Below are 57,671 nucleotides of genomic sequence, written 5' to 3'. Positions count from 1 at the left end.
GATAAATAAGAAAAAAGGAGAATGCGAATGCGAGTTCTTATTGTCGAAGATGAACAAGACTTACAAAATATATTAGTAAAACGATTAAATGCAGAATATTATAGTGTCGATGGATGTGGGAATGGAGCAGATGCCTTGGATTATATAAGCATGGCTACCTACGACTTGATTGTGCTTGACATTATGATTCCCGGAATAGATGGTTTACAAGTGTTACAAAGATTACGGGCAGACAATAATACAACTCCTGTCTTGCTTCTTACAGCTAAAGATACAATTGATGATCGCGTAAAAGGACTCGACTTAGGTGCGGATGATTATTTAGTAAAGCCATTTGCTTTTGATGAACTATTAGCAAGAATTCGAGTGTTGATGCGAAGAAAAACAGGGAATACATCTAATGTGTTTGAAATTGCGGATCTAGTGGTGGATTGCAATATGCATAAAGTAACAAGGGGAGACCGAGTTATCAATCTTTCCAGTAAAGAATTTGCTATTTTAGAATATATGATTCGCAATAAAGAAGTTGTGTTGACACGAGATAAAATTGAGCAGCATGTGTGGAATTACGACTATGAAGGTGGTTCGAATATTATCGATGTTTACGTCCGATACCTTCGTAAAAAAATTGATAGCCAGTTTGAAACGAAGTTAATTCATACGGTGCGAGGCACTGGTTACGTATTGCGAGTAGAATCATGAAAAGACTATCAATAAAAATGAGAGTAACCCTATGGTATACGGGGTTAGTTGTAATTATTATGGCACTCGTGTTAGCTTTTATTTTAACTTCCTCAGATAAAGTTGTGCTTTTTAATATGAAAAATCAATTGAAGAGCACGGTAAAAGAAAGTATTGAGGATATCGAATATAAGCATGGAAAGTTAAAGATTGACGATGATTTTGAAACTTTGGAAGATGGAGTAAATATCCTCATTTATAGTAAGCAAGGTGAGCTACTGGCAGGACATAATCCGGCCGGCTTTAATAAAAAGGGATTGCTTAAATCCGATGAAATACAAATCATTAAAAATGGTAATAAAGAATGGATCGTATATGATTTTCTCTATCATGCGGGCGGGGATGAGCAAGTCTGGGTTCGTGGAATCATGACCATGAATCAATTATCATCAACGATGAATACGATTATTTTGGTAACACTCATTACCTTTCCATTACTTATTCTCATTGCGGCAGTGGGCGGCTATTTTATTACGAAAAGAGCGTTTCGACCTGTGAAACAAATGAGTGATTCAGCCAGTGAAATTGGTGATGGTAAAGACCTTTCGAAGAGGATTAACTTACAAGGTTCATCGAAAGACGAAATGTATCATTTAGCACAAACCTTTGACAAAATGTTTGAGCGGTTGGAGACATCATTTGAAAGTGAAAAACAATTTACATCTGACGCATCTCATGAATTAAGAACACCAACATCTGTTATTATTTCGCAATGCGAATACGCTTTATCGCAGAAGCATAATCCGAAAGAAATGGAAGAATCGTTAGAAGTAATTTTAAGGCAATCGCGTAAAATGTCCTCGTTAATCTCGCAACTGTTATTATTAGCACGAGTTGACCAAGGAAAGCATGATACTTTTCAATTTGAATGTATCAATATGAGTGAATTAACGGAAATCGTTGTAGAAGAGCTTTCATTAATGGTTCAAGAAGCTTCGATTGATATAACAACAAATATAGAGGAAGACCTGTTTATGAAAGCAGACCAAACATTGATGATGCGTTTGTTAATGAATTTATTAACGAATGCGATTGCTTATGGTAAAGAGAATGGTAGTGTGAATATACAACTGTGCCGTGATGGAACGAACATAATAGGTAAAGTCTCCGATAATGGAATAGGCATCAGCGAGCAACATATTACGAAAATATGGGAACGCTTCTATCGAGTTGATGCAGCGCGAACATCTTCAAACATCGGAAACACAGGTTTAGGATTGTCGATGGTAAAATGGATTGTCGAACTACACGGAGGAGAAATTACCGTTGAAAGTAAATTAGGGGAAGGTAGTACTTTTACATTTAAACTACCAATTGAAAAACGAGCATAATGTATGCTCGTTTGTAGCTTTAGAATAAAGATGGATTTAAAAGCTCTCTTTAATCTTTATTTAAAAGTAAATAAAAGTAAATCGATTTGGTTATAAATTATGTTTTCAACATGATACAACACATCCCTTTTTAGTATGAAATTGAAACAACAAGAACAGACGATTAGTCTGTTTCTAACATCATAGATTTATATTTTCGAACGTGTTGCGCAAATGATTTCGGTGCGGAGTTCAAGGTTAAATGGGCTGAAGTTAATAAGTAGTCTGCTATATGTTGTCTATTAATTAGGAAAAGGGCACTCCATTGAGGGAGTGCCCTTTTCCTAATTAATGATGGTAACAGATAAAAAACTCTTTGTATTACCAGGAGTCACCGTGGCTGGATTGCATGTACATAATTGTACTAGATTTAGTCGAATCAACTTGTTTCTTAGAATCTGATTGTGAAGGGAATGCTAATCCAATAGATAATGCAACTGAAAGTGATAAACCTAAAATCGTTCCAAAAAGTTTTTTCATTATTTTAACGCTCCTTTTTCAAAAGTTTTTTCTTTAGCTTGATGACTAATATAAAAGTATTTACTAGCTTTTACAGTGTCGCTTTCTTCGTAAAACTTGATTGCTAATTTTTCAGTGTATTCTTGTGTGTAAGTATAGAGTTGTTGTGTGTCGAAAAATGAGATAGCTTCCAAAGATAATTCTTCGAGAATAGCAGCCGAAACACCTTTATTTATACAATCTAAAAGTTTGAAATGATATAGGTATTCTTTATTGTCTAGCTTCTCACAAATTGCTAATCCTCGTTCGATTAACTCGGCCGACTGTTCAAGTTCCCCAATCTTTAAATGTTCTCTAGCTTTAAGGAAGATGGCCCTAAAATGCTCTGGATTTTTAGTTGTTACTTCTGATAAGTGTCGAATTGCTAAAGCGGATAAGTTTTGGCTACTATATAAAAAACCTAAATTATTGCGGACTCTTAATATTAGGGAATCCTCATTATTTTTACGTAAAATATCTATTGCAGAATTAAATTTTTCTTCTGCTACAGGGAATTGTTTTATGTCAATACATGCTAAACCGTATAAGTTCTCACAAGCGGCAACATTATTTTCATAGCCATTATGTTTAGAGAAGATTTCTTTAGCTTTAGTCACATGTTGAATTCCTAATAGAGGTTGATAGGTATGAAGATAGAAGTTAGCAAAACGATAGCTAAACTCGGCTATTTCAAGATCGTCATGAATATGTTGTAATAGTTTTTCGGCTTTTTCGTAGTATTCCCAGGCTTCATTGTTGTTGGAAATTAGTGTAGCATGAATCCCTTTGAAAAAGTGATAATAATAAGACAACGATTCATTTTTTGGTATATCCAGTGAATCAATTGCCTGGAAGCTTGTGGGTGTGATGCTTAAATGATCAAGCAAAACTTTAAAGCGAAAAGTAAGAAGTGAGTAATGGAATAGTAAATTTTGATCTTCATTAATACTTTTTATGTGTGTATCAATCTCTGTTTTTAAATGTTTTGCTTCTTTTAGGTGCTGGGCACGTATCTCTTGATACCAATTATTTAAAAGTTGTGTGATTATATCTTTTGTTTTTAGATGACTTACCATAATTCTCCCCGCTTTCTACTATATTTATTTGTATATTGATATGTATATACTAGCAAGAAATTAAGTGTGTTAGAGTGATAGATAGCAAGAAAAAACTTTTTCAATAATTTTCTGATAATTTAAAAGGTAATTAGAATATAAATAAGATTCCTTAGATGGTGATCATTTATTTATTGCCAAAAAATAAGTGCATCGAGCAAGTATGACTATTGTACTTAAAACAAATAACAGCCTGTTTGTATGTTGTATTTCCTTAGTATTGTAAATAAGCATTTTACTCCATCGCTATCAATTTGAAAGAACAAGTGATCCCACTTTATGGTTATATGCAAAACTTAAAAAACATAAATAAGCAGAACCTTTGTATTTTGCTATCTTACGTATTTCATCCTGCACAAAAAATATTTCTCAACATTTTGTCTGTTGAAAAAGATTGAATATTCGTATTATAACGAATATTATGTTGTTATCGACAAAAAAACGATAATTTGCAGACACTGGGGAGGAAATGCATTGAAAAAGGATAAGAAGTTAAAACCATTATCAGTTTTAGCAACAGCGGCAGTACTAAGTAGTAGTTTTGCTTTTGGAAGTCATGCAGCGTATGCTGATACGCCATCATCTCTACCGATAGATGAGCATTTAATACCGGAGGAGCGTTTGGCAGAAGCGCTAAAACAACGGGGCGTAATTGATCAATCTGCATCACAAGCGGAGACGTCAAAGGCTGTCGAAAAATATGTTGAGAACAAGAAAGGGGAAAACCCTGGGAAAGAAGTCTTGACAGGAGATAGTCTTACGCAAGAAGCTTCTGATTTTATGAAAAAAGTAAAAGATTCAAAAATGAAGGAAAATGAACAGGCTCAGCAGCCAGAAGTAGGACCAGTAGCTGGACAAGGTGCAGGATTAAATCCAGGGAAATTAAATGGAAAAGTACCTACTACATCAGCGAAGCAAGCTGAGTACAATGGAGCTGTCCGAAAAGATAAAGTACTTGTTTTACTCGTAGAATTTAGCGATTTTAAGCATAATAATATTGATCAAGAGCCAGGATACATGTATTCTAAGGACTTCAATCGTGAACATTATCAAAAAATGTTATTTGGTGATGAACCGTTTACGTTATTTGATGGATCGAAGATTAACACATTTAAACAATATTATGAAGAACAATCTGGTGGTAGCTACACAGTTGATGGAACTGTAACGGAATGGCTTACTGTTCCAGGAAAAGCTTCAGATTATGGTGCGGATGCTGGAACTGGTCATGATAACAAAGGTCCTTTAGGGCCACGTGATTTTGTGAAAGAAGCATTAAAAGCAGCGGTAGCAAAAGGGATCAATTTAGCAGATTATGATCAATTTGATCAATACGATCAAGATGGTGATGGAAATAAAAACGAGCCAGATGGCATTATTGATCATTTAATGGTTGTACATGCTGGTGTTGGTCAAGAAGCTGGCGGCGGTAAATTGAAAGATGATGCAATTTGGTCTCATCGTTCAAAACTTGGGTCAAAACCATATGCGATTGATGGCACAAAATCTTCTGTTTCAAATTGGGGCGGAAAGATGGCTGCATACGATTATACAATCGAGCCTGAAGATGGAGCGGTTGGTGTGTTTGCGCATGAGTATGGTCATGATTTAGGCTTACCAGATGAGTACGATACGAAGTACTCAGGACAAGGTGAACCTGTTGAGTCTTGGTCTATTATGAGTGGCGGTAGCTGGGCTGGAAAAATTGCAGGAACAGAGCCAACAAGTTTCTCACCACAAAATAAAGAGTTTTTCCAAAAGAATATGAAGGGCAATTGGGCGAATATCGTTGAGGTAGATTACGATAAACTTCGCACGGGAGTCGGTGTTGCAACATATTTAGATCAAAGTGTTACAAAATCAAAACGACCAGGAATCGTTCGTGTTAACTTACCGGACAAAGATATTAAAAATATCGAATCGGCATTTGGTAAGAAGTTTTACTACAGCACAAAAGGAAATGACATTCATACAACACTTGAGACACCAGTATTTGACTTAACAAATGCAACGGATGCTAAGTTTGATTATAAGGCATTCTACGAACTGGAAGCGAAGTATGATTTCCTTGACGTATATGCGATTGCAGAAGATGGAACGAAGACACGCATTGATAGAATGGGCGAAAAAGATGTAAAAGGCGGCGTGGATACAACTGATGGTAAGTGGGTTGATAAATCATACGATTTAAGCCAATTCAAAGGGAAAAAAGTAAAACTGCAATTTGAGTATTTAACAGATATCGCAGTAGCTTATAAAGGATTTGCATTAGATAATGCTGCATTAACTGTAAACGGAAAAGTTGTTTTCTCAGATGATGCAGAAGGCCAACCAGCAATGACACTAAAAGGATTTACGGTGTCTAACGGATTTGAACAGAAGAAACATAACTACTATGTAGAGTGGAGAAATTACGCTGGTTCTGACACGGCTTTACAACATGCGCGTGGTCCAGTATTTAATACAGGAATGGTTGTATGGTATGCGGATCAAAGCTTTACAGATAACTGGGTAGGGGTTCATCCAGGTGAAGGATTCTTAGGAGTAGTAGATTCTCATCCAGAGGCAATCGTAGGGACATTAAATGGACAACCGACTGTGAAGAGCAGTACGCGTTATCAAATTGCTGATGCTGCATTCTCATTCGATCAAACGCCAGCATGGAGAGTAGATTCGCCAACTCGCGGTATCTTTGACTATAAAGGATTACCAGGTGTTGCGAAATTTGATGATTCTAAGCAGTATATCAACAGCGTGATTCCAGATGCAGGACGTAAGTTGCCGAAACTAGGATTAAAGTTTGAAGTAGTAGGCCAAGCAGAAGACAAGTCTGCAGGTGCAGTTTGGATTCATCGATAAAATAAGGTGAAGTGAAGAAGAGCTGTCTCATAAGTTGGTGAAACCGACTTATGGACAGCTCTTTTTTTATTGTAGAAAAGGGACCTTTTAGGAGCTAGTTCATGGACAAGAATGATATAAAATTTATCCCGCTATTTGCCGGGCAGTAAGACCCCCACCTCAAAATTCAGCGGAAGCAAAGAAGTTAGGTGGGGGTCGGGCTGCCCGTAAACGCCCGATTGGTGAAGGCTAATAATCAGTGGGGGATGAACAAAACCCCCACTGATTAAAGTTTCACTTTATTTTCAATACGAGTGAACAAACATAAACTTAAATATTAGAAAATATAGATGAAATTCCGCTATTATACCTTTCAATAAAATAATAATAGCATTATATATTATAAGGAATGCTTGTCCTTAATTGTAAATGAAAGGGGGAAATTGATATGAGTTATGGCTATGGTTATTCTTCTAAAAAATGTTGTAAAAATTACAATGAAACGTTATCAACGGGTGTATTACGTAGACATTCTGCTACTTTATTTCTTACTGTTGATGCTATGAATGTTGATCCAGATGATACTCATAGAGTAACTGTTGAAATGTTTGATTGGTCATCTGGTTCTCCTGTATTGTTACCATTAGTAGATCCTTCTACACGAACATTAGCACCTAATCAATATGTTACTTTTCGTTCGGCAGCTCTTCCTCCAGGACTTTTTGCTTACGAAGTAAGAATAATTCATCCAAATGATAGAGATGTTGTTACGAATGTTTTTGGTCTTAGTGCAATCGTATTTAATCCACAAGAAGGAAATAATGTTTTACAACATGATTTAGCAAAATTAGACCTTAAATAGATTTTATAAAAGTCTAAATATGGAAATGGTTAAGCAAAGGAAGTAGGATGTAAAGCTACTTCCTTTACTTAACATCAACTATATAAAAAAATTTAGTGTCATCATCGGTACATAGGACAGCACGATTTAGCAAATCAATATTAACGATAGTCATATAACTAAAGAGTAAATAACCGTCTCCATAATATATAATTAATATTTCTTCTTCGGATGATAAGGAGCATAACAATAGTATGTATTTCGTTTGCTTGTATAAAGCAAATTGTATAAAGAGAAGAAGGATCTCCTTAAAGGAGATCCTTTTTACGTTTTATCATTTTTAAAGAAATCTTTCATCATTTTAGAGTTTTTCATGTTTAATGTCACAGCTTCTACTTTACCTTTCTTCTCATCTTTAGCAATTGTAATTTGCTCCTTATTATCAACCCAGACAAAAAACTCTTCTTTTGAGTCATCTTTATATGTAACGGTTATAGTAGAATGTGCCGATTGTTTCTTTTTTTGATCTAATGTAATTGTTTTCGAGGTTCCATTTTGAACTGCCGAAACGATAGGTTTTATCATTTCTTCATTGTCTGTTTGAGATTTGGAAATATCATTATTGCTTGTTCGAAGTATTTCAATGTCTATAATATTTGTGGAGTTTAATTGAATGCTATTTTGTGTATGTTCCTGTGTAGCTGGTGAAGCCTTATCTGTAGTCGAGGTGCTTGTACAACCAATTAAGCTGAAAGATAGAACGGTTAGAGCACATACATAAGTAATTTTTTTCATTTTATCCCCTCCTTCAATTTAATTATAACAATATTCTGTTAATTTAGGTAGTTATTGTAAGGAGAAGATGTTTTGAAGTGGTAAATGATGTTGTTCATTTTCTATTAAAATCAAAATTAACATAACTTTTTTCATATTTTATGTTTAACATTTCGAAAATAGGTGTACTACATATAATATAACAAATAATTCATTTTAAAGGAGGAAGTTAAAGATGGAAACGAAGTATAGTAAACCTTTTGTATATGAATTTATTACGGAGAAAGAGGTCATGAATGCAGCGAATGATCTAGTGAAGAAAGGAATAGACCAAAAAGATATTTATGTATTAACACATGAGAAAGAAAGGACAGATAGAATCGCAGATAATGCAGACGTGAATACAATTGGAATAAAAGAGGAGGGACTTGGGACAAGCATTATTAATGTCTTTCAAAAAACGGGAGATCAGTTAAGAAATAAGATGCAAGAGTTAGGGCTTAATGAGGAAGAAGCAAACTTCTACGAAGAAAAGCTGGATGAAGGGAAGATCTTGTTATTCGTTAAGGATTTAGAAAGAGTCGGTGAATGGCTACAAGAAAGAAGATGCACATATTCTCTTTAAATTTGTATCCTTTAAATCTATAAATCTATTACGAAAAGGAGATGGGAAATATGAGTGAGAGCGGTCTAAAAGAACAAATTACGGGTAAAGTTGAAAAGAAAAAGGGACAAGTAAAAGAAGGAATTGGTGAAGTTACAGAAGATAGAGAGTTGAAAAATGAAGGGAAGTGGGAGAAGACGAAGGGAACGATAAAAGAAAAAGTCGGAAAAGTGAAACAAAAGATAAGTGATGGATTGGATAATAAAGAATAATACATGTTTATCAAGCTTTGGTTACATACCAAAGCTTGATAAATCAAATATAAAAACAATATAGGAGGTTTAATTGTGGGACTTATTATTACGTGTATTGTAGGTGGACTTATTGGTGCGTTAGCTGGAATGATTACAGGAAAAGACTTTCCTTTAGGTATAGTTGGTAATGTAATTGCTGGATTAATCGGATCTTGGGTAGGTAGTGCGTTATTTGGTCACTGGGGCCCTGAATGGGGAGGCATTTTTGTCCTTCCGGCGTTATTAGGTGCAATCGTCTTTATTTTAATCGTCACATTCTTCTCTAGAATGCTACGGAAAGCGTAAGTATGATAATGAATAGTAATCTTAAGTTTATTATATATAGCTATAAAGTGAATGAACTGATAAATATACATAAAAAAGCATCCAATTAAACTAATTTGGATGCTTTTTTTAATGTAATCTTCATAGGAATGAGCGGGGGATGAAGGCCCCCACTCATTAAAATTACACTTTCTATTATGTATTAAACCATCGTTACTTTTTCACAATTATTTATTCTTACGACCTGCCTTGGTTCTATATGAGATAAGTCCTCACTATTACCTATATCAACTACAATTGTATTCGTCAGTATGTTAATAATGGAACCAACTAATTTTGTAGCATGATCGTGTCGATAAGAGAATTGAACGAAATCTCCCTTTTTAAAGTTGTGCTCTTCCATAGATAGATCCCCCTAAAAATAATGTTTATACATTATACATACACAAATTTATAAGATTTAAACATTCGATAGTATTTTTTAAGTGTTAAGCCGAGAAAGGTGTGGAAAATTTATTTATAATGAAAATAAAAAAATATGTTTAAAATTAATTTTTATGGGTAATTAACATAGTAGTAGTTTGAGATAAGGGGGCGGAAATGATGAATTTGGCAATAAATATTTTGCAAAATGATGTAGGTTATACGGTACAACTTAATGGTGAAATTGATGCATATACGGCATCAGATTTAAAAAATAAAATTATGCCTATTGCAAGCGAGAAAAAGGTTTATATCGTAGTAGATTTTAATAACGTAGATTACATGGATAGTACAGGTTTAGGCGTTTTTATAGCGCTATTAAAAGCAGTTAAGAAAAATGATGGAAAACTAGAGTTTATCGGTGTATCTAAAAGACTAAAAAGATTATTCGATATTACAGGGTTAACAGAAATATTAAATTTGAATTCCGATTTTGAAAAAGTAGAAAGAAGGTGACTAGGGATGATGGAGAGATTTGAAAAGATAGAAATGAAAATTCCTGCAAAGGCAGAATATGTGGCTATTATTCGTTTAACGATGGCTGGTGTTGCGAATCGAATGGGCTTCGCTTATGACGATATAGAAGATATGAAAATTGCTATTAGTGAAGCATGTACAAATATTGTACAACATGCATATAAAGAAGACGTTGGAGAAATTACAATTGTCTTCGGCCTATATGAAGATCGATTAGAAATTATGGTTGCGGATAATGGGGGTAGCTTTGATTTTAGCACCTTAAAAAGGAAAGTTGGTCCGTATGATATTAATAAACCAGTAGAACATTTGCCGGAAAATGGTTTAGGTTTATATTTAATAAATACGTTAATGGATGATATACAAATCATGCATGATGAGGGCATGACAGTTTTAATGACAAAATATATACAAAGAGAGCAGGTGGAGAATGATGGAAATCCAATCTCAACCTACAAATCTTACTAAAGAAGACGTTATTAAACTAATTGCAGAATTTCAACAAAACCAATGTGATGAAGCACAGGAAAGGTTAGTTGATCATTATAAAAATCTCGTATATTCCATTGCATATCGCTATTCAAAAGGTGGGCCTATGCATGAGGATATTATACAAGTAGGAATGTTAGGGCTCTTAGGCGCAATAAGAAGGTATGATTATTCGATAGGGAATGCTTTTGAGCCGTTTGCAATACCTACGATAGTAGGAGAAATAAAGAAGTATTTACGTGATAAAACTTGGGGCATTCACGTTCCAAGGCGAATTAAAGATTTGGGCGGGAAAATTAAACTTGCGATAGAGGAGTTAACAGATCACCTGCAGCGTTCACCGAAGATTATAGAGATTGCGGATCATTTAGGACTATCCGAAGAGGAAGTGCTAGAAATTATGGATGCTAAAAATAATTATCGAGTATCTTCCTTAGATGATGTAGTCGAAAATGCATCTGATGGAAGTTCGGTAGCGAGAATTGAATCTGTAGGTGAAGTAGAGCAAGGATATGAACAGACAGAAAGGCGTCTCGTTTTAAATGATATTTTTAACGTATTAAATGAGACAGAAAAGAGTGTTATTCATTATATATTTGGAGAAAATTTAAATCAAAAAGATACAGGGGAACGATTAGGTATTTCACAAATGCACGTTTCTCGTATTAAAAGACAAGCGATAAATAAATTGAAGCAAGCCACGTTTTTAGATACATAAAAATTTAAAATAATGATGTTTAAAACATGAGAAAAGGGGTAGTTATTAAGTATAGGAGGAGATATTAAAATGTCACACGATGTGAAAGAACTAATAGAAGGATTGAATGAAGATTTAGCAGGAGAATACTCGGCGATTATTATGTATAACCATAATGCTGCTACAGTTTCTGGTATATATAGACAAGTGTTAAAACCTTTCTTTGAATCTGAAATTAGCGATGAACAAGGACATGCCCTATATTTAGCGGAGAAAATTAAGACGCTAGGTGGTACACCTACTACGATCCCTTTACCAGTGAAACAAGTGGAAGATGTTCGAGAAATGTTAGAATCCGCTAGACAATCAGAATATGAAACAATTAAGCGTTATGAAACGAGAAAAGAACAGGCAGCGAAATTAAATATGACAGAGTTAGTTGTAAAACTAGAAGATATGATTGCAGATGAAACAAATCATATGGAAGAATTAGATCGTCTTTTAAATGATAAAGCAATGGTGTTAAATTAAAAGTGGAAATTTATAGAGTGAAAGAACAAATTCCTATTTCTAGGGGTTTGTTCTTTTGTTGTATAAATATGTTTGAGTACGAAATTTTCATTTTGTAACTGAGTATGTAATACTAGAAAAATAGAAAATTATAATAGATTTACATTTTAAATAAGAAAAGGGGAAATAACTTGTGTCCATTTTAATTGTTGATGATAATCCGGTTAACATATTTGTAATTGAGAAAATTTTAAAACAAGCCGGATATCATGATCTTGTATCGCTCAATTCTGCACAAGAGCTCTTCGAATACATACAGTTTGGAAAAGATTCTTCCAGGCATAATGAAATTGACTTAATACTATTAGATATTATGATGCCTGAAATTGATGGACTTGAAGTTTGTAGGCGATTACAAAAAGAGGAGAAGTTTAAAGATATCCCTATTATTTTTGTTACAGCTTTAGAGGATGCAAATAAATTAGCCGAAGCTCTTGATATGGGGGCAATGGATTATATTACGAAACCTATAAATAAAGTTGAACTATTAGCGCGTATGCGTGTAGCATTACGCTTGAAATCGGAATTAAATTGGCATAAAGAACAAGAAGAAAATCTTCGGAATGAACTAGATTTAGCTACACAAGTACAAAGAAACTTATTAAGTAGCCCATTAAGAGAAGATCATATAAAAATTGAAGCAAGTTACTTACCGTCATTCAAACTAGCTGGAGATATGTATTATTGGTACAAAATCGATGAAAATCGCTACGGTATTATATTATTAGATGTGATGGGACATGGTATATCTGCTTCATTAGTTTGTATGTTTATTTCTTCTGTATTACGCGAAACGATTAAATGTTTAATTGATCCAGAACTCGTCATTAAAGAATTAAATAAATATATGACCCTTTTACATAATGACAATGATAATATTCCCTATTATTTTACAGCGATATACTTAGTAGTTGATACAGAAAAGAGAACAATTGAATATGTAAATGCAGGACATCCTTCTGGATACGTGCTAGTTGATGAAGCGAATGTAGTGGAACTAAATCGCGGGAGTTGTGCGGTAGGATTTTTTGATGAAATAAAAGTTGAAAAGACAGTTATACCTTTTGAGAAGAACGCTCAAATAGTATTATTTACAGATGGTGTTCTTGAAGCAATTGCAAATGATGAATTTGAGTCTGAAGAGAAATTACGTGCTTTTACAGAAAGAAAATGGGGAGATTTAGAAGAAGAAATAGAAGGGTTTTATAAGGAAGAACAGAAGAAAACACAATCAGATGATATGTGTCTCATTATGATAAAAACGAATGCGAAATAAAAAGCGTATGAAATCCAAACAGAGGATTTCATACGCTTTTTATCCCGCATTAACGGGCAGTAAGACTCCCACCAAAAAATTTAGTCTGAAGCAAAGAAGGTAGGTGGGAGATCAACTGCCCGTAAACGCCCGATTGGTTCAACTAATAATCAGTGGGGGATACCCCCCACTGATTAAAGTTTCACTTTATTGTATTTTTTGATAAATTTGTTCGCTAGGATTAAATTGGGTATAATGCGGCATTATATTTGAAAAACGAAGAGTTTCTTTATTCCCCAAACATAGAAATCCATTGTGACTTAAACTTTCATAAAATAGTTGCTGTACTTGATTTTGAAGTTTACTTGTAAAGTAAATTAAAACGTTACGACAAAGTATAATATGAAATTCGTTAAAAGATTGATCAGTTACTAAATTATGCTGTGCAAAAATAATGTTTTGTAAAAGTGATGGATTAAAATAAGCAAAACGATTATCTGTTGAATAATAGTTAGAAAATGCTTGTGTACCGCCAGCTTGTAAATAGTTTTTCGTATAAGTTTGCATTTTATTTAACGGGAGGATGCCTTGTTTTGCTTTTTCTAACACATTTGTATTCATATCTGTTGCGTAAATAACCGACTTTTCACTTAATCCTTCTTCGTGAAGTAAGATGGACATTGATAATACTTCTTCACCAGTTGCGCATCCAGCATGCCAAATTCTAATTTCAGGATTCTTTTTTAATTCAGGAATTACATGCTCTCTAAGCGCTTTAAAAAAGGCAGGGTTACGGAACATCTCAGTTACATTAATCGAGAAGTCATTTAATAACTGTTCTAAAACCCCTTCCTCGTGAATTACTTTTTCAATTAATTTTGAAATGGTTGGGATATTAGAGAGCTGCATTCGATTACAAATCCTTCTATAAATAGATGTGCGAGCATATTGGCGAAAATCAAATCCTGATAGTTTAAATACCGCTTCTAATAGTAATTCAATTTCTAAGTTCGTGCGCTCATCCGTATCTACTGATGGATCAAAATTATAATACTTATTTTCCACTCCAACTAAACCTCACTTATTTTATTAACCATACACTCATTACCGAATAGAGTTGATGTAGATTTAATGGTTTACTTATATAATCTGAAGCGCCAGCAGATAAACATTTTTCCTTATCATTTGGCATTGCTTTAGCAGTTAATGCGATAATAGGTATTTCATTTAACCCTAAATTCATTCGGATATTTTCCATCGTTTCATAACCGTCCATATTCGGCATCATAATATCCATTAAAATAAGGTCAATATTTGTATTGCTTTTTAGTATTTTTAAACACTCTATGCCGTTTTGGGCAGTAATAATGTTAGCATTTTGTTTTTTTAATGCATTTTGTAACGCAAATATATTTCGATGATCATCATCGACAATTAAAATGGTTTTCTCTTGGAAGACGTTATTTGTTTCGGGAGTAACTATCGTTTCCTCAACAACTTCAGCAGGAATAACATCTTCTATCGTTGCTGCGACTTCTAAATTGGATACTTGGATTTCATTTAATCCATTTGGAAGGTTAGGAATATATACTGTGAAAGTACTGCCTTCTCCTACATTACTCTCTAACGTAATCCAACCACCTAATAATCTAGCAAACTCCTTACAAATAGATAAACCTAATCCTGTACCACCATATTTCCGAATCGTTGCGCCGTCTGCCTGTTGAAAGGCTTCGAAAATAAGTTGATGCTGTTCTTTAGCGATACCAATACCAGTATCTTTTACTGCAATTGTAATCCAGTCTTTACTTATAGACTGCATATCATGACTTAAATTGCTTGTTTCTATTGAATCGAAATGTAAAGAGACAGATCCTTTTTCTGTGAATTTAAATGCATTGGATAATAAGTTTTTAATAATTTGTTCAATCCGTTTTGCATCTGTATAAAACAGGTCAGGAATGGTGTCACTGTCTTCAATAGTAAATTCGATATTTTTTTGTGCAGCGATATGTAAAAAGTTTTGATGCATATTGGCTGCCATGTCACTTATGTTCGTTGCTTCAAAAATGATGTCTAGTTTGCCTGCTTCTACTTTAGATAAATCTAGTATGTCATTAATTAAAGTAAGTAAGTCTTTCCCTGATGAATGAATGACAGTTGCTAGTTCAATTTCATCATCCGATAAATGATTATCATGATTTTCTCTTAACATTTCAGATAATAGTAAAATACTATTTAACGGTGTGCGTAATTCATGTGACATATTTGCTAGGAACTCAGATTTATATTTTGAGCTGCGTAACAACTCGCTTGCTTTTTCTTCTAATTCTGATTTGGTAATTTGTAAGTCAGCTGTCTTCTGCTCAGCTTCTTCAGTTCTAGACTCTAATTGTTCATTCGTTGTTCGTAATTCTTCTGCTTGCATTTGTAGTTCTTCCGCTTGCGTTTGCAATTCTTCTGATTGAACTTGTAACTCTTCTGTCATTGCTTGTGATTCATGTAAAAGAGTTTGAATTCGCATACGTCCCATAATGCTATGGATTGTTAAACCTAGATTATCAATGGTTTGTTGAATTAAATCTTGATGTAAATCTGAAATCTCAGTTACACTTACTAACTCCATTACTGCAATCACTTCATCCTCAAATAAGATAGGGATGACTAGTAGATTTTTAGGACGTATTTCTAATACTCCGCTAGTGACATAACGAAACTCTTCGGGTATGTCACTGAGAATAAAACTTTTCTTTTCTAAGGCAGACTGTCCAATGAAACCTTCACCCATTTTAATAGATTGTTTTCCAATATCAGCACCTTGATCGGCGAAAGAAGCTTTTTTCACATAGTAGACAGTTTCTTCATATTCTTCACGTACATAAAATGCACCGCAAGAAGTTTGCGTTTTTTGTATAATTCCACTAAGGATTTTTTTACCTAACATCTCAATAGAAGATACACCTTGATACATTAAAATTAATTCTGCAAGCTCAGTTTGTAACCACTCTCTTTTAGATATTTCGTCTAGTAGGTGGTTCGTTGTATGAGCAAGATCTTTTATTTCATCATGTGTATTTACATGAATTCTTTCCGTAATTTTTTCTTTAGAAGAAATTGATTTAATAGCTTGAATTACATTTTTAATCGTTTTTGTAATGGAATTCGAAATATAGAGTGAAACGATAATGGAAATAAAAGAAAGTAAGAACAATAAACTGTATAACCAAATCTCTAATTTATTATTTTCAATATCTAATTGTGCAGCTCTTTTTTTCGTTAGTTGCTCCTCAGTGCTCCGGAAGTTAGTTAGCTGCGACTGTAATGACTGAATTTGAGTCGTGTCGATTGTTTGTACATTATTACTATTATTATTTGTAATAAGTGGGTGAATCTCTTTATTAATCCAACTAGTAATGTTTTCGTTAATCTGTTTTAATTTTTCTTGCTGAGAGGGGTTATCCTCTAATAAAGAAAAAAGGTCTTGAAAATGTTTTTCGTAATCTTTTTCCGCAGAGTTAAGGGATTGCACGTAATTAGGGTTATTAGAAATGATAAACCCTTTCGCTTTATTTTCAATTGTTAGTAACTCTTTCTCCACTTGATTCGTTAAATTGAGAACTTTAAAATCGTGATCAATAATAAAATTGCGAGATTTTTGTAAGCTGGAAATCTCATTGTTTAACATAATGAAAGAAACAAGTAAGAACAAAATGATAACTAAATAACCAGCCATAATTTTGTAGCGAATACTAAATTTTGCTTTCGAGTTCATTAAAAATTCCTACCTTCAAGGTTATTAAAACTTTTCTATTTTAAAGAATGAAAAACGTAATATATATTATATCAGTTTTCATAAGGCCAAACTAGAAATCCCCCTATTGTATTAGGGGGTTCTTTTTTAATAGAGGAAATCATTTTGAAATATAAAAACATATATGAAAGGTAGTAAACGAGGGAATAGAGGATAACAAACATTCTAAGAAGGGAAGAGTGTTCTTAAAGCTCTTTTTGCATCTATTCCTTCAAAAATAAATAATACAAGATCTCTCTTTTTTACAGTAAGGAAAAAGGATACTAGAGTGCTTAAATTTTTAATTGATGTCATTGTTCCATGTTTACTTATAAACAAATTAGCTTGAAATGTTGTCATTAAAGCATAAAAATGATGAATCTGAGTTATTGTAGGTGTTTCATTATAAGAAATAGTAGTAGAGTGAATGGCGTTCATCGTAATATTCCTTTCCATATAGTAAGCATAACAATATAAACATACCCGTTTTAAAAAATGTTAAACATATAAATAAGAAAAAATATAAGTATAGTTTTTTACGTTTAGAAAAGGTTAGGAAGGGTATACATATACTACAAAGAGATTGACAGAAGATGAATTGTAAGATGTCTATGTTTAGTAGATTAGTCTATCAAAATATACTTTTATTTTTAAATAAAAAGGAGCCTGATATACATGAATGAAATGATGGTTGATATTACATTTGATTTAATTTACTTGTTAAGTGGTTCACTTGTAGTGCTTTTACTATTCGCTTTTTTCGTAAATGGTTATGTTAATAAGAAGGTTAGTGTATACAGAAATGAAGAAAAATAAAGGTACATTATATAAAACTTTAGGAGGTTAATAGTTATGAATGTAGATAGAAAAATAGTAGGTGTTTTTAGAACAATTGATGATGCGGCACTCGTTATTAATGAATTAAATGATAAAGGATACTCAGCAGATAACATTTCAGCTATTGCAAAAGATCAAAAGGAAATTGAACACCTTGAAGAAAAATCAGGTGAAAAAGTAAATCATGAAACTGCACATAAAGCGGATATCTTTTCAGCGACAGGGCTTGTAGCAGGAGGAGTAGCAGGGGGACTCGGTGGTTTATTAACAGGTCTTGGTATACTGGCCATTTCTGGAATGGGTCCAATTGTAGCAGCAGGACCAATCGCAGCAGCTATTGGAGGAGCCGGTATTGGCGGAGGAGCTGGAAGTTTAATAGGAGCATTTATCGGCTTAGGAATTCCAGAAGAACATGCTAAAAAGTATGAAGAATATATTTACGATGGCAATATATTAATTTTAGTAGATGCAAAATTAGATGATAAGTTAGAAATCTATAAAATATTTGATAAGCATCATGCTTATAACTCTGATTTCTTTAAATAATATGTACTTCATATATCAATTATGAAAAATGTGGACATAGTGAATATCGTTTTTGATCTTACAACTTTGGCGCGGCCGAGGAGTCGTATGACTATAAGAGAGGAAGGGCTTATAGTAAAAGATCAAGTTCTATTATGTTATTTAAAAGGAAAGAGGTGTCTTTTCGTGATTGTAAAAATATTAAAGGATAGCAGTAATAGTTTCCTTTGCACAGTTCAAAATAAAAATGGAGACCAGTATGTGAAGAAATGGTTTCGTAAACATGAAAACAATGAAAAATTAGGACGACCAACTTTCAAAGAAGTAGAAAAGGACTGGAAAGAAAATAAAGAGTCGTTTATGTATCCTAATGTTAAAGCGCTTTATTAAAATGAAACATAATGCGCGTTTCATTCTTACAAAACTGTCACATTCCTGTAAGGTAATTCAATAGATTAGTTGTTTGTTCCATGTCATAATAAAGACATAAGAAAGCTAATTAAAACTACAACTTATTAGGAGAGTGTCAGTCATGATTGTAACAACAACGTCTGGAATTCAAGGTAAAGAAATTATTGAGTATATCGATATTGTAAATGGTGAAGCTATTATGGGTGCAAACATTGTCCGCGATTTATTCGCTTCTGTTCGTGATGTTGTCGGTGGTCGTGCTGGTTCTTATGAAAGCAAGCTAAAAGAAGCTCGTGATATCGCAATGGATGAAATGAAAGAACTTGCAAAACAAAAAGGTGCGAACGCTATTGTTGGTATTGACGTAGATTACGAAGTAGTTCGTGATGGAATGTTAATGGTTGCTGTAAGTGGTACAGCTGTACGTATATAAGTAAATAAAAAAACAGGCTCCCCCTCGAAGCTTATGCTTTGAGGGGATTTTTTTTATAACTCGTTAAAAATACTTTTCCCTTTGTTTTTTCAGCAGAATGCACAACAGCAACCGCAGTTTTCACATCCGCTAAGTCATACGTAGAATGTACTGTCATAAAACGTAATTTTTTATCCTCAACTAAACGAATTAAGTGACGAAACGTTTCTTGCCATTTATACGGTGACACGTCTGTATTCCAATGTCGTAAATGAAATATGTTAGCATGCACCTTTGCTTTCGTAACAATTTCGGCCCAGTTTACTTGTACGCCTGATAGAAGACCGATAGTTAAAAAGTGTCCATTTGGACGTACACAAAAAGCTAATTCATTTCCATCGGATCCTCCAATAGAATCAATCGCAGCATCTGCGCCTATCCCGTTCGTTAACTCCATAACGGTTTCATAAAGCGGAACAGTGGAAGTATCTATTACATATTCAGCACCGAGCTGAAGTAATTTCTCTGTATGTTTACTATTTCTAGTCACTGCAATGAGTCGAAAGTTTAAAATTTGTGATAACTGTGCAAAAAGATGACCTATAGCGGATCCACAAGCGTTTACTAATAAAACGTTATCTCGTTTTAAGTTTAGCGTTTCTGTACACGTAACCCAAGCTGTTAATGGGTTGATGTACATTTGTGCAGCTGTAAAATCATCAATTGAATCGGGAATAAGGACTACAAAATCAGCTGATGTCTTCACATATTCTTGCCAAGTACCTTCCCCGCGTAAAGGTAGCGCGCGTTTACCGATAAGGTCTCTAGAAACACTCGCACCAACATCTTCAACAATACCAACACCTTCATAACCAGGTATGTTAGGTAAAGGGATTCTATGTGCATACGCTCCAGTTACAGGAATTAAGTCAGATGGATTAATCGGTCTAACTAACATACGAACTAGCACTTCATTATCTTTTAATGGTTCTATATTTTTATATTCAACTTGTAATACATCTTTTGGGTTACCAAACTTATGAAATTGAATGCATGTTCCGCGCAAAATAATGGTTCCTCCTTAATGTAGTCAAATGTATTATAGCATTTTTAGCTTGGCTACTTATTTCGTTACATATATAAAAGGGAATAGAAATTTTAAAGAGGGAGTAAACATGAAGAATTAGCCCAATAAAAACTAAAGTTAAAGGCACCCGAACGAGTGCTTTTATTTTGTTTTTACCAATATAATTTAAAGATTATACATAAATGGGGGAGTCAGCATGAATAAAAAGATAATTTGGGGAATTTTAGGGATTGTTGTGATCATGATAGCCCTTGTGAGTATGAATGTATTACAAAAAAATGCCAAAGAAGCTACTTTTAAAGTAGCTTCTTCTATTTGTCTATTAAGCCGAAGCCTTCTTCATTCTCTCAAGTAAACTAGATAAAATATGCGTACGATAAGATTCTAGTTTTTTACCTTCATAAGTACGGATACCTAATTTTTTAAGTTCTTTTACATACCAACCTTTGCTTCCGAAATACATGTGATCGCTCCCCTTCAACTTTGTTTTATTTGTTCTGATTGTACTTGGAGGTACAGGTAATATAATGAAGGAAATGAATTTCGTGCGAAAATGGTTAACTTTGTTGCAAAAGACATATATACTAAAGGTAGTATATAACGAGGTGGGCAAGACGTGATTATAGAGAAGCACGAAATTCAAATTGACCAAATTACGAGCGGTAAAGTGAATATCTTTACTTTCTATAGAAATAGAAAGCAAATTGATGATCATTTTTTACGTTTACAAGAACCATCGCTTACAGCAAACTACTTCTTCCATTTTCATTTTGATGCAGAGAGCTTACACCTTCTGCAGGAAGAGTTTCCGGGCATATATCCGTACGACGGTAGTGAAACGATTCATAACTGGACGGAAAAGATGAAGGCAGAATTGCAACATCAGATCCAAACAGGTAAATGGAATAAACGCGTACGTATCGGTAATCGCATTCTAGATGTGGAGTTTACGTGGTGCGACGAAGATATAGTAGAGTGAAAAAGAAGCGGATGACGCTTCTTTTTTTAGCGCTGGAATAAAACGAGCTTACCTGCAGAAGATGTGCAGCGATGTGTTTTTTCGTGCAATCCTTTTTCTTGTAAAATAGATTCACCTTTTGCTTTCGCTTCTTTTTCAGTTGCCGCCTCAAATGATTCGTCCAATGCTTTTGAACCATCTTTTTCAAAGACTGTTAGAACGTATACTCCCATGAAAATTCCCTCCAAAAATTAAAATCAGAATCTTATAACTATTTTGGCATAAATCACTAGAATATGCAAAGAAATATATGACATTGCATGTTACAATAAAGTGACACTTTAATAAGCAGGGGAGTTTTTCATCCCCTGCTTATTATTAGTGGAACCAATCGGGTATTTAAGGGCAGTTAACTTTCAGATTGCCTTCTTTGCCTATTGCCCGTTAGTACGGGATAAAATGAAACTTTTGAAATATAGAAAGGATCGTTATTTGTGAAACAAGTGAAGTTTATACATGCGGCTGATTTGCATTTGGATAGTCCGTTTAAAGGGATGGAAATGAATGTACCGCAGTCTGTTTGGGAGAGAATGAAGCAAAGTACGTTTGAATCGTTCGAACGTATTATTGATAAAGCGATTCAAGAGCGCGTTGATTTCGTATTACTAGCCGGGGATTTGTATGATGCGGAGACGCGAAGTTTGCGGGCGCAAGTGTTTGTGCGTGAGCAAATGAAGAGACTTTCGCAGTACGATATCCCTGTTTTTATTATTCATGGTAACCATGACCATTTAGGGGGGAGCTGGGCTGCAATTGAGTTTCCAGAAAATGTTCATGTGTTTACGGAGCCTTATGTAGAAGAGAAATCATTTTATAAAAATGGTGAACTGTTAGCTTCTATTTACGGATTTAGTTATTTGCAGCAAGCAGTAACGGATAATATGACAGCGCAGTTTACGAAAATGAGTGATGCGCCTTTTCATATTGGCATGCTTCACGGAAGTGTGGAAGGAGATGCAGAGCATAATCGCTACGCACCGTTTCAAATTCGTGAGCTGAAAGAAAAGCAGTTTGACTATTGGGCTCTTGGCCATATACATAAACGTGAAATTTTATCAGAAGAGCCGTACATTATTTATTCAGGTAACATACAAGGGCGTCATCGTAAAGAGACAGGGGAAAAGGGTGCGTACCTTATTGAACTTACGAAACAAGGAACGCATTGCTCATTTTTCCATACGGCAGATGTTGTATGGGATGAAATAGAAGTGAATATTGATGGACTTGAAACTGTTGATGAAATTATGACGAGCATATCTACTGCGATGAATGAGTGCCGAAGAGAAGAGGGAGGGACGCTACTAACTGTCGTATTTACAGGACAAGGGCCGCTTTCTCCTTATTTGCGTGACGAAAAGCGCGTGGAAGAGATTTTTCATATTTTAGCATCTGGAGAAGAGCGAAAAGATTTCGTATATGCGATGAAGTGGAAAAATGAGACGGTTTCTTTTGCAGAAATAGAGCGTTTGAAAGAAGAAAATCATTTTGTCGGTAGTGTACTGAAAGAGTTAGAAGCTTTCACAAATATGGACGGCGTGTTGCGCACCATTTGGACATCTCTTGTAGCGCGTAATAGTATTGAATCTTTTACAGAAGAAGAGAAGAAAGAGATTCAAAAGGAAGCGGAAAATATTATTTTAGAACAATTATTCCAGCAAGAGAGGGATAAGAAATGAGAATGGAAAAACTCCATATTTATGGATACGGAAAATTAGAAAATGTGGAAATGGATCTGTCGATGCTGACGGTGTTGTACGGTGAAAATGAAGCGGGGAAATCGACAATTCGCTCATTTATGAAAAGTATTCTGTTCGGTTTTCCGACGAGAGGACAGCGCCGTTATGAGCCGAAAGAAGGCGGGAAGTATGGTGGTGCAGTTACTGTACAAACAGAGAAGTACGGCCGTTTGAAAATTGAACGATTACCAAAGACGGCAGCTGGTGAGGTGACCATTTATTTTGAAGATGGAAAAACAGGCGGCGAGGAAATTTTACACGATATATTAAGCGGGATGAATGAAAGTTTATTTGAATCTGTTTTTTCTTTTGATATGCAAGGGTTGCAAAATATTCATCAGCTTGGTGAAGCGGATATCGGAAATTATTTATTTTCGGCAAGCGCAGTTGGAAGCGATGCGTTATTACAGCTCGATAAAAAGCTAGAGAAAGAAATGGATCAGCGCTTTAAGCCGAGTGGTCGTAAGCCAGAGATTAATGTGTCACTGCAAGAGATGAAGAAGCTTGAAGAGAAGATGAAAGAGTGGCAAGGGAAAATTGGCACGTATGAAAAACAGGTCGAGCAGTTAAAAGAGGATGAAGAGAAGCTTGCCTCTGTTCGTGCGGAGAAGGAGAACGCGGAAAAGCGAAAGCAAGATTATGAAATATTAGCAGCGCTTGAGCCTCTCGTTATCGAAAAGCATGCGCATGAGAAAGTGTTAGAATATGAAAAAAGGCAATTTCCTGTAAACGGAACGGCGCGCTATGAAGCGATAAAGGCGAAGATGGAGCCGCTTCAATTACAAGTTGATTCGCTCCATAAAAAAATAGAGACGGTGCAATCGGAAATTGATTCGATTCAAATAGATGAAGAATTTTTACAAAAAGAAAGTTACGTAGAAGAACTTCGCATGCAGCATATGTCATATGAAAATGCACGCCAAGAAATGCGAGATATGACGGGGAATATTGCGAATATAAAAGAAGAAATGGCAGAATTAGAGCAACAAATTGGTGCTACTTTTGAAAAAGAAACAGTTCTTTCGTTTGATATGAGTTTGGCAACGAAAGAGCTAATTACACAAACAGTGCAAAAAGCGCGCGAATTAGAAACGCAAAAAGCACAGCTCGATGATCGCTTCAAAGTAGCGCAAGAGCAGTTAGAAGAACAAGAAGAAAATATAAGGCAGATCAAGAAACAAATGTTAGCTGATGAAGAGCGTGCTACATTAGCTGAGAAAGAAAAATCGTTCCAAGACGCGGCGTTTATCGGTATGGGTGCGGATAGAATGAAGCGTAAGTATGAGGAAAAAGTAGGAGTGGCTACGCAAAAGAAAAAGCAGTGGCAAAGAGTTTGTCTTCTGTTACTTCTTATTAACACAGGTGTTTTATTCACGAGCTTATTTATAGATAACCGCCAGCTTTTATTTATTAGTGTCATTGTTTTTGTAGGGATTGTTCTCGCCCTTGTTTTATATAAAGATCCGTCAAGTGGATTACAAGAAGAACTTCTTACTCTTCAGCAAAGTGCTGGCGGAAGACAAAGTGAAGAAGCGATGTCCGTTCGCTATCAATTAGAAAAAGATGAAGAGATCCGTAAGCTATTTGAGCGCGAGTCATATAAGTTACAGCAAATGGAACGAGCTTATGATAAAGTCGTTTCATCGTATGAGGAATGGGAGAGAGAAACGTTCCGCGCAGGAGAACAAGTCGATGCGTATAAATCGCGCTATATGTTCCCTGAATTTTATACGTATGCACACATATTGCCGGCATTTGAGCGGATTGAAAAAATGCAGCAACTGTATCGTGAAGTAGAGAAACAAAGCACGCGGAAATCTTCATTATATGAAATGATTTCGCACTTTGAACATAAACTAGAAACTGTTATCGGTAGCGCGGAGTATAATAAGCTGCACGAGGCACAAAGTCGTATGCAAAATGAGAAAGAAAAGCGCCAGACTTGTAAGCAACTAAAAGAGAAGTTGACGGAATGGCAAGAAGAATATGAGTTCATGCAAGGGCAATTGAAACAGCTACTAGTAGAACGAGATAGTTTGTGGCATATTGCAGAGGCTACAGATGAAGAGATGTTTTTAGAAGCAGGTAAACTGGCAGAGAAATGTGAAGATGCAGAGAAACAAGTGGGGCGTTTATTACCGCAAATTGAGCTTTTAGAGCAGCGTTTAACGAGTTTGTCATTAGCTGAACATTATGAAGCTGAAGGTTATGAGGAAAAATTAAAGCGAGAAATGACAGTCGTGCGAAACTGTCTTGCAAAAGAGAAAGAACTGACAGAGCGCATTGCGAAACATCGTATGGAAATTGAGAATTTAGAAGAAGGCAGTACGTACGGTGATTTAATGCATGAATGGGAAATGAAAAAAGCGCAAGTGCGCGAACAAGTGAAAAAGTGGGCTGCTTATGCGGCAGCAAAGACGGTGTTAACGAAAACGAAGCAATACTATCATGAGGTACATTTGCCTCGTATTTTACAAAAATCAGAAGAGTATTTCGTCTATTTAACGGGCGGGCGCTATAGTAAAATCTTTTCACCGTCAGAGGCGGAGCCGTTCATTGTTGAACGTAACGACGGTATACGTTTTTACAGTCATGAACTAAGCCAAGCGACAGCGGAGCAATTGTATTTATCGTTACGATTTGCATTAGCGAAAACATTTGAGCATGATTATCCATTTATTATTGACGATAGTTTCGTGCATTTTGATGTGGTAAGGACGAATCGAACGATTGAACTAATAAAGGAAATTGCGAAAGATAGACAAGTCATCTTCTTTACATGTCATGCGCATTTGTTAACGTATTTCACAGAAGAACAGATTATAAAATTAACGCATAAGCGTAAAGAAAATGAGTTGTAGTGTGCTATACTAAAAGTAACTGATTTGGTGGAGGAATTCGAATGAAAAAGAAAATTGCAGAATATGAAGTTGGTGAACAAGTCGATGTTTTCTTGTTAATTAAAACAGCGACAAAAGGTCTCGCAAGTAATGGAAAGCCGTTTTTAACAGTAATTTTACAAGATCCAAGTGGAGATATTGAAGCGAAGCTATGGGATGTATCACCGGAAGTTGAGAAACAATATGTAGCAGAAACAATCGTTAAAGTAGCTGGAGATATTTTAAACTATAAAGGACGTATTCAATTACGTGTGAAACAAATTCGAGTTGCGAATGAAAATGAAGTAACAGATATCTCGGACTTTGTAGAAAAAGCACCAGTGAAAAAAGAAGATATGGTTGAGAAAATTACGCAATACATATTTGAAATGAGAAACCCGAACATTCAACGTCTAACAAGACATTTATTAAATAAGCATCAAAATGAGTTTTTAGAATATCCAGCAGCGACGAAAAATCATCACGAGTTCGTATCTGGACTAGCTTATCACGTTGTATCGATGCTAGATTTAGCAAAAGCTATCTCGGCTCTATACCCATCGTTAGATAAAGACTTACTATATGCAGGCGTTATTTTACATGATCTTGGTAAAGTAATTGAGCTATCTGGTCCAATTTCTACAACGTATACGTTAGAAGGAAATTTACTAGGCCACATTTCTATAATGGTGAACGAAATTGGGAAAGCAGCAGACGAATTGCAAATTGATGCAGAAGAAGTATTAATTCTTCAGCACATCGTCCTTTCTCATCACGGAAAAGCAGAATGGGGTAGCCCAAAACCACCATTAGTAAAAGAAGCAGAAATTCTGCATTACATTGACAACTTAGATGCAAAAATGAACATGATGGACCGCGCATTAGGACGTACAAAACCAGGCGAATACACAGAGCGTGTCTTCGCACTTGATAATCGTTCGTTCTATAAACCGACGTTCCATAATTAAGATTGTAAATAGAATGGCCTCATTAAGCGTTAAAAGCTTAGTGAGGCTGTTTTTGTATTAAAAATTAAATGAAATAGTTAAGAAGTACGCATGGGGTTAACGAAGAACGATTAAAACATATCTCACCACTAGAATGGGAACATATCAACTTTAATATGGCAGATACTTAGAATCGCTTCAGCCTGTACAATAGGCCTAAAAATAAGAGTTGAAATTTGTTTAGCATATATTTTTGTTAAAAGGTGGGAGGGATCCCTATATAAAAAAAGACACCCTAAGGTGCCTTTCCTCGACTAGATCGGAGTACCGCCAGCATTTCAGAAAAAATATGCTAAGCAAAAAATACAATAAGCTGTCCATATGGGCAGCTTATTTATATAATTCTCGTTCTCGGAAGTTGATCTTGTAGCGTTCTTTCTCGTAATTCACTATGTTTTCCAAAGAAAATAGTGAAAGGCAAGGCGATGAATACATTTACAAAATGACAAAACTGTAAGAATACACGAATGTTTGTAAGAAAGTTCGATGTTTTCCTTTTTCTTTTTTTATTATAGTGAAAAAGAAGAACGAAATATTCTCTTATGTAGGAAAGGAAGATAATAATGATTGATCTATTAAATAAATGGATGTCAGAAAGTACAGGCAATTTCAATATCGTTGTAGGACTTACAGCACTTCTATTTTTGGGTTCAGTAATTGCACTTATTATTATTTACAAAAAAATTGGTAAACCATATGAAAGAACAAATGCTATTTATTTAAAAATTACTTCTCGTATGTTTACTATTCAGATTCTAATGAATGCTATATTTATTTCTTTAGTTGGTAAAGATATTGAGAATTTCCGTCAAATCTTTATATTATTTGAAGCTTTTGTATTCTTTATTGGAGCTATTTATTCGTTTAAATTATATAAACAGGAATACAAATAATCCACTTATAAGAAACAATAAAAAATGTAAACTTTTCATTTTTAGTTAACTGTATATTCTATACATATGGGGTTAACATAACGTCTCATTATGAGGAGTCAATCTATCTAGAAACCTAGAAAAGCCCCTTCAGATTTTCTCAAGGGGCTTTTCGTTCATATAATCAGTGTTATCGGTAGTTAGGTCTCTTTAGTTGAATGGGAATATTTTGATCCAGTAGAAGAACGCAAAACCTCCAGCTACAAATAAAGCAGCTAAAATGAATGTTATTAGAGGTATTTTATTTTTCATACTTCCCTCCCCTTTTTCCTAATTGTACCATTTAGAGGAAGTGATATGTTGTATAATTTTGGTTGTATATGATATTCATGTAAGGTTAACATAACGTCTTATTACCGGTAGCAAGGACAAGGAGGAACCCCTATTCTCACAAGGGAACTTCCTTTTTTTGTTTTATGGATCTATGCATTTTTTAATACATTCCTATCCTGGAGCGGCTTTAGAGTCCTCGTTTGTTGCTGAATTAGCTGAAAAACAGTATAAGATCTTGCATACTCTTAGCGTGTTTTTTCAAAAATGCTGGCGATATCCTACATCCATCAACTTATGAATTTTATAATGTCCTCAAACCAAGAACCTCGCGTGTTTTTAGTCCAAGAACGTTAGTTATTAGATCTTAAAAGAACAGCCCTTCAAAATAAGGGATAGCACTAACAAAATCTATATTTTCTAGTTTATGGGAAATGTTTATTGTGATAAAATATCAGAAAAATCAAATAAAATAAAGGAGATAAGGAATATGAACATATTAGAAAAAATTAAAGAAAACGTTTCAAAGGTTATTGTAGGAAAGGAAGGAGTAATTGATTTAGCGATGATTGCATTAGTTGCAAATGGACATGTTTTATTAGAAGACGTACCAGAAACAGGGAAAACAACATTAGCCAAAACTCTTGCGAAAAGTATTGATGGGGCTTTTTAGCGTGTTCAATTTACATCGGATACGTTGCCGGGTGATGTAGTAGGATTAGAATACTTTGATATGAAAGAAAGTGATTTTAAAACGAGTAGGCTATGCACCAGAAGATCTTCTCTGAGTTAGTATCTCTCATTTGTGGTAGGAAGAAAAATAATGTAACTCCTCATCGCCATCAGATTAAGAATTTCATTATTCTCCAAAACGACAAAAGTACACTGAATTCTCATAAACAACCAACTGTGGTGAGATAAAATTTTTGTTTTGGGGCATGGGGAGCCTTGAGTCTTTAGCTTGATAGTGATGTGACGCTATCCCACATAGAAATTAATGATTTTACACCCTAAATGTTATTTAACTAAAAAAATATCTCAAATTCGAGATTTTTCACTTGCTTTTTAATCACTTGAGATGTAAAGTGATAGTAACGAAAGCAAATGAGTCATATGAAAAACATACACTCAGTTGTTTTCGTCTTACACAGTAAAATAATGTATGAATGAATTCAATGCAGCTTATTTAGTAAAAACTACGACTAAGTTATAAAAACATAATGAGGATAAATTGAAAAGCTAAGAAGCATAATATTTTTTTTGTTATCACTTGACTAGTAAAATGAAACGGAGGAATGACCGATGTATGAAATTAAAGGGCATCATCACATTTCAATGGTTACGAAAAACGCAAATGAAAATAATCACTTTTATAAAAACGTGCTTGGTTTACGTCGTGTGAAAATGACGGTAAATCAAGACGATCCGTCAATGTATCACTTATTTTACGGAGATAAAACAGGAAGCCCAGGTACGGAATTATCGTTTTTTGAAATTCCTTTAGTAGGAAAAACATATCGTGGTACGAATGCGATTACTCGAATTGGATTACTCGTTCCGTCAGAGGACAGTTTGCAATACTGGAAAGAACGATTTGAGGAATTTGGTGTGGAACATAGTGAAATGACAACATATGCAAATCGTCCTGCTTTGAAATTTGAGGATTTTGAAGGACTTCGTTTCGTACTACTCGTTTCAAACGGCGAAAAAGTGAAGCATTGGGAAACGTGGGAGAAATCAGAAGTTCCTGCAAAGCATCAAATTCAAGGAATGGGTGCTGTGGAAATGACAGTGCGTAGACTTGATAAAATGGCGAGTACACTTACAGAAATGTTTGGTTACACAGAGGTTAGCCGAGATGATGAAGAAGCAATTTTTCAGTCTATAAAAGGAGAGGCCTTTGGAGAAATCGTTGTGAAATATTTAGATGGTCCTTCTGAAAAGCCGGGCCGCGGTAGTATTCATCATTTAGCAATTCGTGTGAAAAACGATGCAGAGCTTGCCTATTGGGAAGAACAGGTGAAACAAAGAGGCTTCCATTCTTCAGGAATCATCGACCGTTTCTATTTTAAAAGCTTATATTTCCGTGAATCAAACGGAATTCTATTTGAAATTGCGACAGATGGACCAGGATTTACAGTTGATGGAGATGTGGAGCATTTAGGAGAAAAACTTGATTTACCACCATTCTTAGAAGATCAGCGAGCAGAAATTGAAGCAAATTTAGCTCCGATTGAAGAGAAGTAATAGAAGAAAAAATACAAATTTAATATATAAATGAAAACCATTGGAGGAATAGAAAATGAACCAATTAAAAGGAATTCACCACGTTACAGCGATTACAAGTAGTGCAGAAAAGAACTATGAATTTTTCACTCATGTTTTAGGAATGCGTTTAGTTAAAAAAACGGTAAACCAAGATGATATTCAAACGTACCATTTATTCTTTGCAGATGATAAAGGTAGTGCAGGAACAGATATGACATTCTTTGACTTCCCAGGTGTTCCGAAAGGTGTACACGGTACAAATGAAATTTCAAAAACTTCATTCCGTGTTCCGGCTGATGCAGCATTAGAGTATTGGGTGAAACGCTTTGATCGTCTTGAAGTGGAACATACAGGAATTAAAGAGCAATTTGGTAAGAAAACCCTTTCTTTCGTTGATTTTGATGATCAACACTATCAATTAATCTCGGATGAAGTTGATAAAGGGGTAGAATCAGGTACACCATGGCAAAACGGGCCAGTGCCATTAGAATATGCAATTACTGGTTTAGGACCTGTATTTATTCGTATCGCAAACTTTAGTTTCTTTAAAGAAGTGTTAGAAAAAGTTCTATTATTTAAAGAGATTGCTCAAGAAGGAGAATTCTATTTATTTGAAGTGAATGAAGGTGGAAACGGTGCATCTGTCATTGTAGAACATAATACAGTTCTTCCTGAAGCACAACAAGGTTTTGGTACAGTTCACCATGCTGCATTCCGCGTAGAAGATCGCGCTGTATTAGAAGAATGGATTGAAAGAATAGGTAGCGTTGGTCTCCCTTCATCTGGTTATGTAAACCGTCACTTCTTCGAGTCATTATACGCAAGAGTGGCACCGCAAATTTTATTTGAATTCGCAACAGACGGCCCAGGGTTTATGGGAGATGAGCCATACGAAACACTTGGAGAAAAATTATCTTTACCTCCATTTCTAGAGCCAAAACGTGAAGAAATTGAAAAATTAGTTCGTCCAATTGATACAGTGAGAAGTACGAAGGAATTTATTAAAGAGTAAAAACAGAGATAGTAAGTAGGAGAGCAAGTAGTTTTAGCGAATCGCTGAAACTACTTGCTTTTTTATTGGTCGATAAAAATTCTGATAATTATTTCTCAAGTTTTGTAATAGGAAATGTTTAGTATAATAACAATAAAATATTAAAAATTCTGATAATAATTTTTCAATACATGCTAATGGGCAATGATGTACAATTTGAATAATTGTATAAATATCCCAAATTTATAAATTGGGGCAAGGGGGACGCGAGGTATGGGAGCAGATGTAGTAACGAAGGAGCAAATGAAACATTTTTTAGATGATTGGTATCGTGTAATGTTGCAGCAACATATAGAGAAAGCTACAGAAATGAAAGAGGAGATTGATAGTAAGATTAGTGGTTTGGAAGTGGATCAAGATGTATCGCTTTATCATGCGTTATTGAAATTCAGATATGATGCATTAGTTGATTGGATTGCAGTTAGAGAAGATAGTTTTGATAAAGTAGAATCTTTCGAAATTCCGACAGAAGGCTTTCTAGCGTATTACTATCACTTCTTTAAAGGATTTCATTGTACATTAATTTCAAATTATAACGAAGCGAAAGAACAGTATGAAAAAGCTGAGAAGTTATTGAAATATATTGCAGATCCGATAGAGCATGCAGAGTTTAATTATCGGATGGGGAACTTTCATTATCATTCCTATCAACAAATTAATGCGATTGATTATTTGAAAAAGGCAAAAGAAGATTTTATGAAGCAATCAGGATATGAGATTAATTTTGCCTTATGTGAGAATATTTTAGGGTTATGCTATGTTGATTTAAATCAATTTGAGTTAGCAGAGGAGATATTTAATAATTCATTAAATGTTTTTCAACAAATTAATCATGAAAAATATATTTTAATGGTTAGAAATAACTTAGGGTTGCTATATGCAAATCAGAATTTATCTGAGTTAGCCATTCGCCATTTATCCGAAGTAACAAAGAAAGCTCCTAATCATTTTAGGGCACTGTACTTGGAGGCTGATGAATATTTAAAAATAAAAGAATTTGAAAAAGCGAGTGCCATAATAAGTAAAGGATTGCATATTTGTAATCAGTTGAAGAATCAAGAATATCAATACCGATTCATGGTTTTAAATGAAATGAATACAAATATTGATGCATTAGAAGAGGTTGTTATAGCAGGTATTTCTTACTTTGAAAGAGAAGAGTTATTTGACTGTATTCAGGAATATACAGAACGCTTAGCAGATAAATTTTATGATATAAACAATCATGAAAAGGCTAGTAAATATTATCGTATGAGTAAAGAAGCGAGGCAAAAACAGATGACAAAAGGGGCGTTAAAGTAATGAAAAAAATTGTGTTAACAGTAATTGGATTTGCATTTACTTTTTCAGTTTTAGGTTCCCATGATTTTAATGCTATTGCTCTTAATAAGGGAGATACAGGTGGAGCGCCAGCAGGACCAGAGTATTCTGGTTTTAATAAGGGAGATACAGGTGGAGCACCAGCAAGACCAGACTACGTTAACATTGGAGACACGGGTGGAGCACCTGCAGATAATAGAGGCGACGGCGGCGGAGTAAGCCAACTATAATAAAAATAAAGAAGGGACTTCATATGGAAGCCCCTTCTTTATTTTTTGGCCATGCAGAGAAAAGAATTGACTTACTTTTAATATGTAACTATAATAGTTACAAAGTAACCATCAGTAATAGAGATGAGTTATATTTTTTTAATATAATTGTAACTGATTCAGTTACAATTAAAAATCAATCATAAAACAACCAAAAAATGTAAAAACTTTAAATAGCAACATGAGAAAGGAGACGGAAATTTTGAAACGGTTTAAGTTTTATATGATTAGCGGTATTGTGCTCGTTTTGTTAGTAGTATGTAACTTCGTCGATAAGCCGATTGCGAAGGTTAGAGAAGTGAAAGATACTGTTATGATGAAGCTGAATACGAAAGAGAGTATGGCACAGATTGATGGGCAGACGATTTACTTTAAGCAAATTGGTGAGGGGAAGCCGCCTTTACTTATGCTTCATGGATTTGGTGGTTCTTCAGATGGGTTTAGTGATATTTATCCGGAACTTGCGAGAGATCATACGATTATTGCAGTTGATATTTTAGGATTTGGGCGTTCTTCTAAGCCGGTTGATTTTCAGTATTCGTTTCCTGCGCAAGTGAATTTATATTATAAGTTAATGAAGAAGCTCGGATACGATCAGTTTGCGGTACTTGGTCATTCGATGGGGGGAGAGATGTCCCTTAATTTAGCGTATTTATATCCGGACGCAGTGACACATCTCGTTTTGGCGGATTCTACAGGAATCGAGTCTTTCCAGCAAAAAGAAAGTTATGAAGTGCCGCCCCTATCAATGGATCTTCAAACTGTAACAGAGATTACGGATTATAATAAAAATGAAGTGAAAAATAGTCGTGATGATAAAGAGCATTACGATCAGCTTACGAAAATGAGAGAGCGCCGCATTGCGATGGAGGCCGATAAAATTAAAGTACCGACTTTAATTATATGGGGACGACATGATAAGAGCGTTTCTTGGAAAAACGGTGAGCTGTATCATCAGTTATTTACAAATAGTACATTTCATATTATTGAAAATGGATACCATGCTCCGTTCCGCCAAGAGCCAATCGAATTTATGGAATATGTACAAGCATTTTTCTCAAAGCATCCACAATAAAAAGTTTTTAAGCATAAATCCACTTCTTTCCTCATACAGTGAAACTAATAAGGCTTGTCTAAGGAAAGGAATGAAGTGATTTGGAAATTTTACCATGGTGGGTTTATCTTGTAATTGTTGGGATTGTACTAAGTGGCTACATGGTTTTATATACTTCGAAAAAAGAGCAAGAGATGGATAATGAGTTTATCGAAAAAGAAGGCGAAGTATATATGAAACGTTTAGAAGAAGAGCGTGAGAAACGTAATCAGGATAGTGATAAAGATTCGGTATTACTTTAATAGAAACTTTTGAAGAAGAGAAAAGAGTTTAGTTTCTCTTCTTTTTATTGTTCGGGAAATTATTATAGAAGAAAAATATAAAAAATTTGCATGACATAAAGTGCGCAATGGCTTTATGTTAAGGTGTAACGCATAAGTTGCGTAGGTTATGCAACGATAACTAGCTTTACTCTGCATCATTTGTTTGACCATACTAGGCGTAGAGAGGTGATAAACACAGTATGATTTTTAGCGAGCGTTTAAAAGAAGAAAGGGAAAAAAGAAATTGGTCGCAAAATGATTTGGCTGAAAAACTTCATGTAAGTAGGCAGTCTGTTTCGAAATGGGAAACAGGAAAGAACTATCCGAGCATTGAAATTATTATTCATTTAAGCGATCTGTTCGGTATTACGATTGATGAGTTATTGAGGAGTGATGAAGAGTTGACACAGAAAGTTATTGAAGATAGTAAGCAATTGGCATATCCAAAATGGAAGGTGTTTTTTGGTAGTTTATTTATGATGGGCGTATTTTTGTTTGTTACAAAAATCGTTGTGTGGATGTTAAATAAGTTTGCAGGAGCGAGCATTACAATTGTAGCAGACGCACCGTATATGATGAACTTTCTACCTCTTATATTAATGATCGTAGGTGGCACGGTTTCTGATAAGTTGAAGAAAATATATAAATAGAGGAAAGGTTTGAAAGAAATTCCCTACACTAGCTGTTCTTTTCATATAAATTGTGTACTATAAAGGATAGGATGATATAAAGAAGGGGACATTTAGAATGGAATTTCATGAACAAAAGATTTTGCCAGCAGTGAGGCAAATTAAAGACTTGGAAAAGCTATTACATAGTTCGTATGAATATATTGTTATTTTAGATATTCATGTTGGTCAATTGAAGAGTGTTGTTTCACTCGCGAAGCAACACGGTAAAAAGGTGTTTTTACATGTTGATTTGATCCATGGGTTACAAAGTGATGGGCATGCGACGGAGTTTTTATGCCAAGAATATAAACCGTACGGGTTATTGTCAACAAAGGCGAGTGTAATTATGAAGGCGAAGCAAAAGGGTGTCGTCTCCATTCAACGCATCTTTTTGATTGATTCGAGTGCGATGGAAAAGAGCTGTAATTTGTTAGAAAAGACGAAACCGGATTATATAGAGGTGCTTCCTGGTGCGCTAACGGATGTGATCGCTGAAGTGAAAGAGCGTACAGGTGTACCGATTTTAGCGGGTGGTTTTATTCGTACTGTGGAGGATGTTGAAAGAGCTTTACATGCTGGTGCGACAGCGATTACGACATCGAAAAAAGAATTATGGAAACATTACCAAAAAAAGTGACGAAAATGTGAAAAGATTCTGTTGACACCGCTTTCATTAGCGGTTAACATTATAGACAAGTTAATAAACGTGACGGAGAAAAGAAGAGATCCACATTTCATTGTTTCTATATACTTTTATATAGAAGCGTGTAAGCTGTGGATCTTTTTCTTTTGAAAAAAACGAATGGCCATTCATTTTACCTCTATCACATTTGAAAGCATTTAAATTGATTGTGGAGGGATTTTATGTCAGCATTTTTAGGGGAATTAATAGGGACAGCGTTGTTAATCGTACTTGGTGGCGGCGTTTGTGCTGGTGTAAGTTTAAAGAAGTCGTTTGCGAAAGATTCTGGTTGGATTGTAATTACAATGGGCTGGGGCTTAGCGGTAGCGGTTGCAGCGTATGCGGTTGGATCAATTAGTGGGGCACATTTGAATCCAGCTTTAACGATAGGACTAGCATTTAAGGGAGCGTTCCCATGGAGTGACGTACCAGGTTATATCGCAGCACAAATGATTGGGGCAATTATCGGGGCAATTATCGTATATTTACACTATTTACCACATTGGAAAGAAACAGAAGATCCAGGAACAAAGTTAGGCGTATTTGCAACAGGTCCAGCAATTCCGAACACATTTGCAAACCTTTTAAGTGAAATGATTGGAACATTCGTTTTAGTATTTGGTATATTAGCAATTGGAGCAAATAAATTTGCAGATGGATTAAATCCATTTATCGTAGGTTTCTTAATTGTAAGTATTGGTTTATCATTAGGTGGAACAACAGGATACGCAATCAACCCGGCTCGTGATTTAGGTCCGCGTATTGCACACTTCTTCCTTCCGATTGCAGGAAAAGGCGGTTCAAACTGGAAGTATGCATGGATTCCAGTAGTTGGTCCGATTTTAGGTGGATCACTTGCAGGTTTATTCCATCAAGTTGTATTTGAAGGAAAACAAAATTCAGCACTTATTTATGTAATTATTGCAACTGTGGTTGTACTAGCAATCTCATATATGACAAGTAAAAAAAGTGGAAGCACTACAAATAGTAGAAAAGTAGCATAGGGGGAAAACGATATGAAAAAATATATTCTTTCATTAGACCAAGGAACAACTAGCTCACGCGCAATTCTTTTCAATAAAGAAGGGAAAATTGTTCATTCAGCTCAAAAAGAATTTACGCAACATTTTCCAAAGCCAGGCTGGGTAGAACATAATGCACAAGAAATTTGGGGATCTATTTTAGCAGTTATCGCAACTTGCTTAAGTGAAGCGGATGTAAAACCAGAGCAAATCGCAGGTATCGGTATTACGAACCAACGTGAAACAGCGGTTGTATGGGATAAAACGACTGGTAAACCAATTTATAACGCAATCGTATGGCAATCTCGTCAAACAATGGAGATTTGTGATGAGTTAAAAGAAAAAGGTTATAGCGAAATGGTTCGCGAAAAAACAGGTCTTTTAATTGACGCATACTTCTCTGGTACGAAAGTAAAATGGATTTTAGATAACGTTGAAGGTGCAAGAGAAAAAGCAGAAAACGGCGAGTTATTATTCGGAACAATTGATACGTGGCTTGTATGGAAACTATCTGGTGGTAAAGCGCACGTAACAGACTACTCAAATGCATCACGTACATTAATGTTTAACATTCACGACTTACAGTGGGATGATGAGCTTCTAGACATGTTAACAGTACCAAAGAGCATGCTTCCTGAAGTACGTCCATCATCTGAAATATATGGTGAAACAATTGATTATCACTTCTTCGGTCAAAATATACCGATTGCAGGTGTAGCTGGTGACCAGCAAGCAGCATTATTTGGACAAGCTTGTTTCGGTGAAGGTATGGCGAAAAATACTTACGGAACTGGTTGCTTCATGTTAATGAACACAGGTGAAAAAGCAGTAGCTTCTGAGCACGGTCTATTAACAACAATTGCATGGGGTTTAGATGGTAAAGTAAACTACGCATTAGAAGGAAGTATTTTCGTAGCAGGTTCTGCAATTCAGTGGTTACGTGACGGAATGCGCATGTTTAAAGATGCAAGTGAGAGTGAAGTGTACGCATCACGCGTTGAATCAACTGATGGTGTATACGTTGTACCAGCATTCGTAGGACTCGGAACACCTTACTGGGATAGTGAAGTACGCGGCGCTATGTTTGGCGTAACACGCGGTACGACGAAAGAGCACTTCATTCGTGCGACGCTAGAATCTTTAGCATACCAAACGAAAGATGTACTTTGTGCAATGGAAGCAGATTCAGGTATCGAACTAAATACATTACGCGTTGATGGCGGAGCAGTTAAGAATAACTTCTTAATGAAGTTCCAAAGTGATATTTTAGAAGTTCCTGTAGAGCGTCCAGTGATCAATGAAACGACAGCTTTAGGTGCAGCATACTTAGCAGGTCTTGCGGTTGGATATTGGAAAAACCAAGATGAAATTAAAGCACAGTGGCATATGGACAAACGCTTTGAACCAACGATGGAAGCGGAAACAAGCGAAGAGCTATATGCTGGATGGAAAAAAGCAATTGAAGCAACAAAAGCTTTCAAATAATCATAAACAGTGTTATAATGATGACAAGTTAATAATTCGGTAGGAGATTTGGAGAGACCACAACACGCTATAGAGGCGAAATCTATAGCGGAGTTCGTGGTCTCTTTTTTCGTTATCAAAGGGAGGAATTACCATGAAATTTTCAAGTAAACAACGTAAAGACGTATTAAACGGAGTAAATAAACAAGAGTTAGATGTGATCGTAATTGGTGGAGGTATTACTGGTTCTGGTATTGCATTAGATGGGGCAACACGCGGGTTATCAACAATTGTGTTTGAAATGCAGGACTTTGCAGCAGGTACATCAAGTCGTTCTACGAAACTTGTACACGGTGGTCTACGTTATTTAAAACAACTTGAAGTGAAAATGGTAGCAGAGGTGGGGAAAGAGCGTGCGATCGTATATGAGAACGGTCCCCATGTAACAACACCAGAGTGGATGTTACTTCCGTTCCATACAGGCGGTACGTTCGGATCATTCAGTACATCAATTGGTCTTCGTGTGTACGACTTCTTAGCAGGTGTAAAACGAAGCGAGCGCAGAAAGATGTTTAACCGTGAAGAAACATTAAACAAAGAGCCTCTTGTGAAAAAAGAAGGATTAAAAGGCGGCGGTTACTACGTAGAATATCGTACAGACGATGCGCGTCTTACAATTGAAGTAATGAAAGAAGCAATTGAGCATGGTGCGAAAGCTGTTAACTACGCAAAAGTAGACAGTTTCTTATATAAAGATGGAAAAGTATGCGGTGTACGTGTAATCGATTTACTAGACGGAGAAGTGTACGAAGTTTACGGTAAGAAAATTGTAAACGCAGCTGGTCCTTGGGTAGATACACTTCGTGAAAAAGATAACTCGAAAAAAGGAAAAGTACTTCAGTTATCAAAAGGTGTTCACTTAGTAATTGATCAAAAACGTTTCCCATTAGGTCAAGCAATTTACTTCGATACACCAGATAAACGTATGGTGTTCGCGATTCCTCGCGGCGGAAAAACATACGTAGGTACAACAGATACGTTCTATGATAAAGATGCAGCTGTACCACACATGACAACAGAAGATCGCACATACATTATTAATGCGATTAACTACATGTTCCCAAGCGTGAAAATTACGGAAAAAGATGTTGAATCAAGCTGGGCTGGTGTACGTCCATTAATTTATGAAGAAGGTAAAAATGCATCTGAAATTTCTCGTAAAGATGAAATTTGGACTTCTGAATCTGGTTTAATTACAATCGCTGGTGGTAAATTAACAGGATACCGCAAAATGGCTGAAATGGTAGTAGACTACGTAACAAACTTACTACAAAAAGAAGGTCATAGTGCATATCCGAAGAGTGACACGAAACATATGCCAATCTCTGGTGGACATGTAAGTGGTTCACACGGATTCCCAGCATTCGTTGCGAAAAAAGCAGACGAGGGTACGAAATCTGGTTTAACGAAAGTACAAGCAGAAGAGTTCGCGAAATTCTACGGCTCTAACGTAGACGTACTATTCGACTTAGCGAAAAAACATAAAGATGAAGCGAAAGAATACAACATGCCGCTAGACGTTCTAATCCCACTTGTATACGCAATGGATTACGAAATGACAGCAAAACCAGTTGACTTCTTCGTACGCCGCAGAGGCGCTGTATTCTTCAACATCCACTGGGTATATGAGTGGAAAGAAGCAGTAATCAACTACATGGCTGCGAAACTAGGCTGGAGCAAAGAAGAGCAAATGAAATACACAGCAGAATTAGAAAAAGCATTAACAGACGCTGTCATTCCTGTGGATCAACAAGAGCAGGCAGCTGCGTTAGCTTAAAATAGAAAACCACCTGAAGGGGAGCCCTTTAGGTGGTTTTTTCTCTTGACTAAAAATAAATAAAATGTGTTACAATGATGATAGAGTATATAGTATGAATTTTGCATAAAATAAAGAAGACAGAAGCCTGAGAAACTTCTGCCTTTGTAACCTAACTTGCTATTGTGGTGGTAGTAGGTGCGGTTATAAGACAATTACATTAACGTTTTAGCCGAGAACCGCCCTTACCTTTTCCACGAAGCAGGGTGGTTCTCGCTTTTTTGTATACAGAAATTAGCCACGGACCGACGTATCTTCTACCGATGACAACGCCAGCTCCGGTTAGGATACCATACACTAATTTAATTACAAACATCGCGATCATATTATCACCTCCCCCTTTTTTCAAAATGGAAGAGATGATTACCACACCTACTAGTTATAGCGTTAGTAAGTTACTTTTTAATTGTATTATTTTTCAAAATAAGGGACAAGACATATATGTAAAAATAAATGACTCATTCGTGTGTAAAGTGAGGGGCAATGAGCAAATAAAGATTGATTTTACTCATAGTAAAGAAAAATTATGATTTCAAAAAACGGTATGGACATTGCTAACCGTTCTTTTTTTTTATGAATGTATAAAACTTTTCCATAGAGTGCGTCGTCTAATATATGGGAAGGAGGAAATAATGTGGATGAATTAACAGTAGAGATGTTTGAAATAGAAGATAAAGAGGACCTTATCGATGAAATAATGAACAAGTATGGACAAGAAGCCTTACAGCTTGTGTATTCATATGTGAATAATAAAGAGGTTGCGGAGGATTTAACGCAAGATATATTTGTGAAATGCTATAAATCTCTTCATACATATAAAGGGAATTCGAACTTAAAAACATGGTTATGGAGAATTGCAATCAATCACTGTAAGGACTATTTAAAAAGTTGGTATAACAAAAAAGTTATCGTTACAGAGGATGATTTTACATATATGAAGAGTCAAAAAGAAAGTGTGGAACAAACAGTTATTCAAAATGCAGAGGATAGCAGGCTTGCTTCTGCAGTAATGAATTTACCGATAAAATATCGAGAAGTGATTTATCTATTTTATTATGAAGAGTTAGCAATTAAGGAGATTGCTACGATATCCTTACCTTTTATTAGTTATGGATTAACACCAACTGTATTTCATGCGCTTTTAATGGGGATCGTGCTAAGTGTATATCGACGTAAAGATATGTCATTTAGAATGAAGAGGACACCTTGATGATGATCAAGGTGCTTTTGTTATATGTAAAAAGAATTCACTATTATGATTAAGTACAAACGTAAATAGATAATAGGAAGAGGGTTATGATAAATAACCCTCTTTTCGTGTTTAAATAAGTGAACTCGCTTCAATAGAAGTACATAATTCAGAACGAGAGATTGATTCAGCTAGTTGTTGTAAATAGGCGTACTCTTCCACATCTTTTTCAGAAGTGTTAGGATCCAATAAATGAGAAGAAAGAAGTACATCAATTGTCAGTATATCCGAATCATGAGAAATGATTTTATACCCTGCAAATACAGGGCGTTTTAAATCTTTTACTTTTTGAATCATCTGATGGAAATTCGTAACGCTTATATTGATTTTTGCTAATGGAAAGCATTTTTCGGTAGGATTCTCGATGGTCTTTCTAATTTTATAATCGTATACGTAGTAGTACTTTTCTTGCTGCTCAAGTGCTTGTAATTCCTTCGTTAATAAGTGGTATTTATCTGTAAGTCCAGTTGTGAGTGCATCGTTTTCTTCTCCAACTACTAATGTGAAAGGTCTTGGTGATGAAATTGAAATGGTGCGGACGTTTAAATCAATAAAAGTGGGGTTCAATTGTAAAATGGTATGTAATTTTTCGGTAGGAAACTCACCGTCATAAATGGCAATGAAATAATGATTCATTTTTCCACTCCTTATTTTTTTCTAAAATGATATATTCTATTTTAAAGTTGTAAATCCTGCATAAAAAAGAAACACCTTGATTCGTATCAAGGTGTTGTAATAAGTTCAAAGCTCTCTGAAGCAGCCCCGAGTATAAAAGGACTAACCTCGCCAACGCTATAAAGTTGTAATTCATGCATAGCTCGCGTACAAGCAGTGTAAAACAATCTACGAACGCTCTCATCACTGTACACATCTTTAGAAGCATTATAAATAATAACAGCGTCAAATTCGATACCCTTCGCTAAGTAAGCTGGGATCACGACAATGCCTTGCTCATACTCGGCGGAGTTACTTTTCACGAGTTTAATATTCTCGATATGATTAAGTGCTTCGTAGGCAGCGGCACTTTCAGCTGCGGATTTACATATAATTGCGATTGTATTATGCTGTTGTTTTTGAAGTTCAGCAACTTTGGAAGAAATACAGTCGTGCAGTTCGCTATCATTCGCTACTTTCGTTACTGTAGGCTTCTCACCGTCACGTTCAAATGCGTTAATGTTCTTTCCTTCCGGTACGAGAGCACGTGTAAATTCAATAATCGGTTTTGTGGAACGATAGCTACGAGTTAAGTTGATGCCATTTGTTTCATCGGGTCCGTATAAGCTAGTAAGTGTATTGAAATTAACTGTTTCACTCGCATGGGCAAATATCGCTTGGTTAAAGTCTCCGAGTACCGTCATTTTTGCGGCAGGGAAGAGGCGTTTTAAAAACTCGAACTGAAACGGAGAATAATCTTGTGCTTCGTCTACGAGTACGTGTTTAATCGATCTATTCGTTTGGAAGCCTTCAATTAATTCTTTTAAAAGTAAAAATGGAGTTGCATCCTCGTAATATAATTTTCCTTCATCAAGCATGTTCACAGTTAATGAGCAAATGTCGTCCCATTCTTTCGGCTTTTCTCCAGTAACCCATGATGCATCTGTGAAGAGTTGTTTATATATGCCTGTAAAATTGATGAAACGTAATGTTTGAACGCCTTTACGTAACGGTTTCAATTTTTTACGGACAATCATACGCCCAAGTACTTTCGTTTCTTTCTCATAATCATTAAAGGAGTTGTCTTCAAACTCGCCTTTTTTCTGTAAGTATTTATAAGCTTTTTGATATTCATCTTTACTAAGTAATTCAATTTCTTCTTCTACCCACGGCTTTTTCAGTTCTGTTTTTTCGATTGCGTCTATTTGTTTGTTTAGCCAATCCGTTAACTTCTCGATTCTATTATGGAAGCGGAGGGAGGAATCCGTATTATAAAATTGCTCTGTAATTTCTTTAGCAGAGGCAATCAATTTCCCTCTAAATTTCATTCCTCTAAATAGCATGCCTGAAGATTCAAGAGATTGTCTGTACGCTCTAATCATTTCGAAAAATTGAGTAGATGCTTTAAATCGAATGCTCGCATTTCTCGTTTTATAAGCAGGGCTATTCGTTTCAGTTAGCATATATTCTAATTGCTCATAAGGATCCTCAACATCAAATGACTTACTTAGTCTATGGTTTAAATATTCTTGGAATGTGACTTGCTGCATATTTTCTTCGCCGAGTTCTGGCAGTACGTTAGATACGTAACTGTTGAACATAGAGTTAGGGGAGAAGAGAATAATTTGATCCGCTTTTAGCCATTCGCGATATTTATATAGTAAATAGGCGATTCGTTGCAGAGCAGCTGACGTTTTACCACTACCAGCAGCCCCTTGCACGATAAGAAGTCGGCCTTCATCGTGACGGATAATTTCATTTTGCTCGCGCTGAATCGTAGCAACGATGCTTTGCATATGTTTGTTCGTACCTTTTCCAAGCGCCTGTTGCAGAATTTCATCGCCAATTGTAAGGCTCGTATCGAACATAGAATCAATCTCGCCATTTTGAATAATGTACTGTAATTTCTTCTCCACATTACCGCGAACTACGCCTCCTGGTGTTTTGTATTCAGCTGGTCCTGGTGGATAGTCGTAATAAACGCTCGAAATAGGTGCACGCCAGTCGTATATGAGGAAGTTTTCTCCGCTTGCATCGGTAAGCGTAGCGACGCCGATATAAATTTGCTCTGCGGCAGGTTCACCTTCTTCTTTGAAATCAATTCGTCCGAAATAAGGTGCTTTATGCATACGTCTTAATGCGGCAAGTCGATTAAAGGTGTGCTTATGGGTAATTTGTGTGACAGCTAGTGACTGAGCTTGTTGTCTTAAGTTGATAACTGTTTCAAGATAATCATCAAAAGTATCAGTATTCACTTTCACGTCATCCCAGAAATGTTTACGAATATGGATTACTTCTGCCCGGCGTCTGCCAGTTTCGTTTTCCAGTTTATCAATTTGCTGCGTAATCGTTTCGATTACGGTATCCAATCTTTTTTGCTCTAGATCAAGTTTTTTGTTCATACGGTAGCACTCCTTTAAAAGTGAAAAATAGAGGTTGACTGAAGATGTGTTTTGGTGTACAATTAAGATACGGATAAATACGTTCTTTGTGTTTTATAAAATGTGTTTCTGTACTAATTTAACATAGTTTTTTCATTTAATCAATGATAATAAGATAAACCTTGGTTCCATGCTACGTGGATCAAGGTTTTTTTGTTTTTGTAGAGGGAGTCACGCTTGTTGTCGGTAAGTCGATATATTTCGAAAATCGCTGATATAATTCATTCAGAGGACCAACTATATAATTTCATTTACCGAATCTGGATATAACTCCCGAGAGAAGAGGGTATACAAAAAAGCTCAGGCCTAAGCCCGAGCTTTTTATTTCATTATTTCTTTTCTTCTTTTTTCTCGTCAGCTTTTTTCTCTTCGAAAAGATCTTTCAAATCTTTATCGTCAACTTTTACGTCAGCTTTTTTGATTTCTTTCATCATAAGATCATTCATGAATGCGCCATCTTGCATTTTCTTCGCAATTAGTTCTTTTTTGATGTCAGCTTTAGATTGTTCGAATGATTTTTCTGGCTCTTTAATGTCTGTAACTTTAATGATGTGGTAACCGAATTGTGTTTTTACAGGTTCGCTTACTTCATCTTTTTTCAGTTTATAAGCAGCATCTTCGAATTCTTTAACCATTTTACCATGTTCGAAGAATCCTAAGTCTCCGCCTTTTTCTTTTGAACCAGTATCTTCAGAGTATTGTTTCGCTAACTCTTCGAAAGATTTACCTTGTCCAAGTTCTTCTTTAACCTTTTTCGCAGTAGCTTCATCTTTTACAAGAATGTGGCTTGCTTTAATTTGAGGCTTGTAGTTGTCTTTTAATTCTTTATCAGTGATTGTTTTTTCAATTGCTTTTTCTTGAGCTAGAGAGGCACGGATAGTATTTTTAAATGTTTCTTCTTTCATGCCTTGTTGTTTTAATAGTGTATCGAATTGATCACCAACTTGTTTTTTCGTTTCATCGAATCTTTTGTCTACATCTTTGTCTTCAACTTTGTAGTTTTTAATAAGTACTTTTTCCATAACCATGTTATTTAGTACTTGTTTACCAGCTTGTGTTTTCATTTGATTGTAGAACTCTTCTTTTGTAATGTCACCAGCTTTAGATGTAACGATTTTGTCTGATGATGATGTTCCACATGCTGATAATGCGATTACACTTGTTGCGGCTAAGGCAAGCATAGCTTTCTTCATTCGATAAACACTCCTACTATTATGTATTTTTAATTTATCCTACACCAATGAACTTAAGTTCATAAGAGCCCGATTAAGTCTCACTGATACTTTTGCTTTTTATATTGTCAAAGCGCGCTTAACAGGGCTTACCGAGGCTGAGGATAAAGTTTTGATGAATGTTATTTGTTCTATAGTATAAGCAATATGTACAAAGTTTAATATATCATATTTCGACTCGTTTTCATATTGATAAAGAAAAATTAACCATATCGTGTCAGATTTTGAAAGTGTGCCATATTGGGCGTATGCCGCATATACAGAATAGAGGAGGGGATGGGGATGAATTCTCAACTTATTTTATTACTTGTACTGTTTATTTTATTGGTTATAGTAGGTATAATTTGCTTATAGAGGAAAAAAGTGAGGAAGGGGCTTTCCTTCCTCACTTTCCATGAAATATAATTTCTATATAACTAGAAATTAATAAAATTGTTATACATACATTAATAACCCGAAAGACACCGGGCTGGCGGCTCGCAGCTATTTGTTTTCGTTCACACAGTGTATGTGTCATGAAATTCGTGTAAAATATAACAAGAAGTGCGAATGCGACAAAAACAACTGTTATAAGTGTCATGAGGCGAGACCTCCTTTTGGCTAAAATACATATACTTTATATATTGTATCATACGATATTTTGTTCGTGTTATAAAATTCAGAAATAGAAGACTTTGTGTTAGAAAGTGAGGGAGAAAATGGACGTTGTTAGAAGATTAGAACAAGCTGAATACTACGTAGACCTACTATTTAAAATGATTGATGAAGAAAAGTGTCCATTTTATTCTTTAATCATAAAGAAAAAAGTTCGTAAAAAAGATATTGAACGTATACTGAAACTTTGTGAAACATTGAACGAACAATATGTAGCGGAGAAAGCAGAAGGCCTTTTATTGTTCGATGCGCTGTTAGATCAATTTGAAAAAGCGCTTCCACATCAGCTCGAAGTAAACGAAACTGCGGAAGCGCTAGCAAAACAAGGTTTATTTAACCCACTTATGAATGAATTCTTACGCATGAGTGCGAAAAAATAAATAGATTATTTCTTAACTAACTTCTGATCGGATTCCGTAAAATTCTCCTCAATATCTTCTAATGATTTCTCAAAAATATCGATGAAGTCTTGTCCGTAAATATTGCGCAAGATAGCAATCAGCTCGATATTTTCTGGGAACTTCCCATAAAAATTACGAAGTGCAAGAGCCCCATTAAACACTGAATTACTTTCAGGGTCATACTCCTCCATTAAGCGAAGTAGTAATGCTTCCCCTTTATCTGTAATTTCAATGTACGTATTTCGTTTATCATCCTCTTTTTTCGAGAATACAAGATAGCCGCGTTCCTCAAGCTTTTTCGAGAAGTTAAATGCCGTTGATACGTGCATAACTCCAAACTTAGCAATCTCAGAAATAGAGGCCCCTTTTAAATGATAAGCGATTGTTAAAATATGATGTTCATTAATATTTAAATCGTAAGGCTTAATCCACATTTGCCAATCTTTCTCTACACATTTCCATAACGCTTTCGATAATTGAGCAATGCGTTGGCTGAAAATCATCGCTTCTTTTACCGAGTAATCTTTTTCTCCACTTTTCATTTACTCACCCACTTTAACATTCTTTTTCATTACTATCTATTATGCCAGTAAAATAAAAATTAATAAAGTCTTTTTGTGAGAATTGTGAAAATTTTTTGGAAAAATGACATTCTATACAAATCATGCATAACTATGGAAGCGGTTTATGAGTCGTGAGTACATGTGTTGTCCTTACATGTTAATCGCTAACATATATTGTAAATGCATAAAAACACGGCATATCTATGTGATATGCCGTGTTAGGGTCAATTTATATAAAAAATATTTGTTATATGCAAAAACTAAGCAGGAATTTGTTTACGCTTTTTCTGGAACGGCTTCTTGTAGTTTCTCAATTGACTTTTGAATGTCCAAAATTTCTTTTTCAATATGGCGCTTGTTTTGAGAAATATCTTGTTTCCAGTTAGAAAGCGTGTCTTGCATGTCGTCTTTTAATTCTTGAAACACTTCTTTACCTTCTGAAGCAGTTTCAACGATTTGACGCTTTAATAACTTTGTATCAGCTGTAATATCAGCTAAAGTCTTTTTAATATCATTTCCTTTTTCTTTTAACTTGCCGCGCATGGCTTTGCCAGAAGAAGGAGTAGAGAAAAGAACTGCTAATCCAGCAACTGCTCCGCCGCAAAGGACACCTGTAATAAAGGATTTAGCTTTTGACATAAAAAGAGACCTCCTTATTTTTCGTTCGTATTCATGATGTGAAATAGTATGCATATCTTTAAAACAAGAGAAAGAAAAGAGAACTTTTCCTTCTTGTAAGTGCGCTATGCACAGAAAAGTATACCCCGGTATATGGAGTGAAGAAACAAGCCTTGCAATATGTAATTACTTCGGGGAATCGGCTTGTTATGTATTACGTCTTCTTATAGTGTCACTATTTCACACTATTTGCAATTGTGCTTGCGATGTTTTGTAAATTTTCCATTGTATATTCATTTTGGTGTGATTTCCAAACGGCACCGAAACCATCGTTTTCACCGTAGCGTGGAATTAAATGAAGGTGGAAGTGGAACACAGTTTGTCCAGCTTTTTCACCGTTATTGTTAAGTAGGTTAAAGCCAACTGGATTAAACTCTGCTTTAATCGCATTTGCGATTTTCGGAACGACAGAAAAAATATGTGATGCGATTTCTGGCGTTAACGCAAAAATGTCTTGTTTGTGAACTTTCGGAATAACAAGAGTATGTCCTTTTGTTACTTGACTAATATCTAAAAATGCAAGCACATGTTCATCTTCGTATACTTTTGAGCAAGGGATTTGCCCATCAATAATTTTACAAAAAATACAATTGTCCGCTGTATGATTCATCGATCTCATCCTTTCAAATAGCCTTAGCCGTATTTTACCATAATTATATAGGAGAACAAACACGAAAAACAGGAAGCTGACTCAGCTTCCTGTTTTCTGAAGAGGGATTGAAAAAGCATTATCGTAATTTACGTTTCGCAGACACCCCATTTATTTAAGAAATGCATGGTAAATCGGCTAAAGTTTCTGCCGTAGACACCCCATTTTCAAGTGAAATGAATTGCAATCTTTTTAAAATGAAATTGTTTATTTTTTAAAACAGTATATGCTCTTTCGGAGACACCCCGTTTCGAAAATGAAACAAATAATCTGGTTATGTGTAAATTTCATTGTCCAACATGGACACCCCATTTCATGATGACTTCACTATGTTGTTATACTCATCAATTGGTGGTTGCTTTTTCAATGTGTTCCTTCTTCACTAATTATGATGTCCGCTTTCGTAAAAATATATGCTAACAAATTTAAATTTTTTTTGAACACATCGATACTATGTAGTACAGCGCAATTTTTGGTAAGATGAATATAGAATGAATACTAATGAAGAAAGTGGTGTCGTATGAGCGAGTTATTGCGTGTAGAAAATGTTACAGGAGGATATACGAAACGACCTGTATTAAAAGACGTTTCGTTCTCTGTTAATAAAGGCGAACTTGTCGGCTTAATCGGTTTAAATGGGGCTGGTAAAAGTACGACGATTAAACATATTATCGGTTTAATGGAACCGAAAAAAGGAACTGTCACAATTAATGGGAAAACAATTCGTGATGATATGACAGCGTACCGTTCTAGCTTTTCATTCATTCCAGAAACACCGGTATTATATGATGAGCTAACGCTAGAAGAGCATTTGAAATTAACAGCGATGGCGTACGGTGTCGATGAAAAACAGTACGAAGAACGTGTAGGACAACTATTACAAGAATTTCGTATGAAAAATCGTTTAAAATGGTTTCCATCTCATTTCTCAAAAGGGATGAAACAAAAGGTAATGATTATGAGTGCATTTTTAGTGGAGCCATCTCTTTACATAGTAGACGAACCTTTCGTTGGACTGGATCCGTTAGCGATTCAATCTCTACTTCAAATGATGGATCAAATGAAAAAGAGTGGCGCAGGTATTTTAATGAGTACACATATTTTAGCGACGGCAGAGCGTTATTGTGATTCGTTCATTATTTTACATCAAGGCGAAGTAAGAGCGATGGGAACATTATCTGAACTGCAATCACAGTTTAATATGCCAGGTGCAACGTTAGATGATATTTATATTGCCTTAACAAAGGAAGAAGATTATGAATAGCACAGCACTATGGAAAGAACGATTTCGTCACTTTCTAAAAGAAGTTCGTACATATAGTAAATACGTATTTAACGATCATTTGAAATTTATTTTCGTGTTTATCATCGGTGCGGGGGCGTATTATTACCAGCAATGGTTACAAACGTTAACACCTTCGTTTCCAACTGCGCTCGTGATGGCAGTGTTAATTGGACTAGTTTTAACAGCTGGATCAATGCAAACGCTATTAAAAGAAGCGGACCTTGTTTACTTACTGCCAGTTGAAGAGAAGTTAAAGCCTTACTTCACAAAGGCCTTTCTCTTTACGTTTATGATTCAGTTATACATAATCGCAATCGTAGCAGCTGCGCTTGCCCCGTTATACTTCCAGCAAATGAAGCAAACAGGAGCGGCTTACATATGGATTGTAATCGCGTTTGTCATTGTGAAAGCTTGGAATTTATTTATAGCGTGGGAAAAGTCCTTTTTAACAGATCAAAATGTACAAAAGGCGGATTGGTTCATACGTTTTATCTTAAACGGTTTATTTGTATATTTCCTTGTAGAACGTACTTCAGTTCTTTTTATTGGCGGAATTGTTCTATTCATGGTGTTATACCTTGCTATCATGCATCAAATGGTGAAAGGGAAGCCGCTGAACTGGGAGTATTTAATTTCTGAAGAAGGTAAAAAGATGATGTTACTGTACCGCATCGCGAATATGTTCGTTGATGTACCGGCATTAAAAGAGAGAGTATCCCGCAAGAAATGGCTTGATTTCATTCTTTCGATCATTGGTGAAAAACGTACATATTTATACTTATATACGAGAACGTTTTTACGATCTGGCAACTATTTTGGCTTATATGTGCGCTTACTCGCTCTTGGCGGAATTATTCTTTACTTCATTCCGTTTTTATATGGACGATTTATCGTAAGCCTTATTTTCCTATACTTAATCGGTTATCAGCTATTAACTTTATGGAAACATCACCGCATGAAGATTTGGCTTGATTTGTATCCAGTAGGGGGAGAAGAGAAAAAGAAAGATTTTCTTACATTATTAAGTGCCATTTTAATTATCGGCAGCATGATATTTACAATTGTATTTGCACTGGCAACGAAAGATTTCATAATGACAGGAATTTTACTAATCGTAAGCATATTATTTAGTATCGGTTTCGTTTATCAATATGGTGCAAAGCGCATTGAGCGTTTAAATTGAAAGGAATGAACCTATGATTACATATGAAGAAAAGGTTATAAAAGAGTTGGAGCAGTGGAAAGCTACATTCATGAAAGATTCTTCTATGATGACACGGTTCTCAAAGAAAGTGCAGTTGAAAGTACAACAGCTCATTCCAGCGAAAGTACAAAAAGTATTAACAGAAACGATTCGGATGATGGTGCAAACGATTAGCGCCGGATCAAACTTTATAAAGCCGAAACTAAAAGAAACGACTTGGTCGCTGCAAAGACGTGACGATGAAGTTCGTAAAAAAATGGACGAATATAAAAAAGTAGCGGCGGCAGAAGGGGCGGGGACGGGAGCTGGCGGTATTCTTCTCGGTCTTGCTGATTTCCCGCTCCTTCTTACAATTAAAATTAAATTTTTGTTTGATGCAGCAACATTGTACGGATTTGATACGAGTAAACAAGAAGAGCGCCTCTTTATCCTTCACGTTTTCCAACTTGCTTTTTCAAGTGATGATCATCGAAAAGAAGTATGGAAAGCAATTGAAACGTGGGACACAGAAAAAGAAAATCATATGGACTGGGAAAAGTTCCAAACAGAGTACCGAGATTATATTGATTTAGCGAAGATGCTTCAGCTCGTTCCTGTAATCGGTGCCCCGGTCGGCGCATATGCGAACTATCAATTATTGCAAAGACTCGGAGAAGTGACGATGAATTGTTATCGTATGCGATTGCTGAATAAGGATTAAAAAGAAGGCCTCCTACATGTGTAATGTAGGAGGCTTTTTCTTAGAAGCCAAGTCCGATATAGCTAACCCCAACTATAATTAATACGATAAAAAGTAAAATGATGAATGGGAATCCGCTTTTACCAGCTTCACCGCCGCCAGTTCCGCCGCTACCGCCTTTACCACCAAGTCCCATATGAACATCCTCCTTATTGTTATATATTGCTTTTACTTTATGTTTTTCTACATTTACCAATAACCCCCCTTCTAAAGTGCTAACTAACTTGAAAATCATTTCGTTTCATTTTATAATTCACTTACCGACCGGTAAGTAAAAACAAGTGAGGTACAGTATGACAAAGAATTTACAAACATCGCAGAACATTGTAGAGGCGTCATTTAAACTTATGGCAGAGCACGGTATTGAGAAAATGAGCCTTTCCATGATTGCGAAAGAGGTAGGTATTTCAAAACCGGCCATTTACTATCATTTTTCTTCTAAAGAAGCGTTAGTAGATTTTTTATTTGAAGAAATTTTTTCTGGGTATCATTTCTCTTCTTACTTCGATAAAGATCAATATACGAAAGAAAATTTTGCAAAAAAGTTAATTGCAGATGGTTTACATATGTTGTCTGAGTATGAAGGACAGGAAGGTATATTACGCGTCATAAATGAATTTATCGTAACTGCGGCGCGAAATGAGAAGTATCAGAAACGTTTATTTGAAATACAAGAAGAGTTTTTAAATGGATTTCATGATTTATTAAAGCAAGGTGTAGAACTTGGTATGGCGTCACAACATGCAACAGAAGAGAATGCTCATACGTTAGCGCTCGTTATCGATAATATGAGCAACTACATGCTCATGGGATTCCAGTTAAAGTATAAAGAAATTTGGATTCGAAATGTGAAAAACGTCATAAAGGAGGAATAAAAGTGAAAATGCAAAAAAACTGGTGGCTCGGTTTTCTTGGATTCATTGGAGTGTATAAAATTCCAGGTATGATAGAGGCTTTTCAGGCGGATGGAAGTTGGCTGAAGTTAATCGGTTTCATTTGGTTACTTTGGTTCGGATATTTTATTCCAGAGAAGAAAGATAATTAAATTTCAATTTTCTGTAAAGTTATGTAAAATATAGATTGAGAGTATTCATATATTAGATTACTAGATTTGGAGTGGTTACATGGATCCATTGAAAAATGAAATTCACCCTGACATGGTCAAGGTGTGGAAAACGCGTTCCTTAATTGAGTTAGGAATTAGTATTATCGTCATTTTGGCATATCTTTTCTTTATGATTAAGTTTAATTGGTGGGCTTGGATTTTTTATGTGCTCATCGGATTAACAATTGTATATACGCCGTTTGATTACCTTACATTCCCGAAATTGCGTCAACGTTACTATAGCTACCAACTAAATGAAGAAGAACTTGAAATTCAGCACGGTCTTTTCGTCGTAAAACGTGTATTAGTACCGATGATTCGTGTGCAGCACGTTACGATTGAACAAGGGCCAATTATGAGGAAATACGGATTAGCAGAATTACACATTTCAACAGCGGCGACTTCTCATAGTATCCCAGGCTTAACGATGTATGAGGCAGAAATGTTGAAAACGAAAATCGCAGAATTAGCGAAAGTGAGTGATGAGGATGTATAAGAGGCAGCATCCAATCACGATGTTATTAGAATTAAAAATAACAGATTTTATACCATTTATTATTTTTCTTTTTAGTTTAAAAGGAAAGTTTCCATTTTGGTATTTAGTTCCTATCGGTTTTGCGGTAATCACGATTGTTTCAGCTATCGTAGGCTGGTACTACAAAGTATATTGGGTCGAAAATAACGTATTACATATTAAAGAAGGGCTCTTTGTGAAGAAGGAGAGCTACTTAAATAAAGAACGTGTTCAAACGATTAATACAAGTTCAGGCATGCTGTACCAAGTGTTAGGACTAAAGAAAATTAAAATTGAAACAGCTGGAGGAGGAAATGAACCGGAAGTTAGTTTAGCTGGTATTACGTTAGAAGAGGCAACAAAGCTTATTACAATGTTAAATGAGCCAACCTCGGTAGTAAAAGTAGAAGAAACATCAGAAGAAGTAGTAGTACAAAAAGAAATTATTACAGAGGAAAAACAAACGACAGAGTACAAGTTAACGTGGAAAGAGATTTTAATAGCGTCTGTTACATCTGGTCAATTTGGATTATTATTCTCTTTAATATTCTTCGTTTATAACCAAGTGAACGAGTACATTCCGAAATGGATCAAAAATAGCGTAGAGTCTTATGTTATGGATCACGATATATATGGCTGGATTTACATGGTAGCTATTTTACTTTTCGTTTCTTGGATGATATCTACAATTGGCTACGCGTTAAAACATGGTAATTTCACAGTCAATCGAAAAAATGATGAAGTCCGTATTTCGCAAGGATTACTTGAGAGAAAAGAACTCGTACTAAAATTGCACCGCATTCAAGGGATTACGATAAAAGAAGGTATATTACGTCAACCGTTCGGTTATTGTGCTGTGCAAGTAGAAGTTATTCAAAGTGAAGGAAAAGAAGAAAAAGTTACGCTACATCCTATCATTCGAAAAGATCGCGTGCAACAGTTACTCGCGCATTTACAATTACCATATGATCTGAATACAAATATTATTTCATTACCAAAAGCAGCATTGCGTCGTTACTTAATTGATAGTTTCATCTTCTTCGCAATGCTAACAATCCCGCTTACAGGAATAAGCATATACTTTGAAAAATATTACATCATGTGGGCTTTATTACCGCTCGCAATCCTCATCTTTACACTTGGATACGCAACATTTAAAACAAATGGTTACGGTGTAAACGGAGAACAAATTACAATTGTGTATCGTAGTATTGGAAAATATACAGGACTTGTCAGAAGAAGACACGTGCAGTCAATCGAGAAAACACAATCGTATTTCCAGCACCGCGTAGACTTATGTACGTATAAGTTTTCTAGTGCATCATCGAATTATAAATTAGAGCATACGAGAGTAGAAGATGCAGAGAGAATGCAGGATTGGTATAAGAAGAGAATAAGTGAGGATTAGTTTAAAAAGGCTTGCCTAGTATGATAGGCAGGCTTTTTTTATAGAGAAATAAGTAGTTTACAATTGAACTAAGTTTTCTTTAGTCCAATCCATATATGAGGACTACAGCGCACATAAATGAATATGTATCAGGAAAAAGGAAGAATACTTCTATTTCAGGGAAATTCGTGAAATATTTGATATAAATGGTATACTAATGTAGAAATAATATTAGGAGGCTGTGTATGATAAGTCAGTTGAAAAGAGAAGCACTTGATGCATTAAAAGGAAAATGGGGATTAGCAGTAGGAGCAACCTTATTAATTGGAATTCTTATTGGAGCTGTGGAATTTCTAACCACAGGTATTTTCTCAATGTTTTGGGGTTGGGAAGAAGCAAGTGATTCGCTTACAGTAACTATTATTGCAATGCTTATTATCGGTCCGTTAACAACGGGTGCTTATTACCTAGTTTTAAATGTAATTCGTGGAACTAATGCTAGTATTGGTCATGTATTTAGATGGTTTAGCGATGGAAGTAAGTTTATGAAAGCATTTTTAACATATTTACTAATGTATGTATACGTAATTCTATGGACATTACTTCTTATTATTCCGGGTATTATTAAATCATTTTCTTATTCTATGACGTATTTTATTTTGAATGATCATCCAGAATATACAGCGAATCAAGCAATTACTGAAAGTCGCCGTATGATGAACGGACATAAAATGGATTACTTTTTACTATGCTTAAGTTTCCTTGGCTGGTTCATTTTAAGTATTCTTACTATTGGAATCGGTTTCTTATGGTTAGCACCTTACTTCTATTCGACATCGGCAGCGTTTTATGAAGAGATTTCAAAAGAATATTACAAAAAAGAAGGTACTACTTTCTAATAAAGTGAAACTTTAATCAGTGGGGGGGTCTTCATCCCCACTGATTATTAGTTGAACTAATCGGGCGTTTACGGGCAGTTGATTCCTCACCTAACTTCTTTGCTTTCGCTAAATTTTGAGGTGGGGGTCTTACTGCCCGCAAATAGCGGGATAAAACATCTAAACTGAATATAGGGAGCAGATGGTTTAGATGTTTTGATATGTGTTCTGTTTTGGGATTCACTTCAGGATAAGGTATAGGTTTTTATATAGAAATTCTTCCCTCTATGATTTATCATAGAGGGTTATTTTTTTATGTGAAAATGATAGAAAATAGTGAATAATATATATGAAAGGAAAAAAGTGAGGTGAATGAGAGTGAGCAAATTTTTAATTCCGTATTCATTTTCTATATTAAGTTTCTTTATTTCAGCAACGGCACTTGATTTATATGATAGGATGGGAAAAAATAATGAGATGATTTCGCCGAACATACTTGGAAAGATAATTCAATCTATTTCGCAAATGGGAGTCCTTACATTGTATTTCGGAGTACCTATTATTTTAGGTGGATGTCTTCTTGGTGAGATATTGTTTAGAGGTATCATTTTACGATTTAAATTGAGCTATATTATATCTGTATTATTATATTTACTCTTAGCTTTTAGTATTGTTTTCATAACGGTAGGGATTCCAAATACATATGAAGATTCCAATATTTTTTTCATGGGGATAACTATGATTTGTGCTGTTACATTCTTTGTGGGTCGGGATATATGGGAGAAAAAACAAGTTAGTAATGGAGTGGGAACATGAAATACACTTGTCCGTGTTGTGGGTATAAGGTGAAACTTTAATCAGTGGGGATTTTGTTCATTCCCCACTGATTATTAGCCCTCACCAATCGGGCATTTATGGACAGTTGACCTCCCGCCTAACCCCTTTGTTCTAGCTGAATTTTGAGGTGGGAGTTTTACTGGCCGGCAAATAGCGGGGTAGAACAATAGAAGAAGAACCACCAGGTCCAGAAAAACCGGAAACAACAGATCCAGAGAAGCCTGGAACACCAAATCCAGAAAAACCTGAAAAAGAATTACCGAAGACAGGACAGAAAATGCCTGTGGAACCATATATGGGAGCATTTCTTGTAATGATGAGTTTTGGATTACTCGTATTAGGTAGAAAACAGCAGAGATAATAAAAGTGAAAAGGTATCCTTCAAGTATTTGAGGATACCTTTTTTATTTTATTTGGCATAAAAAAAGCATCTAGCAAAAGTACTAGATGCAAATAAAAATACAAGGGAAGATAAATGTCCTCACGTTTTCATAGTGTTTTGTTGAAAAAAGGGCTATCTATGTAATTAATTTTAACGCGTAAGGAAAGAAGTTTCTTTCCTTACATGTTTGAAGGGGGATAGTCCAACGGTAGGTAGGGAAAATAATGTAAAAAAAAACTATTGTATGTTTAAAAACGTTATGTTACATTTGTGTTACAAATAAGTTACAAAGCGTAACTTTTGTTACGTTTTGTTTTCTTATGTTTTCGATAGATTACGAGTTGTAGTTCGTATTTCCAATCAACTGAGAATATTTAAAGTTGAAGAAATAACAAACTATAAACTAAAAATGGTTTTTCTATGTGTATGAGAGTGTGTAGTAAAGATTTTGAGTGGGAGCTTTATCCGCATTATTAAAATTCCTTTCGGTCTTAAAAGAAGAAGACTACCAACTATTTAGGAGTTTTAAGTAATGATAGTAAATGAAATGTACTTCCTTTCCCGCACACAATGTAGTACATATTT

The 57,671-nt window shown here is 35.3% G+C and carries 63 protein-coding genes and 3 pseudogenes; 46 read left to right on the top strand and 20 right to left on the bottom strand.

The annotated features are described in order from the left end of the window. Positions 1-27: 27 nt before the first annotated feature. Together JDS95_RS12055 and JDS95_RS12050 are read left to right on the top strand one after the other, a co-directional pair. Positions 28-702, top strand: a complete 675-nt coding sequence (locus tag JDS95_RS12055) for a response regulator transcription factor (RefSeq protein ID WP_001264537.1) — start codon at positions 28-30, stop codon at positions 700-702. After that, positions 699-2,072 (top strand): sensor histidine kinase, encoded by a 1,374-nt coding sequence (locus tag JDS95_RS12050; protein WP_000826702.1) that lies wholly within the window; start codon positions 699-701, stop codon positions 2,070-2,072. The genes JDS95_RS12055 and JDS95_RS12050 overlap by 4 nt, the downstream gene beginning before the upstream one ends. A gap of 360 nt (positions 2,073-2,432) precedes the next feature. Here JDS95_RS12050 and JDS95_RS12045 read toward each other — a convergent pair whose 3' ends face one another. Together JDS95_RS12045 and JDS95_RS12040 are read right to left on the bottom strand one after the other, a co-directional pair. Further along, the gene (locus JDS95_RS12045; RefSeq protein WP_000732343.1) at positions 2,433-2,591 is read right to left on the bottom strand and encodes a hypothetical protein; all 159 of its coding nucleotides are present in this window, start codon (positions 2,589-2,591) and stop codon (positions 2,433-2,435) included. Continuing rightward, positions 2,591-3,685, bottom strand: a complete 1,095-nt coding sequence (locus JDS95_RS12040) for a response regulator aspartate phosphatase (protein ID WP_199690518.1) — start codon at positions 3,683-3,685, stop codon at positions 2,591-2,593. Before JDS95_RS12040 ends, JDS95_RS12045 begins: the two co-directional genes overlap by 1 nt. A gap of 513 nt (positions 3,686-4,198) precedes the next feature. On the opposite strand from JDS95_RS12040, the gene JDS95_RS12035 reads away from it, so the two are divergent. Further along, entirely contained in the window at positions 4,199-6,583 is a 2,385-nt protein-coding gene (locus JDS95_RS12035) for an immune inhibitor A domain-containing protein (protein WP_085450091.1), read from the top strand. A 427-nt stretch (positions 6,584-7,010) separates the two neighbouring features. Beyond that, the gene (locus JDS95_RS12030; protein WP_000120220.1) at positions 7,011-7,424 is read left to right on the top strand and encodes a BtaA family protein; all 414 of its coding nucleotides are present in this window, start codon (positions 7,011-7,013) and stop codon (positions 7,422-7,424) included. Between the two features lie 64 nt (positions 7,425-7,488). Here the strand turns inward: JDS95_RS12030 and JDS95_RS31100 are convergent. Both JDS95_RS31100 and JDS95_RS12025 read right to left on the bottom strand, forming a co-directional pair. Then, a pseudogene (locus JDS95_RS31100) lies at positions 7,489-7,656 on the bottom strand (YolD-like family protein); the annotation flags it as partial. A 71-nt stretch (positions 7,657-7,727) separates the two neighbouring features. Then, on the bottom strand, positions 7,728-8,198 hold the full coding sequence (locus JDS95_RS12025; RefSeq protein WP_000724580.1) for a hypothetical protein: 471 nt from the start codon (positions 8,196-8,198) through the stop codon (positions 7,728-7,730). 214 nt (positions 8,199-8,412) lie between these two features. Between JDS95_RS12025 and JDS95_RS12020 the strand changes: the two genes are divergently transcribed. The 3 genes from JDS95_RS12020 to JDS95_RS12010 all read left to right on the top strand — a co-directional run bounded on the left by JDS95_RS12020 (position 8,413) and on the right by JDS95_RS12010 (position 9,380). Then, positions 8,413-8,802 carry a YflT domain-containing protein gene (locus tag JDS95_RS12020; protein WP_000448810.1) on the top strand — a complete coding sequence of 130 codons (390 nt, stop codon included), beginning with the start codon at positions 8,413-8,415 and terminating at the stop codon, positions 8,800-8,802. A 50-nt stretch (positions 8,803-8,852) separates the two neighbouring features. Continuing rightward, positions 8,853-9,053, top strand: coding sequence for a CsbD family protein (locus JDS95_RS12015; RefSeq protein WP_000004263.1), 201 nt, complete (start codon positions 8,853-8,855; stop codon positions 9,051-9,053). Positions 9,054-9,128: 75 nt separating this feature from the next. Beyond that, positions 9,129-9,380 carry a GlsB/YeaQ/YmgE family stress response membrane protein gene (locus JDS95_RS12010; protein ID WP_000522903.1) on the top strand — a complete coding sequence of 84 codons (252 nt, stop codon included), beginning with the start codon at positions 9,129-9,131 and terminating at the stop codon, positions 9,378-9,380. A gap of 181 nt (positions 9,381-9,561) precedes the next feature. Here JDS95_RS12010 and JDS95_RS12005 read toward each other — a convergent pair whose 3' ends face one another. Further along, positions 9,562-9,762 carry a hypothetical protein gene (locus JDS95_RS12005; protein ID WP_000391008.1) on the bottom strand — a complete coding sequence of 67 codons (201 nt, stop codon included), beginning with the start codon at positions 9,760-9,762 and terminating at the stop codon, positions 9,562-9,564. 197 nt (positions 9,763-9,959) lie between these two features. On the opposite strand from JDS95_RS12005, the gene rsbV reads away from it, so the two are divergent. The 5 genes from rsbV (at position 9,960) to JDS95_RS11980 (ending at position 13,351) form a co-directional block, all read left to right on the top strand. Continuing rightward, positions 9,960-10,298: an anti sigma b factor antagonist RsbV gene (rsbV, locus tag JDS95_RS12000; protein WP_002042794.1), complete on the top strand. Its 339-nt coding sequence runs from the start codon at positions 9,960-9,962 to the stop codon at positions 10,296-10,298. A gap of 6 nt (positions 10,299-10,304) precedes the next feature. Continuing rightward, positions 10,305-10,787 carry an anti-sigma B factor RsbW gene (rsbW, locus tag JDS95_RS11995; protein WP_144466943.1) on the top strand — a complete coding sequence of 161 codons (483 nt, stop codon included), beginning with the start codon at positions 10,305-10,307 and terminating at the stop codon, positions 10,785-10,787. Continuing rightward, positions 10,750-11,526: an RNA polymerase sigma factor SigB gene (sigB, locus tag JDS95_RS11990; RefSeq protein WP_144466944.1), complete on the top strand. Its 777-nt coding sequence runs from the start codon at positions 10,750-10,752 to the stop codon at positions 11,524-11,526. Before rsbW ends, sigB begins: the two co-directional genes overlap by 38 nt. 69 nt (positions 11,527-11,595) lie before the next feature. Next, on the top strand, positions 11,596-12,036 hold the full coding sequence (locus JDS95_RS11985; RefSeq protein WP_000017755.1) for a ferritin-like domain-containing protein: 441 nt from the start codon (positions 11,596-11,598) through the stop codon (positions 12,034-12,036). Positions 12,037-12,208: 172 nt separating this feature from the next. Beyond that, positions 12,209-13,351: a fused response regulator/phosphatase gene (locus tag JDS95_RS11980; RefSeq protein WP_000025507.1), complete on the top strand. Its 1,143-nt coding sequence runs from the start codon at positions 12,209-12,211 to the stop codon at positions 13,349-13,351. Between the two features lie 186 nt (positions 13,352-13,537). On the opposite strand, the gene JDS95_RS11975 is transcribed toward JDS95_RS11980, so the two are convergent. The 3 genes from JDS95_RS11975 to JDS95_RS11965 form a co-directional block, all read right to left on the bottom strand. Further along, entirely contained in the window at positions 13,538-14,395 is an 858-nt protein-coding gene (locus JDS95_RS11975) for a CheR family methyltransferase (RefSeq protein ID WP_000429039.1), read from the bottom strand. Between the two features lie 16 nt (positions 14,396-14,411). Then, entirely contained in the window at positions 14,412-17,102 is a 2,691-nt protein-coding gene (locus JDS95_RS11970) for an ATP-binding protein (RefSeq protein ID WP_085450087.1), read from the bottom strand. Positions 17,103-17,306: 204 nt separating this feature from the next. After that, positions 17,307-17,558 carry a hypothetical protein gene (locus JDS95_RS11965; RefSeq protein ID WP_000991352.1) on the bottom strand — a complete coding sequence of 84 codons (252 nt, stop codon included), beginning with the start codon at positions 17,556-17,558 and terminating at the stop codon, positions 17,307-17,309. 237 nt (positions 17,559-17,795) lie between these two features. Between JDS95_RS11965 and JDS95_RS11960 the strand changes: the two genes are divergently transcribed. The 4 genes from JDS95_RS11960 to JDS95_RS11945 all read left to right on the top strand — a co-directional run bounded on the left by JDS95_RS11960 (position 17,796) and on the right by JDS95_RS11945 (position 19,326). Then, positions 17,796-17,936 (top strand): hypothetical protein, encoded by a 141-nt coding sequence (locus JDS95_RS11960; RefSeq protein ID WP_085450086.1) that lies wholly within the window; start codon positions 17,796-17,798, stop codon positions 17,934-17,936. Between the two features lie 36 nt (positions 17,937-17,972). After that, a complete protein-coding gene (locus tag JDS95_RS11955) occupies positions 17,973-18,503 on the top strand; it encodes a general stress protein (protein WP_001100087.1) in 531 nt (176 codons plus the stop codon). A 165-nt stretch (positions 18,504-18,668) separates the two neighbouring features. After that, the gene (locus tag JDS95_RS11950; protein WP_002023439.1) at positions 18,669-18,872 is read left to right on the top strand and encodes a DUF4028 family protein; all 204 of its coding nucleotides are present in this window, start codon (positions 18,669-18,671) and stop codon (positions 18,870-18,872) included. A gap of 142 nt (positions 18,873-19,014) precedes the next feature. Continuing rightward, positions 19,015-19,326 carry a YbjQ family protein gene (locus JDS95_RS11945; RefSeq protein WP_000637510.1) on the top strand — a complete coding sequence of 104 codons (312 nt, stop codon included), beginning with the start codon at positions 19,015-19,017 and terminating at the stop codon, positions 19,324-19,326. Positions 19,327-19,357: 31 nt separating this feature from the next. Here JDS95_RS11945 and JDS95_RS11940 read toward each other — a convergent pair whose 3' ends face one another. Next, complete coding sequence (locus JDS95_RS11940; protein ID WP_085450085.1) at positions 19,358-20,374, bottom strand: zinc-dependent alcohol dehydrogenase family protein; 1,017 nt, start codon at positions 20,372-20,374, stop codon at positions 19,358-19,360. Between the two features lie 214 nt (positions 20,375-20,588). Between JDS95_RS11940 and JDS95_RS11935 the strand changes: the two genes are divergently transcribed. Beyond that, positions 20,589-20,747 (top strand): hypothetical protein, encoded by a 159-nt coding sequence (locus JDS95_RS11935; protein WP_176220223.1) that lies wholly within the window; start codon positions 20,589-20,591, stop codon positions 20,745-20,747. On the opposite strand, the gene JDS95_RS11930 is transcribed toward JDS95_RS11935, so the two are convergent. Further along, positions 20,715-20,855 carry a YflJ family protein gene (locus JDS95_RS11930; RefSeq protein ID WP_000273535.1) on the bottom strand — a complete coding sequence of 47 codons (141 nt, stop codon included), beginning with the start codon at positions 20,853-20,855 and terminating at the stop codon, positions 20,715-20,717. The two genes, JDS95_RS11935 and JDS95_RS11930, sit on opposite strands and share 33 nt — an antisense overlap. Positions 20,856-21,008: 153 nt before the next feature. Between JDS95_RS11930 and JDS95_RS11925 the strand changes: the two genes are divergently transcribed. Beyond that, on the top strand, positions 21,009-21,371 hold the full coding sequence (locus JDS95_RS11925; RefSeq protein WP_000582774.1) for a hypothetical protein: 363 nt from the start codon (positions 21,009-21,011) through the stop codon (positions 21,369-21,371). A gap of 26 nt (positions 21,372-21,397) precedes the next feature. Here the strand turns inward: JDS95_RS11925 and JDS95_RS11920 are convergent, their stop codons facing one another. Continuing rightward, positions 21,398-21,583: a YhzD family protein gene (locus tag JDS95_RS11920; RefSeq protein WP_000539550.1), complete on the bottom strand. Its 186-nt coding sequence runs from the start codon at positions 21,581-21,583 to the stop codon at positions 21,398-21,400. A gap of 261 nt (positions 21,584-21,844) precedes the next feature. Here JDS95_RS11920 and JDS95_RS11915 point away from each other — a divergent pair, with 261 nt between their 5' ends. The 16 genes and pseudogenes from JDS95_RS11915 to glpD all read left to right on the top strand — a co-directional run bounded on the left by JDS95_RS11915 (position 21,845) and on the right by glpD (position 40,195). After that, positions 21,845-23,086, top strand: a complete 1,242-nt coding sequence (locus JDS95_RS11915) for a metallophosphoesterase family protein (protein WP_144466946.1) — start codon at positions 21,845-21,847, stop codon at positions 23,084-23,086. Continuing rightward, positions 23,083-26,007 carry an ATP-binding protein gene (locus tag JDS95_RS11910; RefSeq protein WP_144466947.1) on the top strand — a complete coding sequence of 975 codons (2,925 nt, stop codon included), beginning with the start codon at positions 23,083-23,085 and terminating at the stop codon, positions 26,005-26,007. Before JDS95_RS11915 ends, JDS95_RS11910 begins: the two co-directional genes overlap by 4 nt. 41 nt (positions 26,008-26,048) lie before the next feature. After that, positions 26,049-26,993 carry a 3'-5' exoribonuclease YhaM gene (gene yhaM, locus JDS95_RS11905; RefSeq protein ID WP_000726648.1) on the top strand — a complete coding sequence of 315 codons (945 nt, stop codon included), beginning with the start codon at positions 26,049-26,051 and terminating at the stop codon, positions 26,991-26,993. Between the two features lie 602 nt (positions 26,994-27,595). Beyond that, entirely contained in the window at positions 27,596-27,925 is a 330-nt protein-coding gene (locus tag JDS95_RS11900; RefSeq protein WP_000566295.1) for a hypothetical protein, read from the top strand. A gap of 799 nt (positions 27,926-28,724) precedes the next feature. Continuing rightward, positions 28,725-28,991: pseudogene (locus JDS95_RS11895) on the top strand (AAA family ATPase); the annotation flags it as partial. A 545-nt stretch (positions 28,992-29,536) separates the two neighbouring features. Next, on the top strand, positions 29,537-30,481 hold the full coding sequence (locus JDS95_RS11890) for a ring-cleaving dioxygenase (protein WP_000272967.1): 945 nt from the start codon (positions 29,537-29,539) through the stop codon (positions 30,479-30,481). Between the two features lie 55 nt (positions 30,482-30,536). Next, positions 30,537-31,514, top strand: a complete 978-nt coding sequence (locus JDS95_RS11885; protein ID WP_001072564.1) for a ring-cleaving dioxygenase — start codon at positions 30,537-30,539, stop codon at positions 31,512-31,514. Between the two features lie 252 nt (positions 31,515-31,766). After that, positions 31,767-32,855, top strand: coding sequence for a response regulator aspartate phosphatase (locus tag JDS95_RS11880; RefSeq protein WP_000500566.1), 1,089 nt, complete (start codon positions 31,767-31,769; stop codon positions 32,853-32,855). Further along, the gene (locus tag JDS95_RS11875; protein ID WP_000725083.1) at positions 32,855-33,103 is read left to right on the top strand and encodes a hypothetical protein; all 249 of its coding nucleotides are present in this window, start codon (positions 32,855-32,857) and stop codon (positions 33,101-33,103) included. Before JDS95_RS11880 ends, JDS95_RS11875 begins: the two co-directional genes overlap by 1 nt. A 241-nt stretch (positions 33,104-33,344) precedes the next feature. Next, positions 33,345-34,217, top strand: a complete 873-nt coding sequence (locus tag JDS95_RS11870) for an alpha/beta fold hydrolase (protein ID WP_000819489.1) — start codon at positions 33,345-33,347, stop codon at positions 34,215-34,217. An 80-nt stretch (positions 34,218-34,297) separates the two neighbouring features. Next, positions 34,298-34,498 carry a sporulation YhaL family protein gene (locus tag JDS95_RS11865; protein WP_000404439.1) on the top strand — a complete coding sequence of 67 codons (201 nt, stop codon included), beginning with the start codon at positions 34,298-34,300 and terminating at the stop codon, positions 34,496-34,498. A gap of 221 nt (positions 34,499-34,719) precedes the next feature. Further along, positions 34,720-35,169: a helix-turn-helix domain-containing protein gene (locus JDS95_RS11860; protein WP_000577662.1), complete on the top strand. Its 450-nt coding sequence runs from the start codon at positions 34,720-34,722 to the stop codon at positions 35,167-35,169. 97 nt (positions 35,170-35,266) lie between these two features. Further along, entirely contained in the window at positions 35,267-35,827 is a 561-nt protein-coding gene (gene glpP, locus JDS95_RS11855; RefSeq protein ID WP_000394289.1) for a glycerol uptake operon antiterminator GlpP, read from the top strand. Positions 35,828-36,054: 227 nt separating this feature from the next. Further along, positions 36,055-36,876 carry a glycerol uptake facilitator protein GlpF gene (gene glpF, locus JDS95_RS11850; RefSeq protein ID WP_001272192.1) on the top strand — a complete coding sequence of 274 codons (822 nt, stop codon included), beginning with the start codon at positions 36,055-36,057 and terminating at the stop codon, positions 36,874-36,876. A 12-nt stretch (positions 36,877-36,888) separates the two neighbouring features. Next, positions 36,889-38,379, top strand: a complete 1,491-nt coding sequence (gene glpK, locus JDS95_RS11845; RefSeq protein ID WP_000759981.1) for a glycerol kinase GlpK — start codon at positions 36,889-36,891, stop codon at positions 38,377-38,379. A gap of 133 nt (positions 38,380-38,512) precedes the next feature. Continuing rightward, a complete protein-coding gene (glpD, locus tag JDS95_RS11840) occupies positions 38,513-40,195 on the top strand; it encodes an aerobic glycerol-3-phosphate dehydrogenase (RefSeq protein WP_000672825.1) in 1,683 nt (560 codons plus the stop codon). A gap of 199 nt (positions 40,196-40,394) precedes the next feature. On the opposite strand, the gene JDS95_RS11835 is transcribed toward glpD, so the two are convergent. Continuing rightward, entirely contained in the window at positions 40,395-40,559 is a 165-nt protein-coding gene (locus tag JDS95_RS11835) for a hypothetical protein (RefSeq protein ID WP_000561154.1), read from the bottom strand. Between the two features lie 309 nt (positions 40,560-40,868). Between JDS95_RS11835 and JDS95_RS11830 the strand changes: the two genes are divergently transcribed. Further along, complete coding sequence (locus JDS95_RS11830) at positions 40,869-41,444, top strand: sigma-70 family RNA polymerase sigma factor (RefSeq protein WP_000344028.1); 576 nt, start codon at positions 40,869-40,871, stop codon at positions 41,442-41,444. A gap of 111 nt (positions 41,445-41,555) precedes the next feature. On the opposite strand, the gene JDS95_RS11825 is transcribed toward JDS95_RS11830, so the two are convergent. The 4 genes from JDS95_RS11825 to JDS95_RS11810 form a co-directional block, all read right to left on the bottom strand. Next, entirely contained in the window at positions 41,556-42,119 is a 564-nt protein-coding gene (locus JDS95_RS11825) for a hypothetical protein (RefSeq protein WP_001017088.1), read from the bottom strand. 86 nt (positions 42,120-42,205) lie between these two features. Then, the gene (gene helD, locus JDS95_RS11820; RefSeq protein WP_001035447.1) at positions 42,206-44,539 is read right to left on the bottom strand and encodes an RNA polymerase recycling motor HelD; all 2,334 of its coding nucleotides are present in this window, start codon (positions 44,537-44,539) and stop codon (positions 42,206-42,208) included. 368 nt (positions 44,540-44,907) lie between these two features. Then, positions 44,908-45,771 (bottom strand): peptidylprolyl isomerase PrsA, encoded by an 864-nt coding sequence (gene prsA, locus JDS95_RS11815; RefSeq protein WP_000710077.1) that lies wholly within the window; start codon positions 45,769-45,771, stop codon positions 44,908-44,910. 424 nt (positions 45,772-46,195) lie between these two features. After that, a complete protein-coding gene (locus tag JDS95_RS11810) occupies positions 46,196-46,390 on the bottom strand; it encodes a hypothetical protein (RefSeq protein ID WP_000172690.1) in 195 nt (64 codons plus the stop codon). A 118-nt stretch (positions 46,391-46,508) separates the two neighbouring features. On the opposite strand from JDS95_RS11810, the gene JDS95_RS11805 reads away from it, so the two are divergent. Next, positions 46,509-46,844: a DUF1878 family protein gene (locus JDS95_RS11805; protein WP_085450082.1), complete on the top strand. Its 336-nt coding sequence runs from the start codon at positions 46,509-46,511 to the stop codon at positions 46,842-46,844. Between the two features lie 5 nt (positions 46,845-46,849). Here JDS95_RS11805 and JDS95_RS11800 read toward each other — a convergent pair whose 3' ends face one another. From JDS95_RS11800 to JDS95_RS11790, 3 genes are all read right to left on the bottom strand, one after another. Then, entirely contained in the window at positions 46,850-47,407 is a 558-nt protein-coding gene (locus JDS95_RS11800; RefSeq protein WP_000834917.1) for an HTH-type transcriptional regulator Hpr, read from the bottom strand. Positions 47,408-47,704: 297 nt separating this feature from the next. Then, entirely contained in the window at positions 47,705-48,067 is a 363-nt protein-coding gene (locus JDS95_RS11795; RefSeq protein ID WP_000030306.1) for a YtxH domain-containing protein, read from the bottom strand. Positions 48,068-48,281: 214 nt separating this feature from the next. Next, complete coding sequence (locus JDS95_RS11790) at positions 48,282-48,716, bottom strand: HIT family protein (protein ID WP_001016840.1); 435 nt, start codon at positions 48,714-48,716, stop codon at positions 48,282-48,284. Positions 48,717-49,275: 559 nt separating this feature from the next. On the opposite strand from JDS95_RS11790, the gene ecsA reads away from it, so the two are divergent. Genes ecsA through ecsC form a run of 3 tightly spaced genes read left to right on the top strand, consistent with a single transcriptional unit; the run spans position 49,276 to position 51,944 of the window. After that, complete coding sequence (gene ecsA, locus JDS95_RS11785) at positions 49,276-50,019, top strand: ABC transporter ATP-binding protein EcsA (protein ID WP_001292604.1); 744 nt, start codon at positions 49,276-49,278, stop codon at positions 50,017-50,019. Next, positions 50,012-51,223 carry an ABC transporter permease EcsB gene (gene ecsB, locus JDS95_RS11780; RefSeq protein WP_085450081.1) on the top strand — a complete coding sequence of 404 codons (1,212 nt, stop codon included), beginning with the start codon at positions 50,012-50,014 and terminating at the stop codon, positions 51,221-51,223. The genes ecsA and ecsB overlap by 8 nt, the downstream gene beginning before the upstream one ends. Before the next feature lie 13 nt (positions 51,224-51,236). Continuing rightward, on the top strand, positions 51,237-51,944 hold the full coding sequence (gene ecsC / locus JDS95_RS11775) for an ecs operon protein EcsC (protein ID WP_000634121.1): 708 nt from the start codon (positions 51,237-51,239) through the stop codon (positions 51,942-51,944). A 40-nt stretch (positions 51,945-51,984) separates the two neighbouring features. On the opposite strand, the gene yjcZ is transcribed toward ecsC, so the two are convergent. After that, positions 51,985-52,119 (bottom strand): sporulation protein YjcZ, encoded by a 135-nt coding sequence (gene yjcZ / locus JDS95_RS11770; protein WP_085450189.1) that lies wholly within the window; start codon positions 52,117-52,119, stop codon positions 51,985-51,987. A 157-nt stretch (positions 52,120-52,276) separates the two neighbouring features. On the opposite strand from yjcZ, the gene JDS95_RS11765 reads away from it, so the two are divergent. The 7 genes and pseudogenes from JDS95_RS11765 to JDS95_RS31840 form a co-directional block, all read left to right on the top strand. Further along, a complete protein-coding gene (locus JDS95_RS11765; RefSeq protein WP_016107977.1) occupies positions 52,277-52,858 on the top strand; it encodes a TetR/AcrR family transcriptional regulator in 582 nt (193 codons plus the stop codon). Positions 52,859-52,860: 2 nt separating this feature from the next. After that, entirely contained in the window at positions 52,861-53,028 is a 168-nt protein-coding gene (locus JDS95_RS11760) for a hypothetical protein (RefSeq protein WP_000783814.1), read from the top strand. 79 nt (positions 53,029-53,107) lie between these two features. Continuing rightward, positions 53,108-53,584 (top strand): PH domain-containing protein, encoded by a 477-nt coding sequence (locus tag JDS95_RS11755; RefSeq protein WP_016107978.1) that lies wholly within the window; start codon positions 53,108-53,110, stop codon positions 53,582-53,584. After that, a complete protein-coding gene (locus tag JDS95_RS11750) occupies positions 53,577-55,010 on the top strand; it encodes a PH domain-containing protein (RefSeq protein WP_000278180.1) in 1,434 nt (477 codons plus the stop codon). Before JDS95_RS11755 ends, JDS95_RS11750 begins: the two co-directional genes overlap by 8 nt. A 224-nt stretch (positions 55,011-55,234) precedes the next feature. Then, complete coding sequence (locus JDS95_RS11745; protein WP_000625392.1) at positions 55,235-55,888, top strand: DUF975 family protein; 654 nt, start codon at positions 55,235-55,237, stop codon at positions 55,886-55,888. Positions 55,889-56,239: 351 nt separating this feature from the next. Further along, entirely contained in the window at positions 56,240-56,683 is a 444-nt protein-coding gene (locus tag JDS95_RS11740; RefSeq protein WP_002038107.1) for a hypothetical protein, read from the top strand. A 202-nt stretch (positions 56,684-56,885) separates the two neighbouring features. Further along, positions 56,886-57,065: pseudogene (locus JDS95_RS31840) on the top strand (LPXTG cell wall anchor domain-containing protein); the annotation flags it as partial. Between the last annotated feature and the right edge of the window lie 606 nt (positions 57,066-57,671).

The organism is Bacillus cereus group sp. N24, assembly GCF_016483345.1.
GTDB lineage: Bacteria > Bacillota > Bacilli > Bacillales > Bacillaceae_G > Bacillus_A > Bacillus_A toyonensis.
This window is presented reverse-complemented; position numbering and strand designations above follow the sequence as displayed.

Coding starts and splice junctions, on each gene's coding strand:
- yhaM (WP_000726648.1), top strand. CDS start 26,049: ATGAAAAAGAAAATTGCAGAATATGAAGTTGGTGAACAAGTCGATGTT.
- JDS95_RS11935 (WP_176220223.1), top strand. CDS start 20,589: ATGAATAAAAAGATAATTTGGGGAATTTTAGGGATTGTTGTGATCATG.
- JDS95_RS12040 (WP_199690518.1), bottom strand. CDS start 3,685: ATGGTAAGTCATCTAAAAACAAAAGATATAATCACACAACTTTTAAAT.
- JDS95_RS11800 (WP_000834917.1), bottom strand. CDS start 47,407: ATGAAAAGTGGAGAAAAAGATTACTCGGTAAAAGAAGCGATGATTTTC.
- JDS95_RS11860 (WP_000577662.1), top strand. CDS start 34,720: ATGATTTTTAGCGAGCGTTTAAAAGAAGAAAGGGAAAAAAGAAATTGG.
- ecsA (WP_001292604.1), top strand. CDS start 49,276: ATGAGCGAGTTATTGCGTGTAGAAAATGTTACAGGAGGATATACGAAA.
- helD (WP_001035447.1), bottom strand. CDS start 44,539: ATGAACAAAAAACTTGATCTAGAGCAAAAAAGATTGGATACCGTAATC.
- sigB (WP_144466944.1), top strand. CDS start 10,750: ATGATGGAAATCCAATCTCAACCTACAAATCTTACTAAAGAAGACGTT.
- rsbW (WP_144466943.1), top strand. CDS start 10,305: ATGATGGAGAGATTTGAAAAGATAGAAATGAAAATTCCTGCAAAGGCA.
- JDS95_RS11945 (WP_000637510.1), top strand. CDS start 19,015: ATGATTGTAACAACAACGTCTGGAATTCAAGGTAAAGAAATTATTGAG.
- ecsB (WP_085450081.1), top strand. CDS start 50,012: ATGAATAGCACAGCACTATGGAAAGAACGATTTCGTCACTTTCTAAAA.
- JDS95_RS11765 (WP_016107977.1), top strand. CDS start 52,277: ATGACAAAGAATTTACAAACATCGCAGAACATTGTAGAGGCGTCATTT.
- JDS95_RS12025 (WP_000724580.1), bottom strand. CDS start 8,198: ATGAAAAAAATTACTTATGTATGTGCTCTAACCGTTCTATCTTTCAGC.
- JDS95_RS11985 (WP_000017755.1), top strand. CDS start 11,596: ATGTCACACGATGTGAAAGAACTAATAGAAGGATTGAATGAAGATTTA.
- JDS95_RS11790 (WP_001016840.1), bottom strand. CDS start 48,716: ATGAATCATACAGCGGACAATTGTATTTTTTGTAAAATTATTGATGGG.
- JDS95_RS12045 (WP_000732343.1), bottom strand. CDS start 2,591: ATGAAAAAACTTTTTGGAACGATTTTAGGTTTATCACTTTCAGTTGCA.
- JDS95_RS11810 (WP_000172690.1), bottom strand. CDS start 46,390: ATGACACTTATAACAGTTGTTTTTGTCGCATTCGCACTTCTTGTTATA.
- glpD (WP_000672825.1), top strand. CDS start 38,513: ATGAAATTTTCAAGTAAACAACGTAAAGACGTATTAAACGGAGTAAAT.
- glpK (WP_000759981.1), top strand. CDS start 36,889: ATGAAAAAATATATTCTTTCATTAGACCAAGGAACAACTAGCTCACGC.
- JDS95_RS11745 (WP_000625392.1), top strand. CDS start 55,235: ATGATAAGTCAGTTGAAAAGAGAAGCACTTGATGCATTAAAAGGAAAA.
- JDS95_RS11835 (WP_000561154.1), bottom strand. CDS start 40,559: ATGATCGCGATGTTTGTAATTAAATTAGTGTATGGTATCCTAACCGGA.
- JDS95_RS12005 (WP_000391008.1), bottom strand. CDS start 9,762: ATGGAAGAGCACAACTTTAAAAAGGGAGATTTCGTTCAATTCTCTTAT.
- JDS95_RS11750 (WP_000278180.1), top strand. CDS start 53,577: ATGTATAAGAGGCAGCATCCAATCACGATGTTATTAGAATTAAAAATA.
- JDS95_RS11875 (WP_000725083.1), top strand. CDS start 32,855: ATGAAAAAAATTGTGTTAACAGTAATTGGATTTGCATTTACTTTTTCA.
- rsbV (WP_002042794.1), top strand. CDS start 9,960: ATGATGAATTTGGCAATAAATATTTTGCAAAATGATGTAGGTTATACG.
- JDS95_RS12015 (WP_000004263.1), top strand. CDS start 8,853: ATGAGTGAGAGCGGTCTAAAAGAACAAATTACGGGTAAAGTTGAAAAG.
- JDS95_RS11805 (WP_085450082.1), top strand. CDS start 46,509: ATGGACGTTGTTAGAAGATTAGAACAAGCTGAATACTACGTAGACCTA.
- JDS95_RS11970 (WP_085450087.1), bottom strand. CDS start 17,102: ATGAACTCGAAAGCAAAATTTAGTATTCGCTACAAAATTATGGCTGGT.
- JDS95_RS12030 (WP_000120220.1), top strand. CDS start 7,011: ATGAGTTATGGCTATGGTTATTCTTCTAAAAAATGTTGTAAAAATTAC.
- JDS95_RS11885 (WP_001072564.1), top strand. CDS start 30,537: ATGAACCAATTAAAAGGAATTCACCACGTTACAGCGATTACAAGTAGT.
- JDS95_RS11955 (WP_001100087.1), top strand. CDS start 17,973: ATGAATGTAGATAGAAAAATAGTAGGTGTTTTTAGAACAATTGATGAT.
- ecsC (WP_000634121.1), top strand. CDS start 51,237: ATGATTACATATGAAGAAAAGGTTATAAAAGAGTTGGAGCAGTGGAAA.
- JDS95_RS11930 (WP_000273535.1), bottom strand. CDS start 20,855: ATGTATTTCGGAAGCAAAGGTTGGTATGTAAAAGAACTTAAAAAATTA.
- JDS95_RS12020 (WP_000448810.1), top strand. CDS start 8,413: ATGGAAACGAAGTATAGTAAACCTTTTGTATATGAATTTATTACGGAG.
- glpP (WP_000394289.1), top strand. CDS start 35,267: ATGGAATTTCATGAACAAAAGATTTTGCCAGCAGTGAGGCAAATTAAA.
- JDS95_RS11920 (WP_000539550.1), bottom strand. CDS start 21,583: ATGGGAGTATACGTTCTAACAGTCTTTGAAAAAGATGGTTCAAAAGCA.
- JDS95_RS11900 (WP_000566295.1), top strand. CDS start 27,596: ATGATTGATCTATTAAATAAATGGATGTCAGAAAGTACAGGCAATTTC.
- JDS95_RS11795 (WP_000030306.1), bottom strand. CDS start 48,067: ATGTCAAAAGCTAAATCCTTTATTACAGGTGTCCTTTGCGGCGGAGCA.
- JDS95_RS11890 (WP_000272967.1), top strand. CDS start 29,537: ATGTATGAAATTAAAGGGCATCATCACATTTCAATGGTTACGAAAAAC.
- prsA (WP_000710077.1), bottom strand. CDS start 45,771: ATGAAGAAAGCTATGCTTGCCTTAGCCGCAACAAGTGTAATCGCATTA.
- JDS95_RS12055 (WP_001264537.1), top strand. CDS start 28: ATGCGAGTTCTTATTGTCGAAGATGAACAAGACTTACAAAATATATTA.
- JDS95_RS12050 (WP_000826702.1), top strand. CDS start 699: ATGAAAAGACTATCAATAAAAATGAGAGTAACCCTATGGTATACGGGG.
- JDS95_RS11910 (WP_144466947.1), top strand. CDS start 23,083: ATGAGAATGGAAAAACTCCATATTTATGGATACGGAAAATTAGAAAAT.
- JDS95_RS11880 (WP_000500566.1), top strand. CDS start 31,767: ATGGGAGCAGATGTAGTAACGAAGGAGCAAATGAAACATTTTTTAGAT.
- JDS95_RS11755 (WP_016107978.1), top strand. CDS start 53,108: ATGGATCCATTGAAAAATGAAATTCACCCTGACATGGTCAAGGTGTGG.
- JDS95_RS11740 (WP_002038107.1), top strand. CDS start 56,240: ATGAGAGTGAGCAAATTTTTAATTCCGTATTCATTTTCTATATTAAGT.
- JDS95_RS11965 (WP_000991352.1), bottom strand. CDS start 17,558: ATGAACGCCATTCACTCTACTACTATTTCTTATAATGAAACACCTACA.
- yjcZ (WP_085450189.1), bottom strand. CDS start 52,119: ATGGGACTTGGTGGTAAAGGCGGTAGCGGCGGAACTGGCGGCGGTGAA.
- glpF (WP_001272192.1), top strand. CDS start 36,055: ATGTCAGCATTTTTAGGGGAATTAATAGGGACAGCGTTGTTAATCGTA.
- JDS95_RS11960 (WP_085450086.1), top strand. CDS start 17,796: ATGAATGAAATGATGGTTGATATTACATTTGATTTAATTTACTTGTTA.
- JDS95_RS11825 (WP_001017088.1), bottom strand. CDS start 42,119: ATGAATCATTATTTCATTGCCATTTATGACGGTGAGTTTCCTACCGAA.